Here is a 57,671-nt window from a genome sequence, read left to right as displayed (position 1 = left end):
GGCGACATGCGGAGCTGAGAGATACTAATCGATCGAGGACTTAACCAAATGTTTTACTCTAAGCAACGATTCTTTTCAGTCCATCACGTTATCCAGTTTTGAGAGGTCAACGACCACTCACTATGTCCAGTGACGATCGCGGAGAGGTCACACCCGTTCCCATGCCGAACACGGAAGTTAAGCTCTCCAGCGCCGATGATAGTTGGGGGTTTCCCCCTGTGAAAGTAGGACGCCGCTGGGCAATTATGAAAAGACATTCTCTTTGGAGAGTGTCTTTTTTGTGGTTTTAAAGGGTTGTGCGGCTATAATATTGGAGGTAGGTGCTACGGCGGTAGCACCTACAAAACCTCAATCATTGCATCAACTAAAACACCTAAAAAGCAAAAAAAATCTAACTTTCCTTCCTATATTAAATCCCCAAAAGTAAAATCTTAATTTATAAAAAACTATATTTAAATAGCGTAATCACGTAACCAATTTAGGTATTTCGTAAATTTCAGGCGAACAAGGACAACTTGTATTGCATATAGTAAAGCAGTTGATTCATGGATTACAAGGGTTAGAGTATGAAAGAATGGGTCATACTGTTAGCGGAGGTGTCTAAAATTATGAGTCATTTATTAAAAAAAGAAGATGTGCAGTTGAATGACTGCTTGATATGTTACTCAGCTAAAGAAAGAGGAATTCATGTAATTGGATCATTTATATGCGAAGAATGTGAAAGAAAGATGGTTCAGATGAATGTAGAGGATCAGAGTTATTCTCTTATTGTAAACCGATTGGGTAAGATCCGGGATAGACTGCGTCAAGAGGGGAATGGGGAGGTTCAAAGTTGAACCTTCTTTTTTTATGAGAAAGTATAAGGTGACAGCTGCCTTTACGCCACACATATCAAGGGAAATCCACATCCTTTCAAGTAGCACCTACATGCAACTACAGAGGTGCTACTCGAAAGGACGTGGCAAAAGCTCACGCTGCATTAAACAAAAGGCGCTTTGCGTTTATCTTATGAAATTCGTATAGGATAGTTGAACCGTCTCCTTAAGAAGTGGCTAAAGGAAAAAAGACAGCCACAATAGGTTCTGAATTTAGGTCTTATTCACATACAACAGCATGGCACTTCAACGAATTTTGACATCTTAGTATTAATCATATTTATTTAAAAGTACCTCCTAAACTATATATTTTGTATCATGAGGAAGTTTTATCGAGTAATAAACTTATTAAGAAATACAGACATTTTTTCTGGTTTATTATTGTAAAATAAAAATGCCTGAAAGAATGGATAGTAAACTTAAAGGCTGCATTTCTTTATATACAGACCTAGACAATTTAACCAAAGAGAATGAGTAAAACAAGAGATAATTTTTAGATGATTCGTTATAATAAATGGAGGAATAATTTTGAGAAGAGGAATTCGATGGACCAACAACTTACACCACTTTTTGATCAATTAAACAAACATAAGGATTCCAGACCTCAGTCTTTCCACGTACCTGGGCATAAAAATGGACGAGTCTTTTTAGAGAAGGCAAGACCGGCATATGAACAAATACTAGCATTCGATCAAACAGAAATTCAAGGATTGGATGACCTTCATGATGCGACTGGGGTAATTGCCGAAGCACAACAGCTTGCTGCCGAATTATACGGCTCAAAGACTACCCATTTTCTGGTGGGTGGCTCTACGGTCGGTAATTTAGCGATGATGCTATGTGTAGCTGAGCCTGGAGATCAGGTGATGGTTCAACGAAATAGTCATCAATCTATATTTCATGGAATGGAGCTTGCTGGTTTAAAGCCAGTTTTCCTTGAACCAGAGAGAGATGAGGCTACTGGAATTGCTTTAGGGGTGTCTATGACAACAATCAAACTAGCGATGAGTAAGTACTCTGGTGCAAAAGCTGTCTTCTTAACGAATCCTTCCTACGAAGGGTATGGCCAAGATTTAACGCTGCACGTGCAGGCGGCGCATGAAGCAAACATGATTGTTTGTGTGGATGAAGCACACGGGGCCCATCTCATCATAGATCATCCTTCGTGGCCTGTGAGCTCATTGAAGGCAAGGGCTGATCTGGTTGTACAGTCGGCACATAAAACATTACCGGCTATGACAATGACATCTTTTTTACATAATAATAGTGAACGGATAAATAGCGATAAAATACGCTTATATTTACGGATGCTTCAATCAAGCAGTCCTTCCTATCCACTGATGGCTTCACTAGACGTTGCGCGCGCATATTTAGCCTCTTTTGAGATTTCTGATTGGAACCAGTTAACTGCAAAGATTGCTGAATTAAAGGAGTGCCTAGGCGGTGGCGATGGTTGGGGTCAGACCCCCCATAAATTAGGAGATTATGTGCAAGATCCGTTGAAGCTTGCTTTTGTGACGCCGTATCGGGATGCAGCAATAGGTTGGAAAAATCAATTGAAGGCACGTGGTGCATTTCCGGAGCTTGTTTCTCCGGGGCTTTTGTTGTTTACGCTGCCACTAAATGCGGATGCGATAGATGTAGACAATTTGAGATCGATGTTAGAGCAAATTCTTCCGGTCAAAAACAAAAAACGTGGTCATCTTAGTAGAAATACAGCCCAACCGAAAGAGCTTATTTCAGAGCTGGCACTTTCTTATCAAGAGATGAGAGAAAGAAAAACAGTCTTGATTCCTTGGCAGGAAAGCGAAGGGAAAATAGCAGGAGAGACGATTGTACCATATCCACCAGGAATTCCATTAGTTTTAGCTGGAGAACGTATTAGAGAAGATCAACTAGAGACTCTTGCGAAATTGATTAATGAGGGATCATCATTTCAAACAGGGGACAGTTGGGTTTATAATGGTATAACGATATTTTTAGAATGAGGAGAATGAGATGTGCGTGGTTTATTTATAACGTTTGAGGGTGGTGAGGGAGCTGGTAAGACAACAGTTCTGAAAATAGTCAAGGAAAAACTAGAAGAAGAAGGATATGAGGTCGTCTCTACGCGGGAGCCGGGAGGCAGTGTCATCGCTGAAAAAGTGAGAGAAGTTATACTTGATCCGGAACATACGGAGATGGATGCCCGAACGGAAGCACTTCTATATGCAGCTGCTAGGAGACAACATTTAGTGGAGACGGTCATACCACAACTGGAACTAGGAAACATCGTTTTGTGCGATCGGTTTATAGACAGTAGTCTTGTTTACCAAGGTGTAGGTCGCCAAATAGGTGTGGATGAGGTATTACAATTGAATTTGTTTGCAACAGAGGGGATGATGCCTCATATGACGTTGTATTTTGATGTCACCCCGGAAGTGGGACTAGCAAGAATTAATAAACATAGTGGTCGGGAGTTTAATCGATTGGATCAGGAATCGATGGCTTTCCACGAACAAGTAAGAAAAGCGTATCTTGCTTTGCAGAAAAAGGAACCCAAGAGAATTCACACGATAGATGCCTCAGAGGAAATAGAGGAAGTCGTTCAAAAAACATTGCAGGAAATCGAGCACTTTTTGGAGAAGGAAGCATAAGAAATAATGTAAATAGATTATTTGTTGTTATAATAAGAAAAGAAGAGATTCCTTATTTCTACTAATACAGGTAAAAGCGGAGTCAAATAGTTTTAAAAGAGACATTATACGTTATGTATTTAACAAATAGTGCTTATAGGGAGGTCAATACCATGAAATTAATTATGGCTGTCATTCAAGATAAGGATAGTAACAGATTGTCAGACGCCCTTGTAGAGAAAGAGTTTCAGGCGACAAAGCTTGCCAGCACGGGGGGATTTTTAAAGGCTGGGAATACGACCTTTATGATTGGTGTGAAGGATGCTGAGGTAGACAAGGCACTGGAAATCATCAAGGAAAACTGTGAGTCGCGTGAACAGCTTGTCGCACCTATTTCGCCGATGGGCGGGAATGCGGATTCATATGTACCGTATCCTGTGGAAGTTCAAGTCGGTGGGGCAACTGTATTCATCTTACCTGTTGAGCAATTTGAGAAGTTTTAGTTAGGTGTAAAGACCGAAAGAAGAGGGATCCATCATGAAGACTTGGGAAGACATAGGAGAAACACAATCAACCATAGCTAAAATATTGAAAAATAGTGTGCTGAAAAACAGACTCTCTCATGCCTATGTTTTTGAAGGTGGTCGTGGGACGGGGAAAAAAAACGTTGCAGTTCTTTTAGCAAAAACTTTTTTTTGTAAGGAAAAACTGGAAGCTGAGCCTTGCCAGCAGTGTCGAGATTGCAAACGGATTGATTCAGGTAATCATCCGGATATTCATCTGATTCAGGCGGATGGCTCATCCATTAAAGTAGATCAGATAAGAGAATTGAAAAAGGATCTTAGTTTAAGAGGGATGGAGTCCAGAAAGAAATTTTACATTGTGGAAGAAACCGAAAAAATGACTCCAGCAGCCGCGAATAGCATTCTGAAATTTCTGGAAGAACCTGATGGGGAAGCGTTAGCTATTCTGTTAACAACCCATGTGCAAAGAATTCTGCCAACAGTACTTTCCCGCTCACAAGTTCTTTCATTTGCACCCTTACCTCCTGATAAATTTATTGAGAAATTAGTCGAAAATAGTATTCCAGAAAAAGATGCCAGAGTAATTTCACAAATAACCTCTGATTTGGAAGAGGGAATCCAATTATGTCAGGATAATTGGTTTGCGCAAGCTAGGAGCAAGGTGATACAATTAACGGATGAAGTATCTTTGCGTCCAAAGAACGCATTTATCACTCTGCAGGAAGAGTGGATGCCTTTTTTCAAAGAAAAGTCAGAGATCCAGCTAGGTATTGATTTAATTATGATATGGTATCGAGATGTGATCAGGATGCAAGTTGATCAAACAAATCAGCTTGTTTATATAGACCAAGAGGACAAGCTTCAAGATCAAGCGTTGAAGCTCTCGCAACGAAAGCTGGGAAATAACCTCCAGGCGGTGATGGATGCGAAGCGTCGTTTGGACGCAAATACCGCTCCCCAGCTTTTAATGGAGCAATTGCTTCTTCGGTTACAGGAGGGATAACACGTGCATCAAGTAGTAGGTGTTCGATTTAAGAAAGCTGGGAAAATATATTATTTTTCTCCTAGCGACTTTGATATAAAGTTACACGACTATGTTATCGTAGAAACTGCTCGTGGGGTGGAATTCGGTAAGGTAGTTATCGGCATGAAAGAAGTAGAAGAACAGGATGTCGTTCTACCGTTGAAAAACGTCCTCCGATTAGCTACGGAAAAAGATAAGCTGATTGTGCAAGAGAACAAACAAGAATCGCAAAGTGCGTTCAAAGTTTGTTCTGCAAAAATCAATGAGCATGATCTTGATATGAAGCTCGTAGATGTCGAGTATACATTCGACCGCAACAAAGTATTATTCTACTTTACTGCAGATGGCCGCATTGATTTCCGTGAACTCGTGAAGGATTTAGCATCTGTTTTCCGTACACGAATTGAGTTAAGACAAATTGGTGTGCGTGATGAAGCGAAGATGCTCGGGGGAATTGGTCCTTGTGGGCGTATGCTTTGCTGTTCAACGTTTTTAGGTGACTTTGAGCCTGTCTCCATTAAAATGGCGAAGGATCAAAACCTATCCCTGAATCCTACTAAAATTTCTGGACTTTGCGGAAGACTAATGTGTTGTTTAAAATATGAAAATGACACGTATGAATCTGCGAAGAAAGAACTTCCCGACCTCTATGAGAAATTAGAGACAAGTTATGGCAAAGGAAAAGTAGTAGGATTAAATATGTTGGAACGTCTTGTTCAAGTAGAAATTTATGAGTCAGGACAGGTGATTGAATTTTCCTTAGAGGAGCTCCTAAATGAGGGAGTGATCACCACGTAAACCACGGATAATGAGGTGTGGGAATCGTGAACAAGAATGAAATTTTCGTCCGTGTAAGTCATATGGAAGAACGGATTGGCGGCCTGCATCATGAATTAGGCGAACTGAAAGATCAATTGGCGTTACTTCTTGAAGAAAACACTCATTTACAAATGGAAAACGAACATTTACGTGATCGTATGACCAGAGAATCGGAGGCAAGAGAGCTTGCAAAGGAATCTGCAGCTGATGAAGGTGAGACGAAAGACCGGATTCAACCTGGTTTTGGCGAAGGTTATGATAATCTAGCGAGACTTTATGAAGAAGGCTTCCATATTTGTAATTTACATTATGGGAGTATTCGAAAAGAAGGAGATTGTCTTTTTTGCCTTTCGTTTCTAAACAAGAAGTGAGAAACCGTAAGTCTTTCCGTTGTATAACGGAAAGGCTTTTTTTCTCAGGACAAGCTATGAGACGAAGCGACCGGTGAAGACAAGTATCACAACTCATATAAGGGTCGGGAGGAAGGGAATAAGTGGAGGAAAATGAAAGACTAGACTATATGCCGGGCGGGAATCGCTTTATATATCAGAGGAAAGATGTTTTTGCATTTTCTATGGATGCGGTGCTTTTAGCTAAGTTTGTGAAAGTGCCGGTTCCTCAAGGTAAGATCATGGACCTGTGTGCTGGAAATGGAGCCGTTCCATTAATGATGACATTGCGAACAGAGGCAAAAATTGATGCTGTAGAAATTCAGGAGCTTTTATGTAACTTGGCAAGTAAATCAATGGTACATAATGGAGTCAGTAATCAGGTACGGGTTATCCATTCGGATATTCTTTTGTTAAAGGAAGAGGTGGCTTGGGAAACCTATGATGTGGTCACGTGCAACCCACCTTACTTTCCAGTTACTTCTGAGAAAGGAAAAAACAAGGACAAGCCTTTTTCCTTAGCTAGACATGAAGTGGCCTGTACACTAGAGGATGTGATTCACGTTTCTTCTAGATTAGTTAAACAAAAGGGAAGAGTGGCCCTTGTTCACCGTCCCGAACGGGTGGCAGATGTGTTTGCATTGATGAAGCAATATCGAATAGAACCAAAGCGGATCCAATACGTACATCCAAAAGCAACAAAAGACGCAAATATGGTGATGGTGGAAGGTGTGCGGGAAGGTAATCCCGGAATCACGACTTTACCGCCATGGATTGTTTATGACGATGTTAATCAGTTTACGGAAGTATTTAAACATCATTATGAGAAAGATTAGATATTTCGAAAGGAGGGGTTTATCGTGTTGAAGGAACAACGTAGTTTTCAAAAAGGAAATGAAACTGGAACACTGTATGTGGTCCCGACACCGATTGGTAACTTACAGGATATGACCTTTCGGGCTGTGGATATTCTGAAAGAAGCAGACATTATTGCGGCTGAGGATACAAGACATTCGAAGAAGCTTTGTCATGTGTTTGATATTGGTACGCCACTTATAAGCTACCATGAGCATAATAAAAAAGAGCGTGAAGGAGAGTTAGTTGCGCGCGCTCAGCGAGGGGAAGTAATTGCACTCGTAAGTGATGCCGGGATGCCGGCAATATCTGATCCAGGGGCAGACCTTGTAAAGCGGTTTATCGAAGAGGGTTTAACCGTTGTAGGGCTGCCAGGCGCAAATGCTGCTGTGACATCTCTTGTTGTCTCAGGTCTGCCGACGGACGCTTTTACCTTCATCGGATTTCTTGATCGAAATAAAAAACATCGAAAACAAGTGTTAGAGCAATGGAAAGGCAGTCCATCTACATTAATTTTTTATGAAGCACCTCATCGATTGAAAGAAATGCTTAAAGCAGTAGAAGAAGTGTTGGGAAACCGTAACATTGCTTTATGCCGTGAGCTTACGAAACAGTATGAAACAATTCTTCGTGGAACTGTGGAAGAATTAAAGGACAGGTTGTTGGAAGAGGCTGTAAAGGGTGAATGTGTGGTAGTCATCGAAGGCGCTACAGAAGAAGAACAAAAGGCGTTAGAAGATGTTCCTTGGTGGGTAGAAGTTTCGTTGATAGATCATATTCAAAAGTTGATGGACGAAGGAGAAACATCAAAGCAAGCAATTAAATCTGTAGCGGTTGAACGAGGAATTCCTAAACGAGAGGTATATCAAGCCTTTCACGTTGAGGAAGAGAATTAGAATGAATCGCCTGAAAATAAAATGCCTTCAAGAGAAGTGTTCACTTCTCTTGAAGGCATTTTATGTATTTATTACTTTTCTTGCTTTGCAATATAGTTATCAAGCTCTTTTAAAATTTCTTTTGCACCGATTGGGCTTAAGATAATTTTACCGTTAGCAATAGAAAGGTTATCATCAGAAACCTCTCCAGTTACTTGACAGGTCATATTTGGCTTGTACTTCTTCAAAATAATACGATCGTCATCAACATAGATTTCAAGTGCATCTTTTTCTGCAATATCTAAAGTACGACGAAGTTCTATTGGAATTACCACCCGTCCTAGCTCATCAACCTTACGAACAATACCTGTAGATTTCATTATAAAAAATCTCCTCTCACATAGTTAATCTCTTTTTTGTCTCTATCACAGGTGATATACCAGTGTCATTATTCGACAAAATTCTCTTAAGATTAGAATACCAAGTCTTCCAAAAGAAGTCAATTAAAAAGTGTTTATTACAAAAGTATTCTAACAAACTATGTCGGGAAATACTAATCTATCAACTGTTTCCATAAAAAAGAAAATCTAATGTTTTGAAGCTGCTTTAGTTAAGTAAGGGACTATATATTAGTAATGGAACTAATTCGACAAAAAAAGACTAAATATTATTCGGTGTACCCTGTCTTCATGGATACCTTGACAGTATTGACTTCGTTCGGTATATTTTGTAGAGATAATAAAATTATAAACTATTTCTGATGAAAAGATGAGTAGGGAGCAAAGCTTATACCAGAGAACCGGAATTGCTGAAAACCGGTTAAGCTAAACTTTTGAAGATGGTCTTAGGAGGATTTGGTTTCCGAGCTAGAGATGCTGCTTGTAAGAGCATGGTCTCAGTAAAGAAATCACGGGCTGTTCGTTATACAGTAGTTTGCTGATTAGAGGATATAGTTCGAATCCTATTCAGCAACTTGGAGGTCAATGATCGTTGTCATTGATAAATCTGGGTGGTACCGCGTGAGATATACTCTCGTCCCATTGTATTGGGGCGGGAGTTTTTATGTTTTTTCACGGACGATATAGGAAATGATGATACTAGAGGAGGCTTTAACGATGAAAAACGAGCAAAAAACGTTTTACTTAACAACCCCAATTTATTATCCCAGTGCAAAGTTGCATATCGGTCACGCCTATACGACAGTTGCAGGCGATGCAATGGCACGTTATAAACGTCTAAGAGGCTATGAAGTAAGGTTTTTGACAGGGACAGATGAACATGGTCAGAAAATAGAACAAAAAGCAAAGGAAAACGGGGTTAGTCCACAGCACTTTGTTGATGGTGTTGTGAAAGATATTCAAGAGTTATGGAAAAAGCTTGATATATCCTATGATGATTTTATTCGGACGACGGAAGAACGTCATAAAATAGTAGTAGCAAAAATTTTCGATCAGCTGTTAGAACAAGGTGATATTTATTTAGATGAATATGAAGGCTGGTACTCTATCTCTGACGAAACATTTTACACTGCACTTCAATTAGACGATAAAGAATATGATGCAGAAGGAAATATTATTGGTGGGAAGAGTCCGGATAGCGGACATCCAGTCGAAAAAGTTCGCGAAGAATCGTATTTCTTTAGAATGAGCAAATATTCAGACCGGTTGTTGAAGTTTTATGAAGAAAACCCTAATTTTATTCAACCAGAGTCTCGAAAAAATGAAATGATCAATAATTTCATCAAGCCAGGACTTGAAGATTTAGCGGTATCAAGAACCTCATTTGACTGGGGGGTAAAGGTAAACAAGGATCCAAAACATGTCGTGTATGTATGGATCGATGCTCTTTCCAATTATATTACCTCACTCGGATACGCAAGTGATGATGAGACGAATTATCAAAAATTCTGGCCGGCAGATGTCCACCTAGTAGGAAAGGAAATTGTCCGATTCCATTCGATCTATTGGCCGATCATGCTGATGGCACTTGACCAACCACTGCCGAAAAAAGTATTTGGTCACGGTTGGCTTCTTATGAAAGACGGAAAAATGTCTAAATCTAAAGGGAATGTTGTAGACCCTGTGCCATTAATCGAGCGATACGGTCTAGATGCACTAAGATATTACCTTTTACGTGAAGTTCCATTTGGATCAGATGGCGTATTTACACCGGAAGGCTTTGTCGACCGCATAAATTATGATTTGGCAAACGACTTAGGAAATCTCCTTAATCGGACGGTGGCCATGATTAATAAGTATTTTGATGGAAAAATATCTGCATACATTAAAGACGCTACGCCATTTGATGCTTCACTTGTAGATCTTGTCGATGCGACTGTTGAAAAAGTAGAGGATTCAATGGAAGATATGGAGTTTTCTGTAGCATTAACAGCGATCGGGCAGCTTATTAGCCGCACGAATAAATACATTGATGAAACGCAGCCGTGGGTGTTGGCTAAAGATGGAGAAGCAAAAGATCAACTAGGTTCGGTGCTGCACCACCTGGTGGAATCATTACGCCAAATTTCCATTCTTCTTCAACCGTTCTTAACCAAAACACCTAAAAAAATCTGGAGCCAACTTGGTATTCATGAAGAGTTGACTGCTTGGAATACGTTGAGAGTATTTGGTCACATTAAAACTGGAACAAAGGTCGTTTCCAAAGGGGAACCGGTTTTTCCTCGCTTAGACTTCAACGAAGAAGTAAAAGCTATTGTTGAAATGATGGGAGGAACAGTTGCAGCAAAAGAAGATGACAATCAAAAGGTTGGTGCTTCTGAAGAAATGGATATACCAGAGGTTGATGAAATTACGATCGATGATTTCAGTAAGGTAGATTTACGGGTTGCAGAGGTTATTTCTGCGGAAAAGGTAAAAAAGACGGATAAACTTCTTAAAATCCAATTGGACCTGGGCTATGAGAAACGCCAGGTTGTCTCAGGGATTGCGAAGCATTACGATCCAGATCAGTTAGTTGGTCAAAAAGTTATCTGTGTCACCAATTTAAAACCCGTGAAACTTCGCGGGGAGCTTTCTCAAGGAATGATATTAGCAGGATCGGCAAATAATGAATTGTCATTAGCGACTGTTGGAAAAGATCTTCCGAATGGTTCTCAGGTGAAGTAGACGATTTATCAAACTAGAGTACACCCTTCCATTAAATACTGGAGGGGTGTTCGTATAGAAATTAGGAGGATTACAGTCATGTTATTTGATACTCACGTACACTTAAATGCCGACCAATTTGAAGAGGATGTAGAAGAGGTAATACAAAGAGCAAAAGATACTGGTGTGGAAAAAATGGTCGTTGTAGGATTTGATGAAAAGACAATCAATAAAGCGATGACACTAGTAGAGAATTATGATTTTTTGTATGCGTCTGTCGGATGGCACCCCGTTGACGCCATTGATTGCACGGATAAATACCTTAATTGGATTGAGGAACTAGCAAGCCATCCTAAAGTTGTAGCTATTGGAGAAACCGGACTTGATTACCATTGGGATAAGTCGCCGAAGGACATTCAAAAAGATATATTTCGAAAACAAATTCATTTAGCTAAACGGGTAAAACTTCCTATTATTATTCATGATCGTGAAGCCCACGAAGATATTGTCCAAGTGCTGCAAGAGGAAAATGCGGGGGAAGTTGGGGGAATCATGCACTGCTTTGCTGGTGATATGGAAATCGCAAATGCATGTTTGGATATGAATTTTCATCTCTCGTTTGGAGGTCCGGTCACATTTAAAAACGCGGTTTTACCGAAAGAAGTAGTGAAAGAGGTGCCATTAGACCGTCTACTCATTGAAACTGATGCCCCTTTTCTTGCTCCTCATCCGAATAGAGGAAAGCGGAACGAACCTGCATATGTAAAGTTAATCGCAGAGAAAATTGCAGAATTACGGAATATAACGTATGAGGAGTTAGCAAGTGCAACGTCGGCAAATGCGAAAAAACTATTCGGGGTAACCTGACAAAATGCGTGAGGCAAATCTGGCCAATACGATTGTGCTGTGCTCCATTTCTCTGAATTACTACAAAGTCCTTCGAAAGAATTCAATCCAATTGTCGAACACTTTTTCTTTCCTTTAGTCAAGAGGGGTTCCATAATGACTAGGATAGAGTTCTCATATTCGGTTGACAAGGTGAAAAGACAGGGGTATAATTCAGGTCGCAAAGGAGGGGTTCAGCCATGAATCAATGGATGAAGCAGCTTTCCAGTAAATTTTCATGGAAAAAGCTTGCGGTATCCAGCGTGGGGCTCCTAACATTGATGAGTATTATAGCATTTGCTATCTATGAGGTAACAAAAGCAGAAGTAACGGTGGAAGCGGATGATGATTCGATATCGACGCACACTCACGCATCAACTGTTGGTGAGGTTTTGGAAGAACAAGATATCGATGTAACGAAACATGATTACGTCGAACCACCTGTAGATACAGAAATTAAGGAAGAAATGTCGATTGAATTCAAACAAGCCCAAAAAGTTGTGGTTAGTCTTGACGGGGAACTCAATAAAGTTTGGACAACGAAGCAAAGCGTCGAAGGCCTTCTGGAAGAATTAGAGATTGAGGTTCATAAGCATGATATCGTCGATCCGAATCTAGAAAACTCTCTCAATGATGTTAATGTTGTAAAATTCAATTCCGCTTTTCAAATAACAGTAATAAGTGACGGAGAAGAAAAGGAAGTATGGACAACCTCCACAACGGTCGCTGACTTTTTAGAAAAAGAAAAGATAACTTTAAATAAACTCGATCGCGTAGAACCTGCTGAAGATGAGCAACTTGAAGGTACGGGGAAAGTAAATGTGGTTCGAGTAGAAAAAGTCACCGATGTTGTGGAGGAAACTGTTAATTTTGGCACTGTCACGAAAAATGACTCCTCCATAGACCAAGGATCTGAGGAAGTTATTCAGAAGGGTCAAGAAGGTAAAATTGAGAAACAATATGAAGTTGTTATCGAAGATGGAGAAGAAGTGTCAAGAGACTTGGTGAAAGAAAATGTCGTGCAAGAGAGTGAAGATAGAATTCTCGTCGTTGGGACAAAGAAAGCGGCGCCTAAAACCGTTTCAAGGGGATCCTCTTCCAATTCTTCTAGCTCGGCTAGTTCTTCAAGTGGGTCATGGCGTTCGTTTACAGCAACAGCCTACTCGGCCTTTTGCAATGGCTGTTCAGGAGTCACAGCGACAGGAATTAATTTAAGAGAGAATCCAGGTAAAAATGTTATTGCGGTTGATCCGAGTGTTATTCCTCTAGGGTCACGAGTAGAAGTAAAGGGGTATGGAACATATATTGCTGGAGATACCGGCGGAGCGATCAAAGGTAATAAGATAGATATATTTATGCCTGACAAAAGTAAAGTTCAGTCTTTCGGTCGTCAGTCGGTACAAATTCGTGTTTTGGACTAATAATTAGGTTAATAGAAATTTTTGAAGGGGTGACTCATAAGTCATCCTTTTTTTATATGCTATTGAGATTGTCTCTTTTTTCTTCTTTTTATGATCTATACTATAATAGATGAAGGAGTGTAATACTGGTTTCATAAATATAGTAATTTAATTTATATTATGGCTATTGGAAGGGCAGATATATGGAATACCGTAGAATTGATGAAATGATCGTAGTGGAAGGAAAGAATGATACGAATAGGCTAAAACGATTCTTTAAATGCGATACAATTGAAACAAATGGATCAGCAATTTCCGGTTCAACACTTGAAAAAATAAAATTAGCTTTGGATCGAAGAGGGGTGATCGTATTTACAGATCCCGATTACCCTGGTGAAAAGGTTCGGAAAACAATTAATGAATACGTCCCTGGCTGTAAGCACGCTTTTTTACCGAGAGAAGCGGCCATTGATCATCGTCGAAACAAGATTGGGATTGAGCATGCAAACGAACATGAACTTTATCAGGCACTCCTTTATGCGAAAACGTCATTTGAGAAGGTTCCAAATGGAGCGGAGCACGACGGAATTAGCCGGGAGGACCTTCATACAGCAGGATTGATTGCTGGTCCGGAAGCGAAACAAAAGCGGGAACTCCTTGGTAAAGAATTGAAAATTGGGTATACCAACGGAAAACAATTATGCAATCGACTCACGCAGTTTCACATATCATCGGATGAATTTTCACAAGCATTGCGACTAGTAGAAAGGAAGTTAGACTATGACAAGCACGAATAAAGATATTGCGACGCCAAAACGAACCCAAGAAATTCTGAAAAAATACAAGTTTTCTGTTAAAAAAAGCTTAGGCCAGAACTTTTTAATTGATCCGAATGTACTATCGAATATTGTCCGTGCAGCGGGGTTAACGGAAGATTCAGGTGTGATTGAAATAGGTCCTGGTATAGGAGCATTAACAGAGCAATCAGCTAGATCAGCAGAACGCGTATTAGCATTTGAAATTGATCAACGTTTGCTTCCCATACTAAAAGATACGTTATCCCCATATCCGCACGTGGAAATCGTACATAAAGACGTATTGAAAGCTAACTTGTTACAGGAAGTACAGCGTTATTTTAAACCGAATCAAGATATTGCTGTGGTCGCTAATTTACCGTATTATGTAACGACACCAATTTTGATGAAGTTATTAGAAGAAAAATTACCAATTAGGGTGATCGTGGTTATGCTGCAAAAAGAAGTGGCAGAGAGAATAGCGGCAAGTCCTGGCTCAAAAATATATGGATCCTTATCGATTGCTGCACAATATTATGCGAAGGCAGAAACTGTTTTTACTGTCCCAAAAACAGTTTTTGTTCCTCAGCCGAATGTTGATTCCGCGATTCTACGTTTGACGAGAAGAGAAAAGCCTCCTGTAGATGTCATAGATGAAGACTTTTTCTTTGAATTTGTGCAATCTTCGTTTGTACAGCGTCGAAAAACTGTCTTAAATAATTTAAGTGTATTCTTCGAGGAGAAGTTAGATAAGAGTGACGTGGCAACCATATTAGAAGAAAATGGAGTGGACCCGAAGAGACGAGCAGAATCCATATCTATGGAAGAGTTTGCGTTTTTGTCTAATGAGTTTTTCCATCAAGTGAAGGCTACCGGGAAGTAGCACTAGAAGCCCCCTTTGCATAACCTACCGAAGAAGGGGGTGTTTTGTGTGGAAGATATAAAGGTTGGTCAGATAGTCGGCAGAGCATCGTATGATTGCGATGTCATGTTCCGCATTCATCGAATTAAAGGGAACGAAGTTGAGTTGCACGGGGAAGAGATCCGATTAATTGCTGACGCACCCTTGGATGATTTGATTATCTTGGAAGATGAGGATCGAAAAGAGCGGAAAAAGAAAGATAAGTTAAAAGAAGAAAGTTGCTATCATCTTTTTCGACAAGAGAGAAAGCTCATTCGTGAAAAAAATGAATTTGATATGACTGCTGGATATACAAAAAAAAACAATCATTTTGAGATGCCGGGAAAAGTACTCCATATTGATGGGGACCCGATATATTTGAAAAAGTGCACTCAGGTGTACGATAAATTAGGAGTTCCCGTTTATGGGGTGCATTTGGCTGAAAAGGAAATATCGACGCAAGTGGCCTCTTTAGTGGAAATGATACGTCCTGATTTATTAGTTATTACAGGACATGATGCTTACAGTAGCTCAAAAGGCAACTTGGATGATCTTAAAGCCTATCGGCATTCAAAACATTTTGCCGATGCTGTGAAAGAGGCAAGAAAAGTAGTGCCTTACATGGATCATTTAATGATATTTGCTGGAGCTTGTCAGTCTCATTTTCAATCGATCCTGAAATCTGGGGCAAACTTTGCCAGTTCACCGGAAAGAGTAAATATTCACGCCTTGGACCCCGTTTATCTTGTTTCAAAAATTAGTATGACGCCATTTAATGAGAGAATAGGGATGTGGGAAATATTAAAAACAACCATTTCCGGAGAAAAAGGATTAGGCGGATTGGAATCATATGGTAGCCTAAGAAGAGGATTCCCCAATTACTCACCTCAAGTAAAGGAGGAGTGAAGGGGCGTATACCTTGGAATTACAGACAAGTAAGTGCTTACAGAGATCTAAATTAAATTATATAAAATGTGGATAAATCTATTGACACTGTAACTGAGCATTGTTATAATTTTAGTTTTATTTGACTGTTGTCCATCGATGTGATATACTGGTATTTAAGTGAGGTGTGGTGGATGGCTAAAACGCTATTAGAAATCAAAGAAGCACTACAAGCCAATGTGGGTAAGAAAGTTAAGATCCAAGCTAATGGAGGACGTAAGAAGATGATTGAACGTTCGGGCTTGCTTGAAGGAATTTATCCTGCAGTATTTACGGTAAAGTTGGATCGAGACCAACATTCCGTTGAGCGACTTTCTTACAGCTACACAGATGTGCTGACAGAAACGGTTAAACTAACACTACCAGACGAATTGCCGGAAGAAGCATAAATTTAAAAAACAGCTATCCAATGGAGCTCTTTGGATAGCTGTTTTTTATTGTTTTTTTTTACCCATGTATCCAATCATTGTTATCGTAAAACCTTTTATAGCGGGAAAGACTAAGGCTTGTCGCAATAATTTATAAAAGGGGATGCTGCCGATGAGTAGACGAAGAGGACTTATGTCAGAATCTTTTAAAGAGGAACTGGCGAAGGAACTTGGTTTTTACGATACAGTCAAGAAAGAAGGCTGGGGCGGAATTCGGTCCCGTGATGCTGGGAATATGGTGAAACGGGCTATCGAATTAGCAGAACAACGGTTAGGTAAGTAACAAAAAACTTATTGCGGCGTGAAGGAGTTAGGGGGCAACCTCTATACTTCTTCTTTTTCTTGTTCGATTTGCTCAGCAAAATAAGGTAGTATGGAGGATAAAGAAGTGGTAAAATAGCAAAAGTAGATTTGACGGAAAAAAGCAGGTGAGTTCATGTATAGGGTGGTAAAAGCTCCAGCGAAAATTAATTTGACGTTGGACGTATTAAGAAAACGAAGTGATGGTTATCACGATGTAGAAATGATTATGACAACGATTGATCTAGCAGATCGTATTCATTTAACACTAATCGATGAAAACAAAATAATTGTCGAAGTAACGGAAGGACAAGTCCCAAGTAATAAACAAAACTTAGCCTACCAAGCTGCACAGCTGTTAAAGGATCAGTTTTCGATTACTTCGGGTGTCAAAATATTTATAGAAAAGGTAATTCCAGTCTCAGCCGGATTAGCCGGTGGAAGCACCGATGCGGCAGCAGTGTTGAGAGGACTTAACGACATGTGGGATTTGCAATTATCTTTAAAGGAACTTGCTCAAATAGGTCTGCAAATCGGATCGGATGTTCCTTTCTGCGTGTACGGAGGAACTGCAATTGCAAGAGGAAGAGGAGAAGATCTTACTTTTTTACCTTCACCACCCCCTTGTTGGGTTATTTTGGCGAAAACACCTCGAGGAGTTTCAACGAAGGATATTTATGAAGGTTTAGACTTAAATAACATGAGATCTCCTGACACGGAAGGGATGATTTCTGCGATTGAAAAAAAAGATTTCCAAGGCATATGTAGAAGGCTCGAGAATGTCATGGAGCCAACAACGTTTCTGTTAGCCCCGGATGTGGAATATATTAAAGAAAGTCTAGTGAGATTTGGTGCAGAAGGAACAGTAATGAGTGGCAGTGGTCCAACTGTTTTTTCGTTAACAATGAGTAAAGCGAAAGCGGACCGCTTGTATAATGGTCTGAAAGGATTTATGGATCGTGTGTTTGTTGTTCGATTAATTGGAGGACGGCAGGAATAAAGAGACCATCGAGTAAAAAATTATAACAGATGATAGTTTTTTAAAGTTTGCAATGCAGCTTTTCTTATATACTTTGACAGTCTCCCTTGTTAAACCCGGATAAAAATGATATATTACTGTTAAAATATTCGGATTTTACGGAGGTAGCTATGAAATTTCGCCGAAGCGGTCGTTTAGTGGATATGACTCAATATTTACTATCAAACCCACACCAGTTGATCCCACTTACTTTTTTTGCTGAGAGATATGAATCAGCTAAATCCTCGATAAGTGAAGATATAGGAATAATTAAAGAAGTTCTTGAGATGAATCGTTTAGGAAATGTGGAAACGTCAGCTGGAGCCTCAGGTGGAGTTACATTTGTTCCTACGGTCGACGAAAAAGAAGCGACCGACCTTATTGATCAACTTCTTGTCCAGTTACAAGATCCTAGCAGGTTACTTCCTGGCGGTTATTTGTACATGATGGATATCATTGGGGATTCTTCACTTACCCAACAATTAGGGAGAGTTTTTGCGTCATATTACCGGAAGGAAAAAATTGACGTAGTGATGACAATGGCTACAAAGGGGATTCCCCTTGCCTATGCAGTCGCTCAGCACTTACATGTACCCGTATCGATTGTTCGACACGAACAGAGGATAACAGAAGGATCGATCGTGAGTATTAATTACGTCTCGGGTTCAACGAAACGCATCCAGACGATGTCACTTGCCCGTCGTAGTTTAAAGCCTCATTCAAATGTATTAATTGTTGATGACTTTATGAAAGCTGGAGGGACGATTCGTGGGATGATGGATTTAGTCCAAGAGTTTCAAGCAAATGTAGCAGGAGTCGGTGTTTTAACAGAAGCCATACATGAAGAGGAAAAACTCGTTAGCGACTATACATCTTTAACAAAGCTATCTCACGTTGATGTAAAGGCGAAAACGATACAAGTAGAGAGAGGCAATATATTTGACCGCTCTTTATCTTAATAGAACACCAGGCCTAACATCTGCTTATTTAGCGGATGTTTTTTTTGTACTGCATGAGTATGTCTTTGAGTTTTGTTGTTTAATGCTCAGTCGGATCTCGATTGGATCATTCTTACACAGAAGTTTTCACTGATTCTTCCAAGCATAATTTTTTAATAACAGTTTACGTAACCGTTTTCGAAGTAGTAGTTAAGCATATTGACAATTTAATTTATTTGCGAATATTTTAGTTTTTTTATTTAAAAAAAGAAGGATTTTTCAATTTAATAGCGAAACGAGTTAACAGGAACTATTTAAATGGGATAAAGGTGGTGGCAGAAATGGAAGTAACAGATGTGAGACTTCGCCGTGTTAGTACGGAAGGTCGAATGTTAGCGATTGCATCTATTACCATCGACGACGAGTTCGTCGTTCATGATATTCGTGTCATAGATGGTAATAATGGTTTATTTGTGGCTATGCCTAGCAAGCGGACACCAGATGGGGAATTCAGGGACATTGCACATCCAATTTCATCTAAGACCAGGGAAAAAATTCAACTGGCAGTGATGACGGAATATGATCGTGCAAAAGAAGAAAATGAAGAATTTGAAGAAGCAGGAGCATCATAAAGCTAATAAATGTGTAAACTTAGCCGGCTGTAATTTGGCTAGGTTTTTTTTTGATTTATATTAATATACAGCACACACCTTGAACTATGTTAAGTACTTATCATTAGAGTTCCTGTGATTTACATGCAGGTGCTGGAAATAAAGGGTTTTTAAGGTTTAATTTCTTGTCGGTTTTCAAGAAGCTTACGCTTTTTCTCTTGTGATAGGTTGAAATCAAGGGTAATATAGGATATATTCATAATGGAAAATCAGGCCTTGGAGGGTATGAAAATGACGAAGCGATATGCAGTGATATTAGCTGCAGGAAAAGGTACCAGAATGAAATCTGACCTTTATAAAGTACTACATCCTGTATGCGGAAAACCAATGGTGCAGTATATTGTTGATGTGTTGCAACGTTGTAAAGTGGATCAAATGATAACGGTAGTGGGCCACGGTGCTGAAAAAGTAAGAGACCAATTAGGGAACGCTAGTGAATATGCAATTCAAGAAAAACAGCTCGGCACGGGGCATGCAGTTATGCAAGCAGAAAATACATTACATAAAAAACAAGGTACTACGATTGTTGTTTGCGGAGACACTCCCCTATTAACGCAGGAAACAATGAATGAATTAATGGATTTCCATGAATCAAAGCAAGCAAAAGCGACCATCTTGACAGCTTATGCGGATAATCCGACTGGATATGGACGTATCATAAGAAATGAGCAACAAAGTGTCGAAAAAATAGTCGAGCATAAAGATGCATCGGAAGTAGAAAAAGAAGTAAAAGAAATTAATACAGGTACCTATTGTTTTGATAATGAGTTTCTTTTTAATTCATTGCAAAAAGTGGGTAATGATAATGTACAGGGTGAGTATTATTTACCGGATGTGATAGAGATTCTACAAAAGCAAGGCGAAGCAGTAGAAGCATATCAAACAGCGGATTTTAATGAGACAATGGGTATAAATGATCGTGTTGCATTGAGTGTAGCGGAGAAGTGGATGAAAAAACGGATCAATGAAAGATGGATGAAAGAAGGCGTCACTATTATTGACCCGGATCAGACATATATCTCACCTGAGGCCACTATTGGAAAGGATACCGTTCTTTACCCCGGAACAGTGATACATGGTAATACAATCATCGGAGAGCGATGTCATATTGGGCCACACAGTGAGTTGAAGGAAAGCGCTATAGGTGATGAAACTGTCGTAAAGCAGTCTGTAGTTCATCAAAGTGATGTAGGGAAACGAGTATCTATCGGTCCGTTCTCACATTTGCGTCCTGAAACAAAACTAGGAAATCAGGTTCGGGTTGGAAACTTCGTGGAATTAAAGAAGGTTTCCATGGGTGATGAAAGCAAAGCCTCTCATCTCAGTTATTTAGGAGATGCACAAATTGGTGCAGGTGTGAATGTTGGTTGTGGTGCTATTACAGTTAATTACGATGGTACAAATAAGTATTTAACAAAAATAGGGGACGGAGCTTTCATCGGTTGTAATTCTAATTTAATTGCACCTATATCAATAGGCGAAGGTTCCTATGTTGCAGCCGGCTCTACGATTACAAATGATGTCCCTGGAGAGTCTCTTGCTATTGCAAGAGAGCGCCAGACGAATAAAGAAGGTTATGTGAAAAATAAAAAGTAACCACAGACAGGAAGCAAAGGACACACTATAACTCTGATTCACTGTTAAATTAAATGGAGGTTTTCAAAACGATGGCTCAGTACAAAGATAAGAAGCTTAAAGTATTTACGTTGAGTTCAAATCCCGATTTGGCACATGAAATCACACGTGAAATTGGAGTAGAAATGGGTAAAAGCTCGGTACAGAGATTCAGTGACGGCGAAATCCAAATTAATATTGAAGAAAGTATTCGTGGATGCGATATTTTTGTGATCCAATCTACTTCCTCTCCTGCAAATGAGCATATTATGGAACTGCTTATTATGATTGATGCATTGAAACGGGCGTCTGCAAATACTATTAATATTGTGATGCCGTACTATGGTTACGCAAGGCAAGACAGAAAGGCAAGATCGAGAGAACCGATAACGGCAAAGCTTGTAGCAAACCTCTTGGAAACAGCAGGGGCAACCCGAGTAATTTCTCTTGACCTGCATGCAACTCAAATTCAAGGGTTCTTTGATATTCCAGTAGATCAACTCCTTGGTGTGCCGATTCTAGCTAGCTACTTTGAGAAAAAAGACTTGGGTGATACCGTAATCGTTTCCCCTGATCACGGTGGAGTTGTACGAGCACGTAAATTAGCTGATCGTTTAAAAGCGCCTATTGCAATTATTGACAAACGCAGACCAAAACCCAATGTGTCCGAAGTCATGAATATTGTTGGGAATGTGGAAGGAAAGACGGCAATAATTATCGATGATATCATTGATACTGCTGGCACGATGACACTGGCAGCCAGCGCCATCATCGAAAAAGGTGCGAAAGAAGTGTATGCTTGTAGTACACATCCAGTTCTTTCTGGACCAGCTATCGAGCGAATAGGAAATTCACAAATCAAAGAACTTGTTGTTACCAATTCGATTGCATTACCTGAAGAAAAGCGTATTCATAACCTTACGCAATTATCGGTAGGACCACTTCTAGCAAAAGCAATTGTCCATGTCTATGAGGAACGATCTGTCAGCTATTTGTTTGATTAAGTAACTTAAGTTACAAAATGCTCAGAAAATGTTATGCTTAGGTGAGATTTTCTAATAGGAAGTTTCTTTCTATTGAAAAAATACGTTTTAATGTTTTGTGATATGGGTAAACAAGTGAAAGACCTAAAAAATGATAAGGGTGAGTGTATATGACTACAACATTACAAGCAGCAGTAAGAGAAGACTTAAGAAATTCAAGATTGGCAAAAATTCGCAATCAAGGGAATATCCCTGCGATAGTATATGGTAAAACATATGAAAGTAAGGCTGTTTCCGTGCAGGAGATTGCATTTATTAAAACATTGCGCGACCAAGGAAAAACAGGTGTTTTTAAGCTTGAACTAGATGGCGAGAAAACAGACGTAATGATTTATGATATGCAGGTAGATCGTATTAAGAACCGTGTTCTTCATGTAGATTTTTATGCGGTTGATATGAAGGTTGAAATGGATGCAGATGTTCCTGTACATGTAATAGGAGAATCAATCGGTGTTAAAGAGGGTGGCGTTCTTCAGCAAGCGGTACATGAGCTTTCCGTTCGTGCCTTGCCAAAGAACTTACCTAATTCTATCGATGTAGAAGTGTCTGAATTAGATATAAATGATTCTATCCAGGTGAAAGATCTAAAGAGTGGTGCTAAATTTGAATTTAATAACGAGCCAGAAGAAGTTGTTGTTTCTATCCTAGCGCCTTCTGAAGAGCCGGAAGAATCTGAAGAAGAAACAGAAGAAAAAGAGCCTGAACTTGTTGGTTCTGAAGATAAAAAGGAAACGGAAGACAAATAAAATATCGTTTGAGGGTATAACCACTCAGGTTATACCCTTTAAGTTTTAATAATGACGCTGCGTATTATGTAATTAACTTACATTACAAGACACAATCGCGTATAATAGATAACAGAAATAGTATTTGAACCGGAAAGAAATGAGGAGAGAGCACGATGTTTTTGTCAAAGCTGTTCCAACGAAGTGCTCATGACCCCTCGCCAGAGGAGGGACCCATGAAGCTGATTGTAGGACTAGGTAATCCAGGGAAAAAATTTGATAGGACTAGGCATAATGTTGGTTTTGAAGTCATTGACAAATGTCAGAATGAATTAAACTTCGAATTAGATCAGGCAAAGTTCAAAGGTGCCTTTGGATTTAAAAAAGTTGGGAATGATAAAGTATTCTTATTGAAACCGCTCACGTACATGAATTTATCAGGAGAATCGATTGTTCCATTGATGAATTACTTTAAGATGGACAAAGAACAGCTACTGGTCATTTACGATGACTTAGATCTACCCGCCGGGAAAATTCGTTTGCGGCAAAAAGGAAGTCCAGGTGGACATAATGGGATGAAATCAATTGTACAGCATCTTGGTACTGATCAATTTAATCGAATTCGTGTTGGAATAGGCCGGCCAGAGCCTGGTACAGCTATTCCTGATTATGTTCTAGGCACTTTTCCGCCGGATGACAGGCAGAAGATAGATGAAGCAGTAGATAAGGCTACCGAGGCAGCGATATCGTGGACTGAAAAAGACTTTTTGAAAGTAATGAACGAATTTAATAATTAAGATTCTCTTTCTTGAATACCTTCTTTGAAGCTTGCTAATACTAAGTAAGAAGCGAGTCTCGAGCTACAAGGAGGAACGAAAAAGAATGCCTATTCATTATTACTGCCGACATTGTCAAAAGCATATGGCTTCAATTCAATCAGCTGTAGACGAGAAACAACTAGGATTTGAACAACTAAGTGACGAAGACAGACAAGAAATGATAGAACAAGATTCAAATGGACATGTCCATGTGCGTACGATTTGCGAGGATTGTGAGCAAACATTGGATGAGCATCCGGATTATCATGAGAGAGAATCTTTTCTTAACTAGCGACGGCGTTTGACAAGCTTTGGCAAAATATGCCAAAGCGTTTTTCTGCGTTACACTGCTAAGAGTTCAGGCACCGATGCACATCAGAGAATTAACAGATGATAAACATAATGAAAGTAATTTTACATTCTGAAACGTGGATTCTCGATTATAGTTGAGAGAAGAGTAGACATTCACAGATAGCCGATAAGTACTTTTGTCATGACAGAAGCATACAGTGTTTCGTAATCAGTACTTATTTTAAGTTATATGCAATGCAATGGATTATAAAGGTGGGGAAGGCCTTGGAAGGGTTAATTACATCAACATATCATGGAGACGAGATATCAAGCATTATAGAAGGATTAGAGGCTAACCTTTCAGAACAGATGGTATCAGGTTTATCCGGTTCTGCTAGGTCTTTAATGCTTGCGTCAATATTTAAGAAAACTGGAAAGTCACAGCTAGTCGTCACTCACAATTTATTTCAAGCGCAAAAGACATATGATGACTTAGTTTCTCTTCTTGGGGAAGAGGATGTCTTTTTGTATCCAGTAAACGAACTTATTTCCTCGGAAATAGCCGTCGCGAGTCCTGAATTACGGGGACAGCGGATGGAAGCGCTCAATAGGTGGGTATCTAAAAAGGAAACGATTATTATTACACCAGTTGCTGGAGTGAGGCGACTACTGCCTCCTGCTGAAATGTGGATGACGAGGCAGCTAATATTACAGGTAGGCGAAGAAATAGATTTAGAGTCAACGATATTCAGGTGTGTATCCATGGGATTCCAACGAGTTGATATGGTTTCTGCTCCGGGACAAATCAGTGTGCGTGGTGGAATTGTGGATATCTATCCATTATCGGAGGAGCACCCGATTCGTATGGAACTTTTTGATACGGAAGTGGACTCGATACGGTTTTTTGATGTGGAGACGCAGCGTTCTATATCGCAATCTAAATCAGTTACTATTGGTCCTGCAAAAGAAATACTCCTTGACGATCACCAATTTGAGCAGGCAGCACATACCCTTGAAAAAAAGTTATCAACAAGTTTAACTAAAATTAAAGACTCTGTAGTGAAAGAGAAAATGGCTGAGCAAGTTGGCGAGGACATAGAAAAGTTAAAACAGAAGACAATGTTTGACTCCATGTATAAATATATGTCGCTATACTATGACAAACACTACACGCTTCTTGATTATCTGCCTCATGGTGGAGCGGTGTTTGTCGATGAAGTTAGTCGTGTTCAAGAAATGGCGGAAAGTTTAGAGAAAGAGGAAGCAGATTGGCAGACAACGATGCTGATGCAAGGAGCAACAGTCTCAGATCTGTCCATGTCTAAACCTTGGGAAAATATAATGCAAGAAACAAAGGCTCCGAAACTATACTTGAGTTTGTTTTTACGCCATGTTCCTTCGACAAACCCGCAGAATATCGTTAATATTCAAAGTAAAACGATGCAGAACTTTCACGGTCAACTGCACTTATTAAAAAATGAAATTATTCGCTGGAAAGAAGCGGGCTATTCTATTTCATTTGTCTGTGCCGGAGAAGACAGAGCGGAAAGAATGAAGAGTGTTTTAGAAGATTACGAGATTGAAGCAGTAATTGTTGATAAAGATCAACTTCCAGTGAAAGGGCAAGCTCAAATTACAATTGGTCATCTAATGACAGGGTTTGAACTACCGTTACAACGAATCATTGTGATAACAGAAGAAGAGGTTTTTACGAAGAAATCCCGAAAACCAAAGCGCAGACAGAAATTGTCCAATGCGGAGAGAATTAAAAGCTATTCGGAATTAAAAGTGAGTGACTGGGTGGTTCACGTAAACCACGGAATCGGAAAGTATCTAGGGATTGATACATTAAAAGTCGGAGATATTCATAAAGATTATATGCATATTTCTTATGCCGGAAATGATAAATTATATGTTCCAGTTGATCAAATTGACCAAGTACAAAAATACGTAGGTTCAGAAGAAAAACAACCGAAGTTATATGCTCTTGGAGGAAGTGACTGGAAAAAGGTCAAGAAAAAAGTTCACTCTTCCGTCCAAGACATTGCAGAAGATTTAATTAAACTTTATGCAGAGCGGGAGAAAACAAAAGGTTTTGCTTTCACTAAAGATGGTGCTGAACAACAGGAATTTGAAGCTTCTTTCCCGTATCAAGAGACAGAAGATCAAATTCAAGCTATAGAAGAAATCAAGATAGATATGGAGAGAGAACGGCCAATGGACCGTCTTCTTTGTGGAGATGTTGGTTATGGAAAAACAGAGGTTGCACTTAGAGCGGCATTCAAAGCTATTATGGATGGAAAGCAAGCGGCAATTCTCGTCCCAACAACCATTCTTGCGCAACAGCACTATGAAACTATTCGGGAGAGATTCCAGGACTTTGCAATTAACATTGGCCTGCTGAGTCGTTTCCGATCAAGAAAAGAACTAAAGCAAACATCAGACAACTTAGAAAAAGGGACATGCGACATTGTGGTGGGAACCCATAGACTTCTTTCCAAAGATATTAAATTCAAAGATTTGGGTCTGTTAATTGTTGATGAAGAACAACGTTTTGGTGTGACCCATAAGGAAAAAATTAAACAATTAAAATCGAACGTAGATGTATTAACGCTAACGGCTACCCCGATACCAAGGACGTTGCACATGTCAATGTTGGGGGTCAGGGATTTATCGGTGATCGAAACCCCACCTGAAAATCGTTTTCCGGTTCAAACCTATGTCGTTGATTACAATGAATCGCTTGTTCGCGAGGCGATTGAAAGAGAAATGGCCAGAGGTGGGCAAGTCTACTTTTTGTACAATCGTGTAGAGGACATTCAAACAATGGCGGATAAAGTGTCTATGCTCGTTCCAGAAGCAAATGTGAAATATGCTCATGGACAAATGACTGAAACCGAGCTTGAGTCAGTCATGTTAGACTTCTTAGAAGGAAATACAGACGTGCTCGTGACGACAACAATCATTGAAACCGGAGTAGACATACCAAACGTTAATACCCTAATCATTAACAATGCTGACAGAATGGGACTATCTCAGCTTTATCAACTCCGTGGACGCGTGGGAAGATCAAATCGAGTAGCCTATGCATACTTCACACATCAGCGTGATAAGGTTCTCAGCGAAGTGGCCGAAAAAAGATTGCAGTCTATCAAAGAATTCACAGAGCTTGGTTCAGGTTTCAAAATAGCGATGCGGGACCTTTCGATACGAGGAGCGGGAAACTTGTTAGGTGCAGAGCAGCATGGATTTATTGCTTCTGTAGGTTTTGACTTGTACTCGCAAATGTTAAAAGAGGCAATAGACGAGAAAATAGATTTACAAGATGAAGATGGGACCAAAAAAGAAAAGGTTCAGCCGGATATTGAGTTAGATATAAAAGTGGACGCTTATATCCCGGAAAGCTATATCCCGGATTCAAAACAAAAAATTGATATGTACAAAAGATTTAAATTGCTTGAGTCTCAACGAGAATTGTTGGATTTACAAAATGAGATGATCGATCGTTTTGGAAATTACCCGGAAGAGGTCACTCATCTATTCGGGGTATCAAAAGTGAAGTTATTGGCAAAACAAGAGAAAATAGATTCTTTAGCGGAGAGAAATAATGAGTGTAAAATGACTTTAAGTGAAGAAGTAACGAATCAAATTGATGGTTCAAAACTATTTACGATTGTAAATAAAATCTCTCCGAAGCTTCATTTATCGTTGTCAGGAAAACAGATTGTCATCCATTTAAAGACGAAAACATTATCAGATGAAGCGTATTTGAGAATATTAGAAAAAGTGCTTGGGAAGTTAAGTGAAGTAAGAAAAGTTCAAATGGCAAAGGCATAATGAAAAGATAAAATAAAAAATCGGCTACATTTACTCTTGTACAAAGGGTACCTAAAAGCACGTATACCAGTATTTCTAGTGATATATCCAACTTATAGTTACAAGAAAATTCGGGGGTATTTCCCCGAATTTTCTTATTTAGTGAATAGTTCCTATTTTTTTATCAGATAATAAAGACAAGATTCCGCAGCTATTACATTCTTGGATATAACAACTAGAAAGCGAGGCATTGCGTATGAAAGCAACTGGTATCGTTCGTCGAATTGATGATTTAGGTCGTGTCGTCATTCCAAAGGAAATAAGAAGAACACTACGCATTAGAGAAGGGGATCCATTAGAAATTTTTGTTGATCGGGATGGAGAAGTCATACTTAAAAAGTACTCTCCAATTTCGGAATTAGGAGATTTTGCAAAAGAGTACGGGGAAGCACTATATGAAAGCCTACATCATATCATTCTTATATCTGATCGTGATACGTTTATTACGGTGGCTGGGGGATCCAAGAAGGATTACCATAACAAAGCTATTGGCGAGATTGTTGAAAAGTCCATGGAGCAACGCCAAACAGTCGTTCAAGCAGTTAAAGGTGAGTATGACATAAGTAATGACCGTAAAGATGAGTTGGATGGATACTGTATCTCCCCAATTATTGCGAACGGAGATCCTATTGGTGCTGTTGTGCTGTTGAGTAAAGGGACAGGCACTATTGGAGATGTTGAAGAAAAGCTATCGGAAACTGCTGCCGGATTCCTAGCTCGACAAATGGAAACATAGTAATAATAGAGGATGTTTAAAAAAGGTCGTTTTTTACCATTTTGAACTATCTCTAATAGAACACGGATAACGAGGATCCCAAGGGCCATTGCCTTTGGGATCACTTTCTTTTTACGAGGAGGTTTTCGAAACTTCTCTAGGAGGTTCATTTCAGTACTACATACAAACCATAAGAGCGACTCTAATGCTTTTCTAATATATGCTATAATAGCATGGAATTAGGTGGATGGAGAAGGGGATTTCACGCGATGGAAACTGATAATAAAAAGCAAAAACAAAATGCGTGGATTAAAGGTGCCTTATATTTATCCTTGGCTGCTTTTTTAGCAAAAGGTTTAAGTGCCCTATACAAGATCCCCTATCAAAATTTAACTGGAGACACGGGGTTTTATGTCTATCAGCAAGTCTATCCTCTATATGGGATAGCATTTGTTTTAGGTACATATGGATTTCCAATTGTGATTGCAAAGATTGTTGCAGAACAAAGGGAATCATCAAAAGAGAATGGTACAAAATTGTTACAGGAACGGCTATTGGTTATTTTCGGGACACTTATGGTTTTACATGGATCGATTGGACTTTTTGTGATTATATTTGCCGAAGTCATTGCCTCTATTATGGGAGATGCAGAGCTTATAAATGCTATTCGCATGATGGGACTTCCTTTTTTTCTCATTCCTTTTCTAGCTATTGGCAGAGGTGTATACCAAGGCCTGGGTAACAATGTCCCAACCGCGATTTCTCAGGTTGTCGAGCAACTGGTGAGAGTCATTGTTATTCTTGGGATCGCTTGGTGGGCAATGGCACAGGGGAACCCGTACTTAGCAGGGACATCTGCTGGTATTGGAGCATTTGTTGGAGGAATAGCTGCAATTCTAATTTTTATCTTTGTACTACGAAAATATAATCATATTTTTTTACAGTCTAAGAAGTACCGAATATCTGAGTCGCTACCTTGGAAAATGGATTTGAAAGATATACTTATAAATGGTTTCTTTGTATCTGTCAGTGCATTGGCATTAGTGATTTTTCAATTTATAGATTCGATGTCGATGTTCCGACTACTGGTGTCTGAAGGGGTATCTCCGATTGAAGCAGCAGTAGCGAAAGGGATCTATGATCGAGGGTGGCCATTAATTCAATTCGGTGCGGTCGTCACAACCGTTTTTTCTTACGGAGTAGTTCCAGTTCTAGCCATGGCTTTTAAACGAAGAGAGAGAGCATTGGTCCTAACGAACGTAGGGTATGCAGTGAAAGTCAGTCTAATATTCGGAGGGGCGGCTGCAGTGGGATTAGCGACGATTATGCCTTATTTAAACGGCATGATGTTCATGGACAGACTTGGCACAGGGGCACTGCAGATCTCTGCATTTGTTGTTCTGTTTGGGGCATTATTTATGACTATCGCTGCATTACTTCATGCGGTTAACAAAGCTTCCCTTGCGGCGGGCGTTCTAATGATAGGATTAACTGTAAAGCTAGTACTAAATGTTGCTTTGATTCCAACCTATGGTATCACTGGAGGCGCGGGAAGCTCTCTCATTGCATTTATGCTGATGGGATTGGCTAGTTTAGTAATAATAAAACGACTCTTGCTTTGGACGCCCTTGACTTTTATTTTCTGGTTGAAGTGGCTTTTGAGTCTAATGAGCATGTTTGCTGTAGTATGGGGTTATCAGTGGGTGCTTGGTCAATTCCTTGCAACAGGGAGAGCATTTGATACGATCATTGCTTTAACAGGAGCGGCGCTAGGTGGCTTTATTTATCTGATAATAATATGGAAAGTAAAGCTGTTTGAAAAAAAGGAGTGGGAGAGTGTTCCTAAACTGGGAGCAATACTTCCTTATAAAGACTAAAATTGGAGGAAATGAAAGATGGCTAAAACAATACATGTGATTGGTCTGGGCGCAGGTGATCTTGACCAACTTCCTTTAGGAATATATCGAAAACTAAAAGCGGCTAGTAATGTATTTATGAGAACTAAGGATCACCCTGTCGTTCAAGATTTAATCAACGAAGGAATTCAGTTCCAAAGCTTTGACCACATTTATGAAGCTTATGAACAATTTGATGAAGTTTACGAGGCCATTGTGAAGGAATTATATGCAGCTTTGGAGAAACAGGACACGATTGTTTATGCCGTGCCGGGTCACCCGATGGTTGCTGAAGCGACCGTGCAGAAACTTCTGCATGAAGAAAATCAAATCCAAATTGTTGTAGAAGGAGGACAGAGTTTTCTTGACGCAGCCTTTAATGCGTTGAAGATAGATCCTATCGAAGGTTTTCAGCTTATAGATGGGACAGAATTGCGTACAGAGGAGTTGATACTCACTCAGCATGTTCTGATTGGACAAGTATATGACCAAATGAGTGCATCTGCAGTTAAGTTATTGTTAATGGAGCGACTACCTGCTGATTTTGAGGTAACCGTTGTAACTGCGGCGGGGAGTAAGAAAGAAACACTTATTTCTGTTCCTCTTTTTGAACTGGACAGGGTGACGACATTGAGTAACTTAACTGCTGTTTACATTCCTCCAGTGAGGGAAGACAACTTATTATATCGAAACTTCTCTAAGTTACGCCAAGTTATTCAGCAACTTCGTGGTCCGGGGGGATGTCCATGGGATCAAAAGCAAACACACGAGTCACTTAAGAAATATTTAATCGAAGAATCTTATGAGTTATTGGAAGCTATTGATGAAGAAGATGATGACCATATCGTAGAAGAACTAGGTGATGTACTCCTTCAAGTGCTTCTTCACGCGCAAATTGGTGAGGATGATGGCTTTTTTAATGTGGAAGACGTGATCGAAGGTGTTACAAGAAAAATGATTCGTCGTCATCCTCATGTGTTTGCAAATACAGAGGTAGATAACGCCGATGATGTTGTGACGAATTGGGAAGCGATTAAAAAAGAGGAAAAAAAGGAAAAAGGGATAAGTGAGGAGGAACCATCTTTACTGGATGGGATTCCTGCAACGCTACCAGGTCTATTAAAAGCGTATAAGCTTCAAAAGAAAGCCGGCAAGGTTGGCTTTGACTGGGGAGAAGAAGCTCCGATGTGGGACAAGTTGAACGAAGAGCTTGCAGAGTGGCAAGTAGAAATGAAAGAAGGAAGAAAAGATAAATCTGTCGAAGAGTTTGGAGATGTATTATTTGCTTTTGTGAATATTGCTAGGTTTCATGAAATAGATCCAGAAGAAGCATTGCGTAAAACAAATCAAAAATTTTCGAGACGTTTCCAGTTTATTGAAAAACAAGTGCAACAACTAGGAAAACCTATCGAAGATTTTTCGTTAACAGAACTTGATGAGTTTTGGGAAGAAGCAAAAAGACAAGAGCGGGAGTGACAATAATGAGGTTAGATAAATACTTAAAAGTATCTCGATTAATTAAACGACGTACGATGGCTAAAGAGGTTGCAGATCAGGGACGTGTAAAAGTAAATGGGCAAACTGCAAAAGCTGGTACTAATGTGAAAATAGGCGATAAGTTAGACGTCCAGTTTGGACAAAAAAATGTAGCTCTTCAGATTGACCGGATAGAAGAAAAAGTGAAAAAAGAAGATGCAGCTACCTTTTATACGATTTTAAAAGAAGAACGTATCGAGAACAATTAACAGCTTGTTCTATTTCCTCTAACGCTCACATAAATTATGTGTAAAGAGTTAGCAGAGGAGGAAAAATTGCCATGGAACAACCCTATGACTATATGCAAAAAGGACAAGGACCGAAAACACGCGAACATAAATTAATGCTTCGATCTCGAAAAACACTAGATATATCAGGAGTAAAACAAGTAGAGAGTTTCGACAGCGAAGAATTCTTATTGGAAACAGAAATGGGATTTCTCTCTATTCGCGGACACAATCTTCAAATGAAAAACTTGGATGTAGAAGAAGGGAATGTATCAATTCAAGGTCAAGTAGACGATCTAGTATACTTAGACCAGCAGAACAGCGAGAAATCGAAGGGTTTGTTTGGGAAGTTATTTAAGTGAGTTTAGATATTCAAATGCTGTCTATGTTAGCAAGTGTAATAATGGGAATCTTTCTTGGAGCTTCCTTGGATACTTATATTCGAATCATCCGTTTTAACAGTGCGTTAAGTTGGGTAAGGGTTATAAGTGACATTTTATTTTGGATACTGCATGCTTTATTGTTTTTTATTGTTCTATTAAATGTAAACAATGGAGAAGTAAGATTTTATTTATTACTGTCTTTGTTACTTGGTTATGCGATCTATCGCGCTCTTTTTGAATCGTCTTACAAAAAAATATTGGACGTGCTCTTAGGAGTAATAAAAAGTGTTGCATCAACACTCGCAAGGATTGTATACCTTTTAATTTTGAATCCTGTAAAAGTTTTATTGAAACAATTGGGATACTCCGTTATGATATTAATAACAGGAGTGTGGATAATTCTTACTTTTATCTTGAAGTGGACATTATGGCCTGTTTTTTTTACATTAAAATGGGTAGATAAACTTAGTGGATATCCGTTCTTAGCTCAAAGAAAAAAATTAACTGAAATTTTAAAAACAATACTGAACCGCCTGCGCGGGTTCTATAAAAATAAGTGAAGAGACGAGGTGATTTAACATGCAGCAAAATCCGAAAACAAAGGTAAGACAGTTAACCTCTGAATATATGGAGAAGCAAGAACTACTCACACAACAAAGAAAACGCCGTCGCAAAGGGTTAGTTCGCCGGCTTTCCGTTTTTGCTGTATTGATGATCATCTTTTTCTCTATCACAGGGGTCACCCTTTTCCAACAGCAATCTTCTATTCAACAACAAGAAGTAGAACAGGAACAGTTAGATAAAACGCTGTCTCTCATGGAAAAAGAACAGTCTCATCTAACAGAAGAAATACAATGGTTACAAGATCCCGAGTATATTGCAGAATTGGCAAGACGTGATTACTTTTTAACAAAACCTGGAGAGACTCTATTTCAACTTCCTCGTACTTCATCGGACATTGATTGAAACTTGAATTTAGCGCTTAGTATAATGTAAAAAAATGAAAATTTTCTAAGACCCATGAAGGAGGAGCATTTTTTACATGGCCATTGAGGTTGGCATTAAGTATCAAGGAAAAGTCACAGGCATCACTAAATTTGGGGCTTTTGTTGAACTTCCGGATGGAACAACAGGTCTTGTCCATATTAGTGAAGTTGCAGACAGCTTTGTGAAAGATATCAATGAGTTTTTAACTGTCGGAGAAGAAATAACTGTAAAAGTTATGAATGTGGAAAAAAGCGGCAAGATCGGCCTTTCGATTCGTAAAGCAAAAGACAAACCTCCAGTGTCTTCAGGACAACGTCATGGACGAAAGCCTTCATCGAAATCGAAACAGCGAAATAGTCGTCCTGTCTCATTCGAAGATAAAATGAACAGTTTCCTTAAAGATAGCGAAGAACGCCTCACATCTCTAAAAAAAAATACAGAATCGAAGCGTGGAGGTCGTAATTCCAAGCGTAACTATTAAACAATAAACTATGATAGTACTGTTTGCCAGTCATTGGTTAACAGTACTTTTTTTTGCGTCTTAACTTAAACAGTAATTGCACAGAATAAAAGTCATCATGGCGAACTCTCCATCTGAAGTATGATATTTTCACAGTACAAAGCATCGTTTAAAACTCTTACGAAAAATTGCATCGTCTAAATCGCCTCTATCTATTAATATCTTCCACTAAATATCCCTGTGATTTAACTTAATCTGTTTCATTCCTTCTTACAGAAACGATTGCCGTTGTTTTTGGTCGAAGAGTTTTTTTGGTTCCGTCTTGTTGTTTGACAAAATCTGTATCTCTAACGTGTTTTAATGAAGAAGCGAATTTAAATTAGGTGGTGGAGAAAATGATCGATAGGAAGGTGGAAACAAATATGAGTGGACAAGCTGTTACTTCTGTAAGTACGTTAAGATCGACGTTTTTATCGCCAAAAGTAACGTCAACAAAGGCTGCGTATTCAAAATGGCGAGGTTTAATGCTCATCATAGCAGTTGGTTTTTTACTTGGACGAGCTGTGATCTTACTGCAACTGCTTCCCTTTACCATTCCGTTCTTAGCCGTTGTTTTTAAGTGGAAAAGGAGTTGGAGTTTACCGGCAGCGTTTGCTTTAATTGCCGGGTCAACCACATTATCGTTCACTTACGCCGGGCACACAACGGTCGCTGTTCTTTTCTATTTCATTTTACAGGCAATTTTGCAACGGTTTGATAAGAAAGAAAAGTTTTTTCCTATCGCTGTTTTTACCTCGGTCGTTATTACTCGTGTATTAGGATTGACATTCACAGATGGATTTCTCTATTATCATTTGTTAACAGCGCTGGTTGAAGGGGGATTAGCCCTAATTATTACGTTGATTTTTATGCAAAGCATCCCATTTTTCCTAGAAAGAAGAAGACAAGTTACATTAAAGCCTGAGGAAGTCGTTTGTTTAGTTATTTTGCTCGGCTCTTTGTTAACTGGGACAGTAGGGTGGATGATTTATGACCTTTCCATTGAGCATATATTTGCTCAATATATTGTACTAATATTTGCGTTTATCGGGGGAGCCACGATTGGAGCAACTACAGGAGTCATTATGGGGTTGATCCTTTCTTTAGCAAACATTACTCACTTATTTTCTATGAGTCTTCTAGCATTTGCTGGTTTATTGGGAGGTTTGCTGAGAGAAGGGAGAAAGATATCCGTTGCTGGCGGCCTAGTTGTCGCAAGTTTACTAATGGCTATGTACACGGATAATCAAGCACCTTTACAAGTGACTCTTTATGAGAGTCTCCTTGCAGTTTCCTTGTTTTTCCTCACCCCAAAGTCGTGGACGAATCGTCTGGCCAGCTACATACCAGGTACTGTGGAGCACGCCCAGGAACAACAGTTGTATCTAAGGAAAATAAGAGATCTGACAGCGGGAAAAGTAGAACAATTCTCGGAGTTGTTCCTAAGTCTGTCGAAGAGCTTTTCTTTTACAGAAAAAATGAATGAACCAATTGAATCACAAAAAGAAGTCGATATTTTCCTTAGTGGAGTGACTGAAAAGACATGTCAAATATGTGTAAAAAAGAAGCAATGTTGGACGAAGGATTTTCAAAAAACGTATGGGTATATGGAGTCTTTAATGGAAGCTTGCAATACAGAAGGAGAGATAAAGGATCAAACATTACTGACTAATTGGAAAAATCACTGTTTTATCGATCGAAAGGTTATATCAACGATTGAAGAGCAATTAAAAAACCGTGAAGTAGAGGTCCGATTAAAAAGACAATTAGAAGAAAGCAGAAAGCTAGTCGCCGATCAGTTAATAGGTGTCTCTCAAGTGATGGGGGATTTTGCAAGGGATATTCAAAGAGAGAAAGAAGTACATGATAAACAAGAGGAGGAAGTGAAAGAATCTTTACTGAAACTTGGAATAGATGTCGATCTAGTTGAAATCTATGGACTGGATCCGGGTAATGTGGACTTGGAAATGGTTATTCCTTCGAATAAATATAATGAGGCAGAAAAGGTTATTGCTCCTTTGCTCTCTACGATATTAAACGAATCTATCGTTTTAAAGCACGAAGAAGATCTTCGAAGTCCAAATGGTGAAACGAGGGTAATTTTCGGTTCGACGAATGCGTTTATTCTTGAACAAGGTGCCGCGCACACAGCTAAAGGAGGCAAATGGATATCGGGGGATAGTTTTTCAACAATGCCATTAGGTGATGGGAAATATGCCATGGCGATTAGTGATGGGATGGGAAATGGTAAAAGAGCTCATCTGGAAAGTGAAGAAACAATCGGTCTTTTAAAAAGGATTCTTCAATCTGGAATTGCTGAGAAGGTAGCAATTAAGTCGATTAACTCGGTGCTATCTCTAAGGTCCAATGAAGAAATGTTTGCAACCCTGGATTTAGCGGTCATTGATTTGCAAGAGGGTTCGGCAAAGTTTTTGAAAGTCGGATCACCTCCTAGTTTTATCAAAAGGGGCAGTCAAATACTTTCTATTGAATCGAGTAATTTACCAATTGGTATGATAAAAGATGTTGACGTCGATGTTGTGTCGGAACAACTAAAGGCAGGGGATTTGCTTATTATGATGAGCGACGGAATTTATGAAGCCCCCACTAGAGTTGAAAACACTGATATGTTGATGAAGCGGATCATAAGGGATTTGCAGACAAATGACCCTCAGGAGATTTCTGACTTACTGATTGAGCAAATTATAAGAGAGTCGGATGGAGATATTCATGATGATATGACAGTTTTAGTAGTAAGAGTAGACCATTATTCACCAAAATGGGCGACAATATCGTCATTGGCTTAGCTTAGCAACTAATAGGTGCTACTCGGGGTGGCTAAAGATCACGCTGTATTAAATAAAAGACGGCTATGCCGTTTTTCTCAAGTATAAGTCCTCTTAATCTTGTGAAAACTATTAGTAAAACAAGATTAGGAGCGTGAGGATATGAAACAAGGGACTGTAAGACAAATCTTATTACTAACGGATGGTTGTTCGAATTCAGGGGAAGATCCTATTGCCATTGCCACATTGGCTAAGGAAGAAGGGCTATCTGTTAATGTCATAGGAATTATGGATGAAGGAGACGAAAGTGCCAGGGGATTGGGTGAAATAGAAGCAATTGCACAAGCGGGCGGTGGAATGAGTGATGTTGTATATGCGAAACAATTATCGCAAACTGTTCAAATGGTAACGCGAAAAGCGATGACTCAGACTATTTTCGGTGTGGTGAATCGCGAAATTAAAAATATTTTAGGCTCAAATAAAGAGATGGAAGATTTACCTCCAGAGAAGCGAGAAGATCTTATTGAAGTAGTAGAAGAAATAGGAGAAAACGCATCGTTAGATATTTTAGTTCTGGTAGATACAAGTGCTAGTATGAAAAATAAACTTCCGAGAGTGCAAGAAGCTTTACTAGATTTAGCGATTAGTTTGAATTCCAGAACTGGAGAAAATGATTATTGTCTGTATTCATTTCCCGGGAAAAGAAACCCCGTCGATCGTTTATTAGCCTGGACACCTCAGTTAGATTCACTTAAAGGTGCTTTTAAAAAAATTACGATGTCAGGAGTGACACCTACTGGCCCAGCCCTAAAAGAAGCGATGAAGGTTCACCTCAAAAGGATGAAGAAAGAAGAAGGGTATGAGGACGATGAGGGATCCTTCATGGAACAACCGGGATTATAGCTTCTACCCTGGGCAGGTCGTAAAAGGAAAGTGGCATGGTAATCATTATCGTATTGTTCGATTATTAGGAGAAGGTGCCATTGGTAAAGTTTATTTGGCGGAAGGAAGAGGTGGTCTCGTGGCAATTAAGGTTTCCCGAGAATCCATGTCTGTATCATCAGAGGCCTCGACGTTACGTCAAGTGACAAAAGTCCATGGCGTTACTCTTGGACCTTCCTTTCTAGATATGGACGATGTGATAACCAAAACCGGAGTAACCTCTTTTTATGTGATGGAATACATCAAAGGGGAGCCGTTTCTAAACTTTTTACGGGAAAAAAATATGGAGTGGCTTGGGATTCTAGTCGTCCCATTACTAAAAGATTTGTATAGTATGCATCAAGCCGGCTGGATCTTTGGAGACCTGAAGCCAGAGAATTTAATTGTAACAGCACAGCCAATCTCGCTAAGATGGATAGATGTTGGAGGAATGACAAAGGTGGGAAGAGCTGTTAAGGAGTATACAGAGTTTTTTGATCGAGGTTATTGGGGAATGGGAGATCGAAAGGCTGCTCCTGCGTATGATTTATTTGCCGTCTCTATGTTAATGATGAACAGAGGATACCTATCGCGTTTTAAGCGTGAGGAACCTGGAGGGATAAAGCAGTTAATGAGAAGGTTACGAGATCGTCCTCTACTTGATCCTTATGCCCCAGTAATTGAAAAAGGCATGCAGCAACGTTATAAAGATGCGCTAATGATGAAAAATGATCTTTTGAATCTCCTGACTAAAGGAGAAACCTTTAGACATGCCCCTGCGGTTAAAAAACCGGTGAAGTCTTCACCTGTCAGTCGACAAAAAAAGAAACGAGCGCTCCCTAAAGAAAGAATTTTCAAAGGTGTTCTTCCAACCTCAGCCTTTGCCTCTTTCCTTCTTTTCGTATATATTCTATACTTGGTGGGATAAATGATCGAGAAGATCGCCAGGGGGCGTATAATGGTTAAAGCAGCAGATGAAGTAATGGATATATGTCTATTAGCTGGAGAAATAATGCTAACATATGGTGCGGAAACTTATCGGGTAGAAGAAACTTTAGAAAGAATGGCCAGAGCTGCAGACTTCACGAATGTACATTGCTTCACTACTACTACGGGAATTTTTCTTTCTTTTGAAGAAAAAAAGGGAAAAGAAGATCTTATGCAGATGGTTAGGATTGACGATCGAGTACAAGATTTAAACAGGGTAACGGAAGTAAATCAAGTTTCACGCGAGTTTACTGCGAAAGAATTAACGGTAGAAGAAGCGATGGAAAGACTGCAAAACATTTATAATGCACCAGTCCAATATCCTTTGTGGATGATTCACCTTGCTGCCGGAGTAGCAGGCGGAGGATTTTCTTACTTATTTGGCGGCGGTCTAGCTGATTTAATCCCCGCTTACATAGCTGCGGTTGTTGCAAGTATTGTAGTTGTTGAATTTGAAAGATATTTCAAAGTGCGATTTGCGTCTGAACTTGCTGCTGCTTTCTTCGGAGGCTCTGTTTCGATTTTACTAGTTTTTATCGGCTTAGGTGCGAATTTGGATCAAATTATTATTGGATCAATCATGCCACTTGTTCCCGGTGTTCCTTTAACGAATGCTGTTCGAGATTTGCTGTCTGGAGATATTTTAGCTGGAATGGCTAGAGGTGTTGAAGCACTATTGACTTCCCTTTCGATTGCTAGTGGAATTGCAATGGCGATTTCCTTGTTCTTATAGAGTATGTCAAATTTTCAGAGAATCAAAGCAAATATAGTTGGAGAAATCTACATGAAGATGAATAGCGTTATTAAAGGAATAAGGTGGCGATAAACTTGGGACTCATTATAGAATTAGTCATTACTTTTTTTGCAATTGTAGCCTTTGGTATTATTTTCAGTGTCCCGAAAAGGGCGCTTCTTTTGGGAGGAGGTATAGGAGTTGTCACGTGGTTTGTTTTACAGACCACATTGTCATTAGGAGCATCATCAGTTTTTGCTACAGTGACAGCTTCACTTACTGCTGCTACGATTGCTCATCTACTTGCTAGAAAGATCCGAATCCCTGTAACAACTCTGTCAATTCCCGGAATTTTACCTTTAGTTCCAGGTAGTAGAGCTTATTTTACAATGCTTGCCTTCGTGGAAGGAGACTATCTCCAAGGGTTAGAAAATGGCGTGGAAACCATGCTTCAAGCCGGGGGAATTGCAGCAGGGCTCGTGTTTGCACTTTCTATATTTTCTTTTGGGAAAGGTATAGGGCATCGTTATGAATCCAACCATTGAGTTATTTATTTCCCGACATGAGCTGATTAAAACAGGTGATCATCTTCTTATAGCCGTTTCTGGCGGCCCGGACAGTATGGCACTTCTTGATTTTTTAATCGGAAAACAGGTGGAATTAGAGCTTGTGTTGAGCATTGCACATGTGGAGCACGGCTTGAGAGGAGAGGCCTCTAAAAAAGATGCAGACTTTGTCCGTGATTTTTGCGAAGCTAGAAATCTTCCTTTTTTTCTGCATGAACCGGATGTACTTGCTAGAAAACAACAAGACAGGTCCTCCATTCAACAAGCAGCCCGAGCATGCCGTTATGATTGGTTTGCCTTGCTAATGCAAGACCTCAATGCTGATAAATTAGTTTTTGGTCATCATGGGGACGACCAAATAGAAACAATGCTTATGCGCCAAATACGAGGAAGCCTTTCCGGTAGAAAAGGCATGCCTGTAAAAAGAAATTTTTCACGAGGGGAAATTATTCGGCCTTTTCTTTGCGTCGATAAAAATGCGATCCTAGATTATTGCGCGAAGAAAAACATCCCTTACAGATTGGATCTTTCCAATGAAAAGGATGATTATCAGCGAAATAGGATCAGACATCATCTTCTTCCTTTTATTAAAGAAGAGAACTCGAAAGCGCATGAGGTATTCCAATGGCAATCGGAAGTCTTAACGGAAGAAGAGGAATGGCTTCAAGGAGAAGCGGAAAAAAGACTCCATAAAATAACACTTCATAAAGCGATATACAGACTAACTATAAACAAGGATGACTTACTTAGCATCCCGATTGCTTTACAAAGAAGAGTCATTCATCTAATATTAAATTATATGACAGTAAGCAAGGACTCATCGTTTGACCGTCATCACATTAAAGCAGTGCAGAAACTGTTAGAAAGTAATGATCCAGCAGCGTCTCTCTCTTTACCAGGTTTTCTGCAAGTTGAAAAATCATACAAGCTAGTTGATTTTTCCTTCTCGGAAGAAGGGGCAAAACCTGAAGAAACAACAATTACCAAACAACCTTTAACAGAAAGAGGTGTTTTTGATCTTCCTTTAGGAAGACTAGAAATGTTCTCTAACCCTGAAGATGGCATGAAATCAGATAACGAGACGAGATCTTCGATGGTCTTGGATTGTGACAAAGTACAACTGCCACTTTTTGTGCGGTCTCGTGAAAATGGAGATCGGATAAGTATTATTGGAAGTGAAGGTACGAAAAAACTCAAGGATTTATTTATCGACCACAAAATTCCGAGAAGAGATCGTGAGTTATGGCCCATCATCACGGATAGTCATGGTACAATATTATGGGTCCCATTTTTGAGACGATCATCTGAGGCACTGATTGATAAAAATTCCGTGAATATTCTTCAGATAGCTTTTACTTTTTATACATAATCAGGGAATGAGTTAGAATGTATATCATAAGGCAAGTCTTACTTGGTTAAATAATGTCAAAAACACGAAAGCTTTATATTTTTAGGAGGGTCAGAGACAATAATGAGAGAAGATATGCAGGAAATTTTGATTACTGAAGCAGAAATTCAGGAAAAAATAACTGAATTAGGTGCTAAGTTAACAGAAGAATATGAAGGAAGATTCCCATTAGTAGTAGGTATTCTTAAAGGGTCACTACCATTTATGGGCGACCTTATCCAAAAAATTAATACACATATTGAGTATGATTTGATGGATGTATCCAGTTATGGAGAGGCGTTGAAATCATCAGGGGAAGTAAAAATCGTGAAAGATTTAAACACTTCTGTAGAAGGAAGAGATGTCTTAATTCTAGAGGATATTATAGATAGTGGATTGACTTTAAGCTACATAGTCAAACTCTTTCATTACCGGAAAGCAAAGTCAGTTAAAGTTGTTACGCTCCTGGATAAACCCGATGGACGCTCCGTGGATATAACGCCTGATTTAACAGGATTCATTGTTCCGGATAAGTTTGTTGTAGGTTACGGTTTAGATTACATTGAGCGTTACAGAAATCTCCCGTATATCGGGGTTTTAAAGCCTGAGATTTATCAGAGCTAATTTATTGTGATTTGAAACAATTTTGTGATACTATAATCTAAGTGTATTTTGACGTGGGAGGAGGTTCAGGATGAATCGAATATTTCGTAATACGATATTTTATTTACTAATATTCTTAGTTATTGTCGGGATTGTGAGCGTGTTCCAAGCGGATCCTGATGAAACGAGTGAATTTACATTCAATGAATTCCAACAGGAATTAGAAAACGATAACATTGATTCATTATCGATTCAACCAGAGTTAGACGTGTATGCAGTGCGTGGGCAGTTAAAGGGTGCTGCGGAAGACGAATTTTTCACCGTAAATGTACCAAACCTTGAAGCTTTTCTTGTAGAAGTATTAGACGCTACAGGCGGTGAAGGTGTAAACGAATTAGTGATAGAACCTGCAGATGAACCAAGTGGATGGGTGAACTTTTTCACTGCAATCATTCCATTTGTGATTATCTTCATATTATTCTTCTTCCTCTTGAGTCAAGCTCAAGGCGGTGGCGGAAAAGGTGTCATGAACTTCGGAAAGAGCAAGGCGAAACTTGTAAGTGAGGATAAGAAAAAGGCTCGCTTTAAAGATGTAGCCGGGGCTGACGAAGAGAAACAAGAATTAGTGGAAGTAGTAGAGTTCTTAAAAGAACCTAGCAAGTTTGCTGAGATTGGGGCTCGAATTCCAAAAGGGGTTCTCCTAGTTGGACCACCAGGTACCGGTAAGACATTGATTGCACGAGCAGTAGCCGGTGAAGCAGGTGTTCCGTTCTTCTCTATTAGTGGTTCAGACTTTGTAGAGATGTTCGTAGGTGTCGGTGCATCTCGTGTACGAGACTTATTTGAGAACGCGAAGAAAAATGCACCATGTATAATCTTTATTGATGAAATTGATGCAGTTGGTCGTCGTCGTGGAGCCGGCTTAGGCGGGGGACATGATGAGCGGGAGCAAACATTGAACCAATTGCTTGTAGAGATGGATGGTTTTGGAGTTAATGAGGGAATTATCCTCATCGCTGCAACAAACCGTGCTGATATTCTTGACCCTGCTTTACTTCGTCCTGGACGTTTTGACCGTCAAATTATGGTTGGTCGACCGGACGTAAAAGGCCGTGAAGCAGTCCTTGAAGTGCATGCAAAAGGAAAACCTCTAGGAGACGATGTGAATTTAAAGGCTATAGCACAGCGTACACCAGGTTTTTCAGGGGCAGATCTAGAAAATCTTCTTAACGAAGCTGCTCTCGTAGCTGCACGTACTGACTTGAAAAAAATTAATATGGAATCTATTGAAGAAGCCATTGACCGCACGATTGCTGGTCCATCGAAAAAATCACGTGTGATTTCTGAGAAGGAAAGAGGCATTGTAGCTCATCACGAAGCTGGTCATACAGTGGTAGGCGTGAAGTTAGATGGAGCAGACTTAGTACACAAGGTAACGATTGTACCAAGAGGTCAAGCTGGTGGATATGCGATGATGCTTCCTAAAGAAGATCGTTATTTCATGACTAAACCAGAATTATTAGATAAAATTGTTGGTCTATTAGGTGGACGTGTAGCTGAGGAAGTTATTTATAACGAAGTAAGCACAGGCGCACACAATGATTTCCAAAGAGCAACTGGAATTGCTCGTAAGATGGTTATGGAATACGGAATGAGTGAGAAACTCGGTCCGATACAGTTCGGGAACTCACAAGGTGAAGTCTTCCTGGGACGAGACATAAACAGTGAGCAAAATTACAGTGAAGCAATATCATTTGAGATTGATCAAGAGGTACAACGTATCCTGAAAGAATCTTATGAACGTTGCCGTCAAATCCTAACGGAAAACAAAGCTAGCCTTGAGCTCGTTGCGAAAATGCTATTGGAGCATGAAACGTTAGATGCAGAGCAAATTAAATCAATTATTGAGGATGGTAAACTTCCGGATGATCATCATTTAACGAAAAAATTGAATGGTGAAGATGATTTGAAAGTGAACATTCAAGGCAAGGAAGAAGAAAAAGACGCAATGGAGGATTTCATAGGTTCAAGTTCTGAAGAGAATGAGACATCTGAATCGGATGAAAACTCTAAAGAAGATAAAGATAAATAATTGTGAAAGACAGGGATGCCTCAAAAGGTCATAAACGACCTTTTGAGTCACCCTCTTTTTTTGCAAGAACGTATAAGTGACAGCTATCTTTACGCCACACGTATTAAGGGAAGTTCGCTTCCTTTCGAGTAGCACCTACACCACGCAATACGTAGATGCTACTCGGGGGTGGCTTTAAAGATCACGCTGTATTTAATAAAAGACACTAGGCGTTTTTCTTATGTATTGGTTGTGTTAAAAGTCAAAGGAGGCTTTTTAACACAACCTCTTTCATTAGCAAAGACCGTCATACATAAAGAAACGGAGAAGAGGTGGAGGTTTTGAACCTCGTGATAGAAGTAGGGAACTCGAAAATTGCGATAGGAGTCTTTGACAGGGAAGGTCTCAAATATGATTGGACCATTGAGACAGATTCCAGAAAAACAGAAGATGACTACGGCATGACTTTTCGGACACTTTTTCAGTTTGAGGGATTGGACTGGAAAGAGTTTGAAGGGGTTATTATGTGCTCAGTGGTACCAACGATGGATCAAAAAATGAAAAGAATGTGTCAAAAATATCTTCATATCGAGCCAATGACTATGGGACCCGGTATTAAAACAGGTATTAATATCCTTTATGAAAACCCGCGTGAAGTTGGTTCAGACCGTATCGTCAATGCTGTAGGGGGCATAACTCTCTATGGAGGGCCCCTCATAATCGTCGACTTCGGGACAGCTACGACGTTTTGCTATATCAATGAACGGAAACAGTATGTAGGAGGAGCAATCGCTCCAGGTATGAATATATCGATGGATGCTTTATATGAACGAGCGTCAAAGCTTCCCAAAATTGAAACAGTAAAAACAAAAAGTGTTATTGGCAAAAATACAATTCAAGCGATGCAGTCAGGTTTTTTATACAGTGTAGTGGGTCAGGTCGAAGGTATAGTTAAACGAATGAAGAAGGAAGCAAATGTAAACCCTAAAGTAATCGCAACAGGGGAACTGGCCTCTATAATAAAAGAAGAAACAGCTATGATCGATGAAATTGATAATAAGCTGACATTGAAAGGTCTTCAAGTAATTTATGAGAGAAATCACGCTTAATAGGTGAAGGGAGAAGGAACTAGAATGAAGGATTATTTAGTGAAGGCATTAGCGTATAACGGTACAGTAAGGGTGTATGCTATTCGAACAACTGAGATGGTAAGAGAAGCTGCAAGAAGACAGGGAACATGGAGAACAGTTACGGCAGCGCTTGGTCGAGCATTAACGGCAGGTACGATGATGGGCGCAATGTTGAAAGGTGATGAAAAGCTAACCGTAAAAATTGAAGGAAATGGGGAGGCTAGTCCAATTATTGTGGACGCCAATGCCAAAGGAAAGGCCCGTGGTTATGTAAATCAGGCTAAATTAGACCCAGAACGGAAAGAAAGCGGAAAGCTAAACGTTTCCGGCGTAGTTGGGGAAGTAGGAACATTATCAGTAGTGAAGGACCTTGGAATGAGGGATTACTTTACTGGTAGTGTACCGCTCGTATCGGGCGAATTAGGCGAAGATTTCACATACTACTTTGCTTCATCAGAACAGACACCATCTTCCGTAGGTTTAGGTGTTGTCATTGGAAAAGATGATGACGTATTTGGCGCAGGAGGCTTCATCTTGCAAATGATGCCTGGTGCAACAGATACAACAATTGATGAGATTGAAGAACGGTTAAAAGAGATTCCTCCTATTTCTCAACTTATTCACGAGGGGCTCACCCCTGAGCAAATTATAGAGAAATTGGTCGGCGAAGCAAATCACAAGATTTTAGAATCGATGGATGTTGCGTTTGAATGTAATTGTTCAAAAGAAAGAATCGGGAACGCTATTATCGGTTTGGGGGAAGATGATATTCGGGCAATGATTGAGGAAGACGGCGTTGCTGAAACTACTTGTCACTTTTGTAATGAACAATATCATTTCTCCAAGAAAGAACTTCAAGAGATGTTATTGGAAAAATAAGACTTAGTAAATTCTTGACGGAAGGAAAAGGATTTGCTAGGATGAATATAATTAAACCAATCAAAGTACTTGGTTTTAAAGGAGGAGAAAGACAAATGGCAAAAGTTGTAAATTCTATTTTAGATTTAATTGGGGACACACCATTAGTTAAACTTCAACGATTAGTGACAGAGGACCATGCAGATATCTATCTAAAGCTTGAGTATATGAATCCTGGAAGCAGTGTAAAGGATCGTATCGCATTAGCAATGATTGAGGATGCAGAGGAATCAGGAAAGCTCAAAGCAGGAGATACGATTGTAGAACCAACAAGTGGGAACACCGGTATTGGGCTTGCAATGGTTGCTGCCGCTAAAGGTTACAGAGCAGTATTGGTAATGCCTGAGACAATGAGTATGGAACGTCGTAATTTACTTCGTGCATACGGTGCTGAAATCGTTCTAACTCCTGGACCAAAGGGTATGAAAGGTGCGATCGCGAAAGCTAGTGAGTTACAAAAAGAACACGGATATTTCATGCCTCAACAGTTTGAAAACGAGGCGAATTCAAAAGTACACCGTGAAACAACAGGAAGAGAATTAGTAGATCAAGTTGGCGATCAACTGGATGCATTTGTTTCAGGGATTGGTACTGGCGGAACGATTACTGGTGCTGGGGAAGTCTTGAAAAAGAAATTCCCTAACCTTCACGTGGTTGCACTAGAGCCGGAAGATTCTCCTATCTTATCCGGTGGAGATCCAGGACCACACAAAATTCAAGGTATTGGGGCAGGGTTCATCCCTGGTATCTTAAATACAGAAATTTATGATGAGGTTATGAAAGTAACGACAGAACAATCTTTTGAATATGCTCGTCGTGCAGCAAAAGAAGAAGGTATTCTAGGCGGTATTTCTTCTGGAGCAGCGATTTATGCTGCATTGGAAGTTGCGAAACGTTTAGGAAAAGGTAAAAAAGTTGTTGCGATTATCCCAAGTAATGGGGAAAGATATTTAAGCACACCGTTGTATCAATTCGAAGAAGAATAAATTGTATGTAAAGAGTCGACATTCTGTCGGCTCTTTTTTTCGAGGGTGTTTAAAACGATAGTTATTTTACAAACGAAGGTGCTCAAATTCGCTCTAGGCAGACTTCTATTCACTGTAATCAAACAGCTAATTAACCATTCCATTAAAGTATTTCCTTTCATATAGATTGCACCTCGTACGTATCCACCGTATAATGAGTGAAAGAAAATAATTAAGATTCAGGCAGCGTGAGGTGGACAGGCCATGACTAATATAAACCGGGTAGTGACAGGCGAAATGGATAGTTTATTGAGTCAGGAAAGTGACTGGTTTGATACCTACGTCCATCTGTCTAAAGAAGAAAAGCACCATGTGTTATTAGAAAGTGGTCGAGGAGGTAAGTATTCGATTATTGGACTAACTCCATGGGCAATCATCAGAGGGAAAGACAAACGACTTTCCATTCAGTCAAATGGGGAGGTAACAAATTACGATGGACCTCTGCTAGAATCATTAAGAACTTGGTATACGTCCTTTACTATAAAGACAAACCGAGAACTTCCTGATTTTCAAGGAGGTTTAATTGGCCAATTTAGCTATGATCTTATTCGGGAAATTGAAGTTCTGCCACATAAAGCAAAAGATGACTTGGAAACAGATGATCTATTTTTAATGGCATTTGACGAAGTCATTGTGATTGACCACCTTCAGGATTGCATATGGTTTATTGTGATTTCTGAGGGTGGTGAGGAAGCGGTTCAACAGAGAATAGAGGCATTGAAGACAAGATGGCATAAAGCGGGGAAAGAAAGTAATTTATTGACTTCAAAATACGACTATCCTGAGAGTTCAAAGGAAACATTACTATTAAAAGACGACATTCAACGATCGATTCCAATAGAAGAATTCAAGGATGCAGTTGAGAAAACTAAAAATTACATTTCGAACGGAGATGTATTTCAAGTGAACCTTTCCGTTCGGGAATCACGAAAACTTAAGACAAACCCTCTTCATATCTATGAGTGTCTTCGTCGGATTAATCCCTCGCCATATATGGGTTATTTGCATGCTCCGGATTTGCAGTATGCGAGTGCATCTCCTGAATTACTTGTCAAAGTCAAAGGAGACGAGGTTAGTACACGACCTATTGCAGGAACAAGGTCACGCGGGAAAACAGAAGAAGAAGATCAACTACTAGTAGATACCTTGATAAACAATGAAAAAGAACGTGCCGAACATATTATGCTTGTTGATTTGGAACGGAACGATTTAGGGCGAGTCTGCCGGTATGGTTCTATTGAGGTAGACGAGTTAATGGTCATTGAAAAATACTCTCACGTGATGCATATTGTATCTAATGTCAAAGGGAAAAAAGTCGAGGGATTAGACGTCTTTGATGTTATTGCTGCAACATTTCCTGGAGGTACCATTACCGGTGCGCCCAAAATACGAACGATGGAAATAATTGAAGAGCTGGAACCTGTTAGACGTGGTGCATACACCGGATCACTTGGGTGGATTAGCTTCACCGGAGATATGGAATTAAATATTACCATTCGAACCATGGTCGCAAAAGATGGTGTCGGTTACGTACAGGCAGGTGCAGGAATTGTAATTGATTCGGATCCCGCTGCGGAGTATAAAGAGTCATTCAAAAAAGCAAAGGCATTATGGAAAGCAAAAGAATTGAGTGAAGAAGAGTTAACAAGCAAAGCATAGCTGAGGAGGATTTAAGATGATTTTAATGATTGATAATTACGATTCTTTTACGTATAACCTGGTACAATATTTAGGTGAAATGGGTCAGGAACTAGTAGTTAAGCGAAATGATCAGATAACATTAGAAGAGATTGAAAAGCTTGCTCCCGATTATTTGATGATATCACCAGGGCCTTGCTCGCCAAATGAAGCCGGTATAAGCATGGAAGCGATTGAGAAATTTGCCGGGAAAATACCTATTTTCGGCGTTTGTTTAGGGCATCAGTCGATGGCGCAGGTTTTTGGTGGAGATGTGGTAAGAGCAGAACGGTTAATGCACGGAAAAACATCCGAGGTAAAACATGATGGGAAGGGTGTATTTCGAGATTTACCAAATCCGTTCGTTGCAACAAGATACCACTCCCTGATTGTTAAACGGGAAACGTTACCGGGTTGTTTTGAGGTCACTGCTGAAACGGATGTGGGAGAGATCATGGGAATTCGTCACAAGGATTTACCGGTAGAAGGAGTCCAATTTCACCCGGAATCAATTATGACCGATGTAGGAAAACGACTTTTGCGTAACTTCCTGGAGTCTCATAAGGGGTATAAACCGGAATGTACCTCTTTGTAGACGGTGAATTTTTACCTGCTGAAGAGGTTCAAGTTTCTCCTTTTGATCACGGGTTTTTATATGGACTAGGTTTGTTTGAGACTTTTCGGACATATGAGGGCCATCCTTTTCTCCTAGATGATCATATGAAAAGACTTCATGATTCCGCAAAAGAGATGAATTTAAAACTGGACACTTATGATCGAGAGACTATTACCAAAGTCATCGAAGAGCTATTGCGGCTAAATGAATTAACTGACGGCTACTTTCGTTGGAACGTTTCCGCAGGCGAACGAGGGATAGGTTTATCGACAGAAGAGTATGAAAAACCGCGAACGATAGTCTACGTGAAACCATTGCCAAGCAAAAAGAAGTTTGGTAAAAAGGCGCAAACGCTGACTTTAAGAAGAAATTCCGCAGAGGGGTCAAAACGTTTAAAGTCTCATCACTATTTAAATAACATTTTAGGTAAACGTGAGCTAGGAGATAGTGCAGATGCTGAAGGGATCTTTCTAACAGAGGATGGTTTTTTGTCGGAAGGTGTAGTGTCCAATTTGTTTTGGTATAAAGATAAGACGTTGTACACGCCCGATTTAACTTGTAGTTGTCTCGATGGTGTAACGAGACAATTTCTAATGGGTCTTGCTGATCGAGCTGGTTTTTCTGTAATGGAAGGTCGGTATTCGGAGGCAGCAGCATTGTGTGCGGAGGAAATAATGGTCACGAACTCTGTTCAGGAGATTGTGGCTATCGACAAATGGAATGACACAGTTTTTCCGGGTGTGAAAGGCGTATTTTTTCAACAAATGCAGAATCAGTATGAACGCTATGTGACTAGTCTTTGGAGTAAAGCGGATCTTTAAGCCATTTAAAGGACGATGGAACGCCACCATTAGTGCAGCATTCTAGCGAAAAGGAGATCTACTATGAGGAAAACAACAACCTTAACGTGGAATAGATTCAGTTTGGATTTTTCCGAAAAAACAGCGATTATGGGAATTTTGAATACAACGCCTGACTCGTTTTCTGATGGAGGGAACTTCAACGAAATGGATGCAGCGGTAATACGTGCAAAGGAAATGGTCTCGCAAGGAGCGACTATCATTGATATCGGCGGAGAATCGACCCGTCCGGGAGCAACGTTAGTGGATGCTGAAGAAGAGCTAAAACGGGTAATCCCAGTTATAAAAGCGGTGAGAGAAGCGGTAAATGTACCAATATCCATCGATACGTACAAAGCAGTGGTTGCTGAAAAGGCAATTCAAGCAGGAGCCAATATGATAAATGACGTATGGGGTTGTAAAAAGGACCAGAGAATGGCTTCAGTAGCTGCAACCTATGGCGTGCCGATTATTGTGATGCATAATCGTGAAAAAGCGGATTATAAAAATCTGATAGAAGACATGCAGTCTGATCTGAAAGAGAGTATTGAGATTTGTCTTCAAGCTGGTGTAAGGAGAGAACAAATTATCTTAGACCCAGGCATTGGTTTTGCGAAAACATATCAAGATAACATGCAAGTGATGCGGGAATTAGAAGTATTCACAAGAATGGGTTATCCGGTCTTGCTCGGAACTTCGCGTAAATCACTTATTTCAAAAACTTTAGACGTACCTGTCAATGAAAGAATGGAAGGTACAGGAGCTACAGTTTGTCTTGGCATAGAAAAAGGTTGTGACATTGTCCGAGTTCACGATGTTTTGGAGATGACTAGAATGGCCAAGATGATGGATGCGATGCTTGGTAAAGGTGATCACTCGCTTTCAAAGGCTGTTAATTAGGGGGTTTTTGTATGGATAAGATTTTGGTTCAAGGGATGCGGTTCTACGGCTATCATGGAGCTTTCCCGGAAGAAAATAAATTAGGTCAACGTTTTTATGCCGATGTCACGTTAGAACTGGATACAAGGGGCGCCGGTGAAACAGATGATTTATCGAAAACCGTTAATTATGCAAAAGTGTATGAATTGACAAAGGAAGTGCTTGAAGGCGAACCCGTTAAACTTGTTGAAACCTTAACAGCTCAGTTATCCGATAGATTGTTGGAAGAGTTTTCAATTGTTGAGGCATGTGTAGTGAAGGTAATTAAACCTGACCCGCCGATTCCCGGGCATTATGATTCGGTAGCCGTTGAAATCCGTCGAGAACGAGGGAAAGACTAAGTATGGCAGAGAATTTATCTTACATTTCGTTAGGGTCAAATCAAGGTAACCGGGAAACTCATTTGCGATCCGCCATCGAAGAAATAAAACAACATTCGGAGATTAAAGTCCTAAAAGTCAGTCCTATTTATGAAACAGAACCAATTGGAAATACGGCACAATCTTCTTTTCTCAATATGGTAATTCAGATTGAAACAACATTAACCCCTTTGAAATTACTAGAGACGACGCAACGCATTGAAAATATCGGTGGAAGAGAACGAACGGAAAAATGGGGTCCACGAACAATAGACCTTGACATTTTATTGTATAATGAAGAAAATATAGTATTGGAAGAACTAGAAATCCCACATCCTCGTTTATTTGAGCGGGGTTTTGTATTAATACCATTAAAAGATATTGCTCCAGACTTACGGTTTAAGGACGGCCAAGCCATTGATTACTATCTTCATCAATTAACCGATAAAGAAGGTGTGAGGATATGGAAGAGCTCATTTGGGGGAGACGAATCCGAGCATTTCGAAAACTGAAAGGATACACTCAAGAAGAGTTTGCTAAACTAATTTGTGTATCTGTATCAGTTCTTGGAGAGATCGAGCGAGGAACTAGAAAACCTGAAGACGATATATTACTAAGTGTAGTAACAACATTGGGTGTCACATATGAAGAGTTGACATCCATTAATTAAAAGAGGTGAGTAATATGTTGAGAATTGGGGATATCACCTTGAACAACCCAGTTGTATTAGCTCCGATGACCGGAGTTTGTAATTCGGCATTTCGCTTGATTGCCAAAGATTTCGGCGTTGGCCTTGTGTGTGCTGAAATGGTAAGTGGTAAAGCCATTCTTCACCAAAATGAACACTCCTTAAAAATGCTTTTTGTTGATGAGCGGGAAAAACCATTGAGTTTACAAATCTTGGTGGGACACGAGAGACATTAGTTGAAGCGGCAAAAGTAGTCGATAAACTTACAAACACAATAAGTTGACAATGAGCTAGAACTTGCCTATAATACCCCTGAGATTAACCAACTGCCAGTGTCACACTGGCAGTTTATTCTTTATTTAAAGAGGAATTACAAGTACACTTAATAGAGAAACGGTCAGAAGATATGGAGCACGTTATATCTGTGAAAAAAATAGGGAACAATGAATGACAGGAGATGGTAGAGTTGAGTCAAGAAATTGAAGGATCAGATCAACTGCAGGTACGCCGAGAAAAATTAAAGAATATGCTTGAAGCCGGCATAGATCCGTTTGGGTCACGTTTTGAGCGGTCGCATGACGCAGAGTCAATCAAGACATCATTTGATGGGTTTGATAAGGAAGAATTAGCGGAGAAGGAAGTTCCTGTAACTGTAGCTGGAAGAATGATGACGAAACGAGGAAAAGGTAAAGCTGGTTTTGCTCATATACAAGATCTTTCCGGACAGGTTCAGTTGTATGTTAGAAAGGACGAAGTAGGGGAAGAACAATACGATATTTTTACACGCGCGGATATCGGAGACATAATAGGTGTTTCAGGAGTTGTTTTCAAGACGAAGGTAGGGGAACTATCTGTAAAAGCCCAGAATCTTCAGATGTTAACGAAGTCTCTTCGACCACTCCCTGATAAATATCATGGTCTTAAAGATGTTGAGCAACGTTATCGTCAGCGTTACTTGGATCTTATCGTTAATCCCGAAGTGAGGGATACTTTCGTTTTGAGAAGCAGAATATTACAATCTATGCGTCGATACTTAGATGATCACGGTTACTTAGAGGTAGAAACACCAATGATGCATTCGATTCCTGGCGGGGCTAGTGCACGACCGTTCGTCACTCACCATAATGCGCTTGATATGACACTATACATGAGAATTGCAATTGAGCTTCATCTAAAGCGGCTTATCGTAGGTGGATTAGAAAAAGTATATGAGATTGGACGAGTCTTTCGTAACGAAGGAGTATCGACAAGACATAACCCTGAGTTTACAATGATTGAATTATATGAAGCTTATGCGGATTACGAGGATATCATGTCACTTACAGAAAACCTTATTGCTCATATTGCTCAAGATGTTTTAGGAACATCGACTATTCAATATGGAGAGGAAGAGATTAATCTTCAGCCGAAGTGGAAGAGAATTCATATGGTAGATGCGATAAAAGAGTACACAGGAGTAGACTTTTGGAAGCAAATGTCTGACGAAGATGCACGTTCACTTGCAAAGGAACATAAGGTTCCAGTTAAGGATACGATGAAGTTTGGACATGTGGTTAACGAATTTTTCGAGTTCTTTGTAGAAGAAAAATTGATTCAACCAACTTTTGTATATGGCCATCCTTTAGACATTTCTCCATTAGCTAAGAAAAATGAAGACGATCCGCGGTTTACTGATCGCTTTGAATTATTTATCGTTGGGCGAGAACATGCCAATGCTTTCTCAGAGTTAAATGACCCTATTGATCAACGTCAACGCTTTGAAGCGCAGTTAGTAGAAAGAGAGCAGGGTGACGATGAAGCACATATGATGGATGAGGATTTTGTAGAGTCCTTAGAATATGGCTTGCCTCCTACAGGAGGTTTAGGAATAGGGATCGATCGAGTTGTCATGCTTTTGACAAACTCAGCTTCTATTCGCGATGTATTACTCTTCCCGCAAATGCGGCAGAGAGATGAAAACCAAGAAAACTAATCGCTTATTATTAAACTCACACGTCGAGAAATACTTCGTGTGGGTTTTTTGTTCCTATAATAGCATTTCGGCAAGGTTTTATAGAATCATCTATGAATGCACTAAATGTAATGAATGAAACAACCAATTCTAGGAGCAACACCAAAGTTAGCCTATGTGCTGCCTTTAAATGCTTACCTAAAATGAGTGTGGAGTGATTGTATCGATAAGGAGATCCATGATCTTCTGAAGAAGAGATACCACTAATATGAATAACACTCGGTAATGGTTTTACTCTTCAAGCCAAGGAACTCATAATAAGCGGGTTCCTTTATTTCATTATAAGTATGGAAAGTAAAATAAATATTTTGGCTATACAATTCTATAGGTCTATTCATTTGTTGTAAAACTTTTAAAAGATTATTGTATGTCTTCTTGCAAACTTGTTTGTAACTAGGTATTATAGAGTGACTGTCTGCCTAAAAGCAGAGTTAGTTCATCAAGGAAATATTCTCCAACAATATTTTTTGAATAAAGTATTGCATTGTAGATCAATAACATGGTATATTATTATCCGTCGCCAAAACATTAAACTTTCTAACGAAAAAGCAAATAAACTTTTTTCTGAAAAGTAGTTGACCGTGACGTTGAAAGATGGTATATTAATTGAGTCGCCAAAAACGACAACATAAAATCCGAATGATAGATTAAGTTCGGAGATGACCTTTGAAAACTAAACAAAAAGCCAAGCAAAGTGGGATATTTTAAATATCCCGTCAAATGAAACAAATCGTTGAATGGAAACATTCGACAAACGCCAGACGAAAGTTTGGTTTTGATGTCTAGGACATCAAGCTTGATGATAAGTCATCATACTTTATCGGAGAGTTTGATCCTGGCTCAGGACGAACGCTGGCGGCGTGCCTAATACATGCAAGTCGAGCGCAGGAAACAAGCTGATCCCTTCGGGGTGACGCTTGTGGAATGAGCGGCGGACGGGTGAGTAACACGTGGGCAACCTGCCTTGTAGACTGGGATAACTCCGGGAAACCGGAGCTAATACCGGATGACCAACGGAATCGCATGATTCTGTTGTAAAAGTGGGGATTTATCCTCACACTACGAGATGGGCCCGCGGCGCATTAGCTAGTTGGTAAGGTAATGGCTTACCAAGGCAACGATGCGTAGCCGACCTGAGAGGGTGATCGGCCACACTGGAACTGAGACACGGTCCAGACTCCTACGGGAGGCAGCAGTAGGGAATCATCCGCAATGGGCGAAAGCCTGACGGTGCAACGCCGCGTGAACGATGAAGGTTTTCGGATCGTAAAGTTCTGTTATGAGGGAAGAACAAGTGCCGTTCGAATAGGGCGGCACCTTGACGGTACCTCACGAGAAAGCCCCGGCTAACTACGTGCCAGCAGCCGCGGTAATACGTAGGGGGCAAGCGTTGTCCGGAATTATTGGGCGTAAAGCGCGCGCAGGCGGTCTCTTAAGTCTGATGTGAAAGCCCACGGCTCAACCGTGGAGGGTCATTGGAAACTGGGGGACTTGAGTGTAGGAGAGGAAAGTGGAATTCCACGTGTAGCGGTGAAATGCGTAGATATGTGGAGGAACACCAGTGGCGAAGGCGACTTTCTGGCCTACAACTGACGCTGAGGTGCGAAAGCGTGGGGAGCAAACAGGATTAGATACCCTGGTAGTCCACGCCGTAAACGATGAGTGCTAGGTGTTAGGGGTTTCGATGCCCTTAGTGCCGAAGTTAACACATTAAGCACTCCGCCTGGGGAGTACGACCGCAAGGTTGAAACTCAAAGGAATTGACGGGGGCCCGCACAAGCAGTGGAGCATGTGGTTTAATTCGAAGCAACGCGAAGAACCTTACCAGGTCTTGACATCCTCTGACCACCCAAGAGATTGGGATTTCCCCTTCGGGGGACAGAGTGACAGGTGGTGCATGGTTGTCGTCAGCTCGTGTCGTGAGATGTTGGGTTAAGTCCCGCAACGAGCGCAACCCTTGATCTTAGTTGCCAGCATTCAGTTGGGCACTCTAAGGTGACTGCCGGTGATAAACCGGAGGAAGGTGGGGATGACGTCAAATCATCATGCCCCTTATGACCTGGGCTACACACGTGCTACAATGGATGGTACAAAGGGCTGCAAGACCGCGAGGTCAAGCGAATCCCATAAAGCCATTCTCAGTTCGGATTGCAGGCTGCAACTCGCCTGCATGAAGCCGGAATTGCTAGTAATCGCGGATCAGCATGCCGCGGTGAATACGTTCCCGGGCCTTGTACACACCGCCCGTCACACCACGAGAGTTTGTAACACCCGAAGTCGGTGAGGTAACCTTTTTGGAGCCAGCCGCCGAAGGTGGGACAGATGATTGGGGTGAAGTCGTAACAAGGTATCCCTACCGGAAGGTGGGGATGGATCACCTCCTTTCTAAGGAGCATTTAAGCTCAACTTATTGAATCGAACTTTGTCTTGGACTTTTTGTTTAGTTTTGAGAGGTTAGTCTCTCAAAGCTTCTTTTCTTTGAAAGAAGCCTTTGTCCTTTGAAAACTGGATAACGAAATGACTGAAAAGAATCACCGGTTATACCCTTTGAATACGTTCAAAGAAAGTGAACCGAGTGTCTTAGATGTAGGCTAAGAAAGACGCCACCAATTGTGAACCTCTTCGGAGGTATTGGCAAGCAGGACCTGGAAGTTCGCGGAAGCAAGCGATGAGTCACCGGAACGTACTTAGGTACGTGAGGATGATGAAGAGTGCAGCTGACAAAGACATTCAAAGGTCATGTGCAGTCAAACGCAAAAAATGGTTAAGTTAGAAAGGGCGCACGGTGAATGCCTTGGCACTAGGAGCCGAAGAAGGACGGGACGAACACCGATATGCTTCGGGGAGCTGTAAGTAAGCTTTGATCCGGAGATTTCCGAATGGGGGAACCCCTTATCCGTAATGGGATAAGATCCACACTTGAATACATAGAGTGTGAGAAGGCAGACCTGGGGAACTGAAACATCTTAGTACCCAGAGGAAGAGAAAGCAAATGCGATTTCCTGAGTAGCGGCGAGCGAAACGGAAACAGCCCAAACCAAGAGGCTTGCCTCTTGGGGTTGTAGGACATTCCATATGGAGTTACAAAGAGTCTGTGTAGATGAAGCGACCTGGAAAGGTCCGCGAGACAAGGTAAAAGCCCTGTAGTCGAAATGCAGACTCCTCCGGAGTGTATCCTGAGTACGGCGGGACACGTGAAACCCCGTTGGAAACTGGGAGGACCATCTCCCAAGGCTAAATACTACCTAGTGACCGATAGTGAACCAGTACCGTGAGGGAAAGGTGAAAAGCACCCCGGAAGGGGAGTGAAATAGATCTTGAAACCGTGTGCCTACAAGTAGTTGGAGCCCGTTAATGGGTGACAGCGTGCCTTTTGTAGAATGAACCGGCGAGTTACGATCCCATGCAAGGTTAAGCTGAAAAGGCGGAGCCGCAGCGAAAGCGCG

Annotated in this window: 54 protein-coding genes, 3 rRNA genes, 1 pseudogene and 1 other annotated feature (2 of these 59 only partly in view); of the genes and pseudogenes, 57 read left to right on the top strand and 1 reads right to left on the bottom strand. The window is 40.2% G+C overall.

Going from position 1 to position 57,671, the window contains the following annotated elements:
• The 11 genes from CEF18_RS18850 to rsmI form a co-directional block, all read left to right on the top strand.
• Positions 1–48 (top strand): 23S ribosomal RNA (locus CEF18_RS18850); it begins 2,892 nt to the left of the window's first position.
• A 77-nt stretch (positions 49–125) separates the two neighbouring features.
• Positions 126–241, top strand: a 5S ribosomal RNA gene (gene rrf, locus CEF18_RS18845).
• 367 nt (positions 242–608) lie between these two features.
• Positions 609–836, top strand: a complete 228-nt coding sequence (locus CEF18_RS18840; RefSeq protein ID WP_110938807.1) for a sigma factor G inhibitor Gin — start codon at positions 609–611, stop codon at positions 834–836.
• 584 nt (positions 837–1,420) lie between these two features.
• Entirely contained in the window at positions 1,421–2,863 is a 1,443-nt protein-coding gene (locus CEF18_RS18835; protein ID WP_183041213.1) for an aminotransferase class I/II-fold pyridoxal phosphate-dependent enzyme, read from the top strand.
• Between the two features lie 12 nt (positions 2,864–2,875).
• Entirely contained in the window at positions 2,876–3,511 is a 636-nt protein-coding gene (gene tmk, locus CEF18_RS18830; RefSeq protein ID WP_110938065.1) for a dTMP kinase, read from the top strand.
• Positions 3,512–3,663: 152 nt separating this feature from the next.
• On the top strand, positions 3,664–3,993 hold the full coding sequence (locus tag CEF18_RS18825; protein ID WP_110938064.1) for a cyclic-di-AMP receptor: 330 nt from the start codon (positions 3,664–3,666) through the stop codon (positions 3,991–3,993).
• Positions 3,994–4,027: 34 nt separating this feature from the next.
• Positions 4,028–5,017 carry a DNA polymerase III subunit delta' gene (holB, locus tag CEF18_RS18820; protein WP_110938063.1) on the top strand — a complete coding sequence of 330 codons (990 nt, stop codon included), beginning with the start codon at positions 4,028–4,030 and terminating at the stop codon, positions 5,015–5,017.
• 3 nt (positions 5,018–5,020) lie between these two features.
• Positions 5,021–5,836: a PSP1 domain-containing protein gene (locus CEF18_RS18815; protein ID WP_110938062.1), complete on the top strand. Its 816-nt coding sequence runs from the start codon at positions 5,021–5,023 to the stop codon at positions 5,834–5,836.
• 26 nt (positions 5,837–5,862) lie between these two features.
• Entirely contained in the window at positions 5,863–6,228 is a 366-nt protein-coding gene (yabA, locus tag CEF18_RS18810; RefSeq protein ID WP_110938061.1) for a DNA replication initiation control protein YabA, read from the top strand.
• Between the two features lie 122 nt (positions 6,229–6,350).
• The gene (locus tag CEF18_RS18805) at positions 6,351–7,082 is read left to right on the top strand and encodes a tRNA1(Val) (adenine(37)-N6)-methyltransferase (RefSeq protein ID WP_310793594.1); all 732 of its coding nucleotides are present in this window, start codon (positions 6,351–6,353) and stop codon (positions 7,080–7,082) included.
• A 24-nt stretch (positions 7,083–7,106) separates the two neighbouring features.
• Complete coding sequence (gene rsmI / locus CEF18_RS18800) at positions 7,107–7,997, top strand: 16S rRNA (cytidine(1402)-2'-O)-methyltransferase (RefSeq protein ID WP_183041214.1); 891 nt, start codon at positions 7,107–7,109, stop codon at positions 7,995–7,997.
• A 71-nt stretch (positions 7,998–8,068) separates the two neighbouring features.
• Here rsmI and CEF18_RS18795 read toward each other — a convergent pair whose 3' ends face one another.
• On the bottom strand, positions 8,069–8,356 hold the full coding sequence (locus CEF18_RS18795; protein ID WP_110938059.1) for an AbrB/MazE/SpoVT family DNA-binding domain-containing protein: 288 nt from the start codon (positions 8,354–8,356) through the stop codon (positions 8,069–8,071).
• A gap of 735 nt (positions 8,357–9,091) precedes the next feature.
• Here CEF18_RS18795 and metG point away from each other — a divergent pair.
• The 46 genes and pseudogenes from metG (at position 9,092) to CEF18_RS18565 (ending at position 56,610) form a co-directional block, all read left to right on the top strand.
• A complete protein-coding gene (metG, locus tag CEF18_RS18790) occupies positions 9,092–11,101 on the top strand; it encodes a methionine--tRNA ligase (protein WP_110938058.1) in 2,010 nt (669 codons plus the stop codon).
• A gap of 78 nt (positions 11,102–11,179) precedes the next feature.
• Positions 11,180–11,947 carry a TatD family hydrolase gene (locus CEF18_RS18785; RefSeq protein ID WP_110938057.1) on the top strand — a complete coding sequence of 256 codons (768 nt, stop codon included), beginning with the start codon at positions 11,180–11,182 and terminating at the stop codon, positions 11,945–11,947.
• A 218-nt stretch (positions 11,948–12,165) separates the two neighbouring features.
• The gene (locus CEF18_RS18780; protein ID WP_110938056.1) at positions 12,166–13,386 is read left to right on the top strand and encodes a G5 and 3D domain-containing protein; all 1,221 of its coding nucleotides are present in this window, start codon (positions 12,166–12,168) and stop codon (positions 13,384–13,386) included.
• A gap of 182 nt (positions 13,387–13,568) precedes the next feature.
• Positions 13,569–14,162 carry a ribonuclease M5 gene (gene rnmV / locus CEF18_RS18775; RefSeq protein WP_110938055.1) on the top strand — a complete coding sequence of 198 codons (594 nt, stop codon included), beginning with the start codon at positions 13,569–13,571 and terminating at the stop codon, positions 14,160–14,162.
• Positions 14,146–15,042 (top strand): 16S rRNA (adenine(1518)-N(6)/adenine(1519)-N(6))-dimethyltransferase RsmA, encoded by an 897-nt coding sequence (rsmA, locus tag CEF18_RS18770; protein ID WP_110938054.1) that lies wholly within the window; start codon positions 14,146–14,148, stop codon positions 15,040–15,042. Before rnmV ends, rsmA begins: the two co-directional genes overlap by 17 nt.
• Before the next feature lie 48 nt (positions 15,043–15,090).
• Positions 15,091–15,966 (top strand): sporulation peptidase YabG, encoded by an 876-nt coding sequence (gene yabG / locus CEF18_RS18765; protein ID WP_110938053.1) that lies wholly within the window; start codon positions 15,091–15,093, stop codon positions 15,964–15,966.
• A 173-nt stretch (positions 15,967–16,139) separates the two neighbouring features.
• Positions 16,140–16,394: a Veg family protein gene (locus tag CEF18_RS18760; protein ID WP_110938052.1), complete on the top strand. Its 255-nt coding sequence runs from the start codon at positions 16,140–16,142 to the stop codon at positions 16,392–16,394.
• Between the two features lie 151 nt (positions 16,395–16,545).
• Positions 16,546–16,716: a small, acid-soluble spore protein, alpha/beta type gene (locus CEF18_RS18755; protein ID WP_110938051.1), complete on the top strand. Its 171-nt coding sequence runs from the start codon at positions 16,546–16,548 to the stop codon at positions 16,714–16,716.
• Between the two features lie 153 nt (positions 16,717–16,869).
• Positions 16,870–17,733 (top strand): 4-(cytidine 5'-diphospho)-2-C-methyl-D-erythritol kinase, encoded by an 864-nt coding sequence (ispE, locus tag CEF18_RS18750; RefSeq protein ID WP_110938050.1) that lies wholly within the window; start codon positions 16,870–16,872, stop codon positions 17,731–17,733.
• 149 nt (positions 17,734–17,882) lie between these two features.
• On the top strand, positions 17,883–18,710 hold the full coding sequence (gene purR / locus CEF18_RS18745; protein ID WP_110938049.1) for a pur operon repressor: 828 nt from the start codon (positions 17,883–17,885) through the stop codon (positions 18,708–18,710).
• Between the two features lie 320 nt (positions 18,711–19,030).
• The gene (gene spoVG / locus CEF18_RS18740; RefSeq protein ID WP_110938048.1) at positions 19,031–19,321 is read left to right on the top strand and encodes a septation regulator SpoVG; all 291 of its coding nucleotides are present in this window, start codon (positions 19,031–19,033) and stop codon (positions 19,319–19,321) included.
• Positions 19,322–19,591: 270 nt separating this feature from the next.
• The gene (gene glmU / locus CEF18_RS18735) at positions 19,592–20,956 is read left to right on the top strand and encodes a bifunctional UDP-N-acetylglucosamine diphosphorylase/glucosamine-1-phosphate N-acetyltransferase GlmU (RefSeq protein ID WP_110938805.1); all 1,365 of its coding nucleotides are present in this window, start codon (positions 19,592–19,594) and stop codon (positions 20,954–20,956) included.
• Between the two features lie 71 nt (positions 20,957–21,027).
• Positions 21,028–21,978 (top strand): ribose-phosphate diphosphokinase, encoded by a 951-nt coding sequence (locus tag CEF18_RS18730; protein WP_110938047.1) that lies wholly within the window; start codon positions 21,028–21,030, stop codon positions 21,976–21,978.
• A 149-nt stretch (positions 21,979–22,127) separates the two neighbouring features.
• A complete protein-coding gene (locus CEF18_RS18725) occupies positions 22,128–22,763 on the top strand; it encodes a 50S ribosomal protein L25/general stress protein Ctc (RefSeq protein WP_110938046.1) in 636 nt (211 codons plus the stop codon).
• Positions 22,764–22,978: 215 nt separating this feature from the next.
• Positions 22,979–23,539, top strand: a complete 561-nt coding sequence (gene pth, locus CEF18_RS18720; RefSeq protein WP_110938804.1) for an aminoacyl-tRNA hydrolase — start codon at positions 22,979–22,981, stop codon at positions 23,537–23,539.
• 85 nt (positions 23,540–23,624) lie between these two features.
• Positions 23,625–23,852 carry an anti-sigma-F factor Fin family protein gene (locus CEF18_RS18715; RefSeq protein ID WP_110938045.1) on the top strand — a complete coding sequence of 76 codons (228 nt, stop codon included), beginning with the start codon at positions 23,625–23,627 and terminating at the stop codon, positions 23,850–23,852.
• Positions 23,853–24,136: 284 nt separating this feature from the next.
• Positions 24,137–27,688 carry a transcription-repair coupling factor gene (gene mfd, locus CEF18_RS18710; RefSeq protein ID WP_223292402.1) on the top strand — a complete coding sequence of 1,184 codons (3,552 nt, stop codon included), beginning with the start codon at positions 24,137–24,139 and terminating at the stop codon, positions 27,686–27,688.
• A 235-nt stretch (positions 27,689–27,923) separates the two neighbouring features.
• A complete protein-coding gene (spoVT, locus tag CEF18_RS18705; protein WP_110938043.1) occupies positions 27,924–28,463 on the top strand; it encodes a stage V sporulation protein T in 540 nt (179 codons plus the stop codon).
• Positions 28,464–28,711: 248 nt separating this feature from the next.
• Positions 28,712–30,319: a putative polysaccharide biosynthesis protein gene (locus tag CEF18_RS18700; protein ID WP_183041216.1), complete on the top strand. Its 1,608-nt coding sequence runs from the start codon at positions 28,712–28,714 to the stop codon at positions 30,317–30,319.
• A gap of 18 nt (positions 30,320–30,337) precedes the next feature.
• Positions 30,338–31,813 (top strand): bifunctional methyltransferase/pyrophosphohydrolase YabN, encoded by a 1,476-nt coding sequence (yabN, locus tag CEF18_RS18695; protein WP_110938041.1) that lies wholly within the window; start codon positions 30,338–30,340, stop codon positions 31,811–31,813.
• Positions 31,814–31,818: 5 nt separating this feature from the next.
• Entirely contained in the window at positions 31,819–32,082 is a 264-nt protein-coding gene (locus tag CEF18_RS18690; RefSeq protein WP_110938040.1) for an RNA-binding S4 domain-containing protein, read from the top strand.
• Positions 32,083–32,153: 71 nt separating this feature from the next.
• The gene (gene yabP / locus CEF18_RS18685; protein ID WP_110938039.1) at positions 32,154–32,462 is read left to right on the top strand and encodes a sporulation protein YabP; all 309 of its coding nucleotides are present in this window, start codon (positions 32,154–32,156) and stop codon (positions 32,460–32,462) included.
• Positions 32,459–33,043, top strand: a complete 585-nt coding sequence (gene yabQ / locus CEF18_RS18680) for a spore cortex biosynthesis protein YabQ (RefSeq protein WP_110938038.1) — start codon at positions 32,459–32,461, stop codon at positions 33,041–33,043. Before yabP ends, yabQ begins: the two co-directional genes overlap by 4 nt.
• Positions 33,044–33,062: 19 nt before the next feature.
• Complete coding sequence (locus tag CEF18_RS18675) at positions 33,063–33,449, top strand: FtsB family cell division protein (protein WP_110938037.1); 387 nt, start codon at positions 33,063–33,065, stop codon at positions 33,447–33,449.
• Between the two features lie 76 nt (positions 33,450–33,525).
• Entirely contained in the window at positions 33,526–33,951 is a 426-nt protein-coding gene (locus CEF18_RS18670) for a S1 domain-containing RNA-binding protein (protein WP_110938036.1), read from the top strand.
• 374 nt (positions 33,952–34,325) lie between these two features.
• Positions 34,326–36,776: a stage II sporulation protein E gene (gene spoIIE / locus CEF18_RS18665; protein WP_110938035.1), complete on the top strand. Its 2,451-nt coding sequence runs from the start codon at positions 34,326–34,328 to the stop codon at positions 36,774–36,776.
• 141 nt (positions 36,777–36,917) lie between these two features.
• Positions 36,918–37,658 (top strand): vWA domain-containing protein, encoded by a 741-nt coding sequence (locus tag CEF18_RS18660; RefSeq protein ID WP_110938034.1) that lies wholly within the window; start codon positions 36,918–36,920, stop codon positions 37,656–37,658.
• Positions 37,624–38,604: a protein kinase domain-containing protein gene (locus CEF18_RS18655; protein WP_110938033.1), complete on the top strand. Its 981-nt coding sequence runs from the start codon at positions 37,624–37,626 to the stop codon at positions 38,602–38,604. Before CEF18_RS18660 ends, CEF18_RS18655 begins: the two co-directional genes overlap by 35 nt.
• A 30-nt stretch (positions 38,605–38,634) precedes the next feature.
• Positions 38,635–39,396, top strand: coding sequence for a threonine/serine exporter family protein (locus tag CEF18_RS18650; RefSeq protein WP_110938032.1), 762 nt, complete (start codon positions 38,635–38,637; stop codon positions 39,394–39,396).
• Positions 39,397–39,491: 95 nt separating this feature from the next.
• Positions 39,492–39,941, top strand: coding sequence for a threonine/serine exporter family protein (locus CEF18_RS18645; RefSeq protein ID WP_110938031.1), 450 nt, complete (start codon positions 39,492–39,494; stop codon positions 39,939–39,941).
• Complete coding sequence (gene tilS / locus CEF18_RS18640; protein WP_110938030.1) at positions 39,925–41,331, top strand: tRNA lysidine(34) synthetase TilS; 1,407 nt, start codon at positions 39,925–39,927, stop codon at positions 41,329–41,331. The genes CEF18_RS18645 and tilS overlap by 17 nt, the downstream gene beginning before the upstream one ends.
• A gap of 102 nt (positions 41,332–41,433) precedes the next feature.
• On the top strand, positions 41,434–41,973 hold the full coding sequence (gene hpt / locus CEF18_RS18635) for a hypoxanthine phosphoribosyltransferase (protein ID WP_110938029.1): 540 nt from the start codon (positions 41,434–41,436) through the stop codon (positions 41,971–41,973).
• 70 nt (positions 41,974–42,043) lie between these two features.
• On the top strand, positions 42,044–44,044 hold the full coding sequence (gene ftsH / locus CEF18_RS18630; RefSeq protein ID WP_110938028.1) for an ATP-dependent zinc metalloprotease FtsH: 2,001 nt from the start codon (positions 42,044–42,046) through the stop codon (positions 44,042–44,044).
• A 320-nt stretch (positions 44,045–44,364) separates the two neighbouring features.
• Complete coding sequence (locus CEF18_RS18625; RefSeq protein WP_110938027.1) at positions 44,365–45,132, top strand: type III pantothenate kinase; 768 nt, start codon at positions 44,365–44,367, stop codon at positions 45,130–45,132.
• Between the two features lie 24 nt (positions 45,133–45,156).
• The gene (gene hslO, locus CEF18_RS18620; RefSeq protein ID WP_110938026.1) at positions 45,157–46,032 is read left to right on the top strand and encodes an Hsp33 family molecular chaperone HslO; all 876 of its coding nucleotides are present in this window, start codon (positions 45,157–45,159) and stop codon (positions 46,030–46,032) included.
• Between the two features lie 95 nt (positions 46,033–46,127).
• Complete coding sequence (gene cysK / locus CEF18_RS18615) at positions 46,128–47,057, top strand: cysteine synthase A (RefSeq protein WP_110938803.1); 930 nt, start codon at positions 46,128–46,130, stop codon at positions 47,055–47,057.
• Positions 47,058–47,300: 243 nt separating this feature from the next.
• Complete coding sequence (locus CEF18_RS18610; RefSeq protein ID WP_223292401.1) at positions 47,301–48,755, top strand: anthranilate synthase component I family protein; 1,455 nt, start codon at positions 47,301–47,303, stop codon at positions 48,753–48,755.
• Between the two features lie 16 nt (positions 48,756–48,771).
• Positions 48,772–49,368 carry an aminodeoxychorismate/anthranilate synthase component II gene (gene pabA, locus CEF18_RS18605; protein ID WP_110938025.1) on the top strand — a complete coding sequence of 199 codons (597 nt, stop codon included), beginning with the start codon at positions 48,772–48,774 and terminating at the stop codon, positions 49,366–49,368.
• Positions 49,353–50,210: an aminodeoxychorismate lyase gene (gene pabC / locus CEF18_RS18600; RefSeq protein ID WP_110938024.1), complete on the top strand. Its 858-nt coding sequence runs from the start codon at positions 49,353–49,355 to the stop codon at positions 50,208–50,210. Before pabA ends, pabC begins: the two co-directional genes overlap by 16 nt.
• Before the next feature lie 63 nt (positions 50,211–50,273).
• Positions 50,274–51,128, top strand: a complete 855-nt coding sequence (gene folP, locus CEF18_RS18595) for a dihydropteroate synthase (protein ID WP_110938023.1) — start codon at positions 50,274–50,276, stop codon at positions 51,126–51,128.
• An 11-nt stretch (positions 51,129–51,139) separates the two neighbouring features.
• The gene (gene folB / locus CEF18_RS18590) at positions 51,140–51,508 is read left to right on the top strand and encodes a dihydroneopterin aldolase (RefSeq protein ID WP_110938022.1); all 369 of its coding nucleotides are present in this window, start codon (positions 51,140–51,142) and stop codon (positions 51,506–51,508) included.
• A 2-nt stretch (positions 51,509–51,510) separates the two neighbouring features.
• On the top strand, positions 51,511–52,038 hold the full coding sequence (gene folK / locus CEF18_RS18585) for a 2-amino-4-hydroxy-6-hydroxymethyldihydropteridine diphosphokinase (protein WP_110938021.1): 528 nt from the start codon (positions 51,511–51,513) through the stop codon (positions 52,036–52,038).
• Positions 51,990–52,196, top strand: coding sequence for a helix-turn-helix domain-containing protein (locus CEF18_RS18580; RefSeq protein WP_110938020.1), 207 nt, complete (start codon positions 51,990–51,992; stop codon positions 52,194–52,196). The genes folK and CEF18_RS18580 overlap by 49 nt, the downstream gene beginning before the upstream one ends.
• Positions 52,197–52,210: 14 nt before the next feature.
• Positions 52,211–52,485: pseudogene (locus CEF18_RS18575) on the top strand (tRNA-dihydrouridine synthase); the annotation flags it as partial.
• Positions 52,486–52,680: 195 nt separating this feature from the next.
• Entirely contained in the window at positions 52,681–54,186 is a 1,506-nt protein-coding gene (gene lysS / locus CEF18_RS18570) for a lysine--tRNA ligase (RefSeq protein ID WP_110938019.1), read from the top strand.
• Between the two features lie 856 nt (positions 54,187–55,042).
• Positions 55,043–56,610: ribosomal RNA gene (locus CEF18_RS18565) — 16S ribosomal RNA — on the top strand.
• Between the two features lie 377 nt (positions 56,611–56,987).
• Positions 56,988–57,671 (top strand) — a sequence feature (23S ribosomal RNA rRNA prediction is too short) (it continues 746 nt past the right edge of the window).

Source organism: Salipaludibacillus neizhouensis (assembly GCF_002886185.1).
Taxonomy (GTDB): Bacteria; Bacillota; Bacilli; order Bacillales; family Salisediminibacteriaceae; genus Salipaludibacillus; species Salipaludibacillus neizhouensis.
The sequence above is the reverse complement of the archived record's forward strand: the minus strand, read 5'-3'. Positions and strand labels throughout refer to the sequence as shown.

Bases quoted from the DNA above. Each gene is read 5' to 3' on its own strand.
- CEF18_RS18840 (WP_110938807.1), top strand. From the start codon at position 609: ATGAGTCATTTATTAAAAAAAGAAGATGTGCAGTTGAATGACTGCTTG.
- CEF18_RS18835 (WP_183041213.1), top strand. From the start codon at position 1,421: ATGGACCAACAACTTACACCACTTTTTGATCAATTAAACAAACATAAG.
- CEF18_RS18825 (WP_110938064.1), top strand. From the start codon at position 3,664: ATGAAATTAATTATGGCTGTCATTCAAGATAAGGATAGTAACAGATTG.
- holB (WP_110938063.1), top strand. From the start codon at position 4,028: ATGAAGACTTGGGAAGACATAGGAGAAACACAATCAACCATAGCTAAA.
- CEF18_RS18795 (WP_110938059.1), bottom strand. From the start codon at position 8,356: ATGAAATCTACAGGTATTGTTCGTAAGGTTGATGAGCTAGGACGGGTG.
- metG (WP_110938058.1), top strand. From the start codon at position 9,092: ATGAAAAACGAGCAAAAAACGTTTTACTTAACAACCCCAATTTATTAT.
- CEF18_RS18785 (WP_110938057.1), top strand. From the start codon at position 11,180: ATGTTATTTGATACTCACGTACACTTAAATGCCGACCAATTTGAAGAG.
- CEF18_RS18780 (WP_110938056.1), top strand. From the start codon at position 12,166: ATGAATCAATGGATGAAGCAGCTTTCCAGTAAATTTTCATGGAAAAAG.
- rnmV (WP_110938055.1), top strand. From the start codon at position 13,569: ATGGAATACCGTAGAATTGATGAAATGATCGTAGTGGAAGGAAAGAAT.
- rsmA (WP_110938054.1), top strand. From the start codon at position 14,146: ATGACAAGCACGAATAAAGATATTGCGACGCCAAAACGAACCCAAGAA.
- CEF18_RS18760 (WP_110938052.1), top strand. From the start codon at position 16,140: ATGGCTAAAACGCTATTAGAAATCAAAGAAGCACTACAAGCCAATGTG.
- CEF18_RS18755 (WP_110938051.1), top strand. From the start codon at position 16,546: ATGAGTAGACGAAGAGGACTTATGTCAGAATCTTTTAAAGAGGAACTG.
- ispE (WP_110938050.1), top strand. From the start codon at position 16,870: ATGTATAGGGTGGTAAAAGCTCCAGCGAAAATTAATTTGACGTTGGAC.
- purR (WP_110938049.1), top strand. From the start codon at position 17,883: ATGAAATTTCGCCGAAGCGGTCGTTTAGTGGATATGACTCAATATTTA.
- spoVG (WP_110938048.1), top strand. From the start codon at position 19,031: ATGGAAGTAACAGATGTGAGACTTCGCCGTGTTAGTACGGAAGGTCGA.
- glmU (WP_110938805.1), top strand. From the start codon at position 19,592: ATGACGAAGCGATATGCAGTGATATTAGCTGCAGGAAAAGGTACCAGA.
- CEF18_RS18730 (WP_110938047.1), top strand. From the start codon at position 21,028: ATGGCTCAGTACAAAGATAAGAAGCTTAAAGTATTTACGTTGAGTTCA.
- CEF18_RS18725 (WP_110938046.1), top strand. From the start codon at position 22,128: ATGACTACAACATTACAAGCAGCAGTAAGAGAAGACTTAAGAAATTCA.
- pth (WP_110938804.1), top strand. From the start codon at position 22,979: ATGAAGCTGATTGTAGGACTAGGTAATCCAGGGAAAAAATTTGATAGG.
- CEF18_RS18715 (WP_110938045.1), top strand. From the start codon at position 23,625: ATGCCTATTCATTATTACTGCCGACATTGTCAAAAGCATATGGCTTCA.
- spoVT (WP_110938043.1), top strand. From the start codon at position 27,924: ATGAAAGCAACTGGTATCGTTCGTCGAATTGATGATTTAGGTCGTGTC.
- CEF18_RS18700 (WP_183041216.1), top strand. From the start codon at position 28,712: ATGGAAACTGATAATAAAAAGCAAAAACAAAATGCGTGGATTAAAGGT.
- yabN (WP_110938041.1), top strand. From the start codon at position 30,338: ATGGCTAAAACAATACATGTGATTGGTCTGGGCGCAGGTGATCTTGAC.
- CEF18_RS18690 (WP_110938040.1), top strand. From the start codon at position 31,819: ATGAGGTTAGATAAATACTTAAAAGTATCTCGATTAATTAAACGACGT.
- yabP (WP_110938039.1), top strand. From the start codon at position 32,154: ATGGAACAACCCTATGACTATATGCAAAAAGGACAAGGACCGAAAACA.
- CEF18_RS18675 (WP_110938037.1), top strand. From the start codon at position 33,063: ATGCAGCAAAATCCGAAAACAAAGGTAAGACAGTTAACCTCTGAATAT.
- CEF18_RS18670 (WP_110938036.1), top strand. From the start codon at position 33,526: ATGGCCATTGAGGTTGGCATTAAGTATCAAGGAAAAGTCACAGGCATC.
- spoIIE (WP_110938035.1), top strand. From the start codon at position 34,326: ATGATCGATAGGAAGGTGGAAACAAATATGAGTGGACAAGCTGTTACT.
- CEF18_RS18660 (WP_110938034.1), top strand. From the start codon at position 36,918: ATGAAACAAGGGACTGTAAGACAAATCTTATTACTAACGGATGGTTGT.
- CEF18_RS18655 (WP_110938033.1), top strand. From the start codon at position 37,624: ATGAGGGATCCTTCATGGAACAACCGGGATTATAGCTTCTACCCTGGG.
- CEF18_RS18650 (WP_110938032.1), top strand. From the start codon at position 38,635: ATGGTTAAAGCAGCAGATGAAGTAATGGATATATGTCTATTAGCTGGA.
- tilS (WP_110938030.1), top strand. From the start codon at position 39,925: ATGAATCCAACCATTGAGTTATTTATTTCCCGACATGAGCTGATTAAA.
- hpt (WP_110938029.1), top strand. From the start codon at position 41,434: ATGAGAGAAGATATGCAGGAAATTTTGATTACTGAAGCAGAAATTCAG.
- ftsH (WP_110938028.1), top strand. From the start codon at position 42,044: ATGAATCGAATATTTCGTAATACGATATTTTATTTACTAATATTCTTA.
- hslO (WP_110938026.1), top strand. From the start codon at position 45,157: ATGAAGGATTATTTAGTGAAGGCATTAGCGTATAACGGTACAGTAAGG.
- cysK (WP_110938803.1), top strand. From the start codon at position 46,128: ATGGCAAAAGTTGTAAATTCTATTTTAGATTTAATTGGGGACACACCA.
- CEF18_RS18610 (WP_223292401.1), top strand. From the start codon at position 47,301: ATGACTAATATAAACCGGGTAGTGACAGGCGAAATGGATAGTTTATTG.
- pabA (WP_110938025.1), top strand. From the start codon at position 48,772: ATGATTTTAATGATTGATAATTACGATTCTTTTACGTATAACCTGGTA.
- pabC (WP_110938024.1), top strand. From the start codon at position 49,353: ATGTACCTCTTTGTAGACGGTGAATTTTTACCTGCTGAAGAGGTTCAA.
- folP (WP_110938023.1), top strand. From the start codon at position 50,274: ATGAGGAAAACAACAACCTTAACGTGGAATAGATTCAGTTTGGATTTT.
- folB (WP_110938022.1), top strand. From the start codon at position 51,140: ATGGATAAGATTTTGGTTCAAGGGATGCGGTTCTACGGCTATCATGGA.
- folK (WP_110938021.1), top strand. From the start codon at position 51,511: ATGGCAGAGAATTTATCTTACATTTCGTTAGGGTCAAATCAAGGTAAC.
- CEF18_RS18580 (WP_110938020.1), top strand. From the start codon at position 51,990: ATGGAAGAGCTCATTTGGGGGAGACGAATCCGAGCATTTCGAAAACTG.